Below are 57671 nucleotides of genomic sequence, written 5' to 3' on the forward strand. Positions count from 1 at the left end.
TGCGGACGTCGGAGATGATGCAGGCGGCAAGCCGCGCGTCCCAGCGCTCGTACCAGACGGCCACGATCGAGGTGAAGATGCCGGCGACCGCAAGCACGCCGAGGATCTTGTACAGCGCCTGGAAATCCTCCTCCCCGAGCGCCTCGTCGATCAGGAACTTGAGGCTGAGCGGCATGATGACGTTGAACAGCGTCTCCACGAAGACGCCGAACGCCACGAATGACAGCATCCGCTTGTAGTTCGTCAGATAAGGTTTGACGAATCCGACGATGGTCGCGAGCGCGCCAGCCGCTTCGCGCGCGGTAAAAACGACGAGGTCCTCGTCCTCATCGTCATCGTCGAGCTCGTCATCCCCCTCGTCTTCGCCGTCCTCGTCATCTTCGAGGTCCGGCCTGGCAGCGGAGGCGAGCTTGTCGTCGAGCTCGGCCGCCTCTTCCGCGGCGAGCTTCTGTTTGTCGGGCGAGTGAGGCTTGGACGCCATGAAACCAACCGATGCTGACGGCCGGCATGACCGCAGAGAATGCAGGAATAGCGGCAACCGCTATTGCACCGATTCTATGCGATCAAGATGAATTCGGCAAAACAATTGGCGAATCCGATGCACGCCGTGCGGCTAATCCTCGTCCTCATCTTCGACCTTGTCGAAGAACGAATAGCGCAAGCTGTCGGCGTCGGCGTACCACTGTCCCGGCCCCTTGTTGGCGGCGAGCGTCGCCTCCCAGAGCGCATCGGTGCAATCCTTGCGGTGCATCGACAGGTCGAAGCCGTTGCCGAAGAACAGTTCGGACCATTCCCACCAGGTGCCGAGTTTCTTGACCCCACGCAGGAGATCGTAGCGATCGATCAACGCGGGCGCCATGTCCGAGGTGATCGAGCCGAACACGAGGCCGGTCTTGACCACGCGGTTGAGCTCGCGGATCGCACGGGCCACCTGCTTCGGGGAAAGATGGCAGAGGCTGGTCTCGAACACGAAGTCGAAGGCACCGTCCTTGAACGGCATGTCCGTGATCGAGCCGAGCTTGTTGTACTTCTTCAGCGCTTTCGGCGTCTTGGCATGGATAGCGCGGTTGTTCTCGATTCCCCATGCATCGATGCCGCGATCGCGCAGCGCGCCGACCAGTTCGCCGCTTGCGGAGCCCGCCACAAGCAGCTTGGCGCCTTCGGCCTTGTTCCAGACGATGCTGATCAGCTTGGCGAGATAGTCGGGATCGGTGAAGTGGCGCCAAGCCTCGTGATAGGGACCGAGGCCGCGGTAGTTCTCGAAGTAATCGCGATCGATCTTGTCGGAGAGCGGCTTGTCCCCCTGCGCGCGCTGCCGGCGCAGACGCATCATCTCGGTGAGGATGATGTCTGTGGCGGCGTCCGAGGAGTCGAGCAGCCCGTTCAGCGTCGAGTCGAACAGGTAGTCGCCGACCACGACGACGCCCGGATGCTCCTTCGGCTCCGGCCGGTGGTTGGTCATGACGTCGCGCACGGGCAAGCCGCCCGGAATCGCATTCACCGACGACAGCCAGCGGTGGATCTTGCCTTCCATGAAATGCAAACGCGCATCGCCGAGAGAAGCGGGCAGCGATTTCAGGGCGGCATCGATTAGCTCCTGATCCGACAGATTGGCAAATGCCAGCGCATCGGATCCGGGAATGAGCCAGTTCAGAACGCCATGCTTGCCGACGTCGTGGCGCGCGCCCTCGTTGTAGACGCAGCAGCCGCCGAAAGCCTCCGACATGAACCAGGCGCCCGGAATCTGCTCGCCCCAGAACGGCTCGTCGAACAGGATTGAGACGCGCAAATAGTGCGCGGGGCGGTCGAAATAGGCAACGTGCTTGACCATCGACTTGCGCAGTTGCTCGCCCTCCCAACTGAGGGTGGCGAGCCAGGAATGCGGCAGGCAGACCAGCACGAGATCGAAGTCTCGGGTCTCCGGCCCCTTGCCGTTCATCATCTTGAGCTGATAGCGGCCGGTCGGCGCCTTGCCGACGGTGAGCACGCGGTGATTGAGCTGGATGTCGGCATTAACCTCCGACTGCAGGCATTCGATCAGCTGCTCGTTGCCGTTCTGGATGGAATAGAGGCCGATATAGCCGTCGACGTCCATGAGATAGTTCTTGAGCGCGTTGAGACCATTGGTGTTGTGGCTCTCGGTCGCGATGTCGGAGCGCGCCATCACCTTGAAGAAGCGCTTTGCCGTCTCGTCCTCGACCTCCTCGTCGAGCACCTGCTCGGCGGTCTTGTAGGCCCAGGGATTCTCGTTGTCGTGCGCGCCGACGCCCTCGTAATATTCGATCGGCGACATCACCTCGGTGCATCGCTTGCGGAATGCCTCGATCGCCGCTGCGGTCTTGGCGCCGTATCTGCGGCGCATGCCCGGCACGTCATTGAGGAGCTCGCCGCCGAACTGCACCTGCTCGGCGTCCATCGGAATGGTCTGGAGGCCGAAATGCTGGATCAGCTCGCGCAGCGGATCCGGTCCCGTCATCGAGTAGTCGTAGATCTCGGCAACCCCGGCTTCGTACATCGCGGGCGCCGAATCGAATTTGCGCGTGGCGATCTTGCCGCCCAGCCGGTCTGAGGCCTCGTAGATGGTGACGCGACAGAGATCGCCGAGCTTACGCTTCAGATACCAGGCGCTCATCAGCCCGCCGGGGCCGCCGCCTACGATTGCAAGATCAAGCATGAGAGTTCCGTGGTCTCCGGCCTGCCCCCTTCACGGGATCACCGGTCTAAGCTCTCCTAGCAGAAGCGCTTTTACGGCTGAAGGAAAGATGAACAAAGGCTGATCCTGCATCGCAGCAAGGAAACAAAGCAGCAAAAAGGCCGGCAAAAAGCCGGCCTTTTCATTGTCCTCGGTATTCCTACGGATGAACGATCATTCCGCAGGCGGCAGCGCAGGAAGCTCGGCTTCCGGCGCGGGCGACACGACGGCCGCCTGCTTCTCGCGCTCGTCCAGGATCAGCTTGTCGCGCTTCATGGCGACTTCGCGGATCTTGGCCATGGAGGCGCCGGTGCCCGCCGGAATCAGCCGGCCAACGATGACGTTCTCCTTGAGGCCTTCGAGCGGATCGATCTTGCCGTTGACCGCCGCCTCGGTGAGGACGCGTGTGGTCTCCTGGAACGATGCCGCCGAGAAAAAGGACCGCGTCTGGAGGCTCGCCTTGGTGATGCCGAGCAGAACCGGCGTTCCCGTGGCGGGCTTCTTGCCCTCTTCCTTGGCCTTCACGTTCAGCGCGTCGAACTCGATCTTGTCGACCTGCTCGCCGGAGATCATGTCCGTATCGCCCTGATCGGTGATTTCCACCTTCTGGAGCATCTGACGGACAATCACCTCGATGTGCTTGTCGTTGATGAGCACGCCCTGCAGCCGGTAGACCTCCTGGATCTCGTTGACCAGATAGGCCGCGAGTTCCTCGATGCCCTTCACCGCAAGGATGTCGTGCGGCGCCGGATTGCCCTCCACGATGAAGTCGCCCTTTTCGACGACGTCGCCGTCCTGAAGGTGGATGTGCTTGCCCTTCGGGATCAGGTACTCGCGCGGCTCGTCGGTCTTGTCCATCGGCTCGATCGAGATTCGGCGCTTGTTCTTGTAGTCGCGCCCGAACCGGATGGTGCCCGCGATTTCGGCGATGATCGCCGCATCCTTCGGCCGCCGAGCCTCGAACAGTTCCGCCACCCGCGGCAGACCGCCGGTGATGTCACGCGTCTTGGCGCTTTCGGTCGAGACACGGGCGAGGATATCGCCTGGCTGTACCTTGGCTCCGATGTCGACCGAGAGAATGGCGTCGACCGACAGCATGTAGCGGGCATCGCCGCCACGGGCGAGCTTGAGCACCTTGCCGTCCTTGCCCTTCACCACGATGGCCGGACGAAGGTCCGAGCCGCCGCGCGTCGAGCGCCAGTCGATGACCACGCGCTTGGCGATACCGGTCGCTTCGTCGAGCGTTTCCGAGATCGACTGCCCCTCGACCAGATCCTCGAAGCCGATGGTTCCTTCGACTTCGGTGAGCAGCGGACGGGTGTAGGGATCCCACTCGACGATACGCTGGCCGCGCTTGACCATGTCGCCCTCGTCCACGTGCAGGCGCGAACCGTACTGGATACGGTGCGTCGCACGCTCGGTGCCGTCGGCATCGACGATCGCGACAACCATGTTGCGCACCATCGCGATCAGGTGACCTTCGCTGTTGCGGGCGATGGCCTTGTTCCTGATCACGATCTTGCCGTCGAAGTTGGCTTCGACGAAAGACTGCTCGTTGAGCTGCGCCGCACCACCGATGTGGAAGGTGCGCATGGTGAGCTGGGTGCCCGGCTCGCCGATCGACTGCGCCGCGATGACGCCGACCGCTTCGCCGTGGTTGACCGGCGTGCCGCGGGCGAGGTCGCGGCCGTAGCACTTGCCGCAGATGCCGTTGACGAGCTCGCAGGTCAGTGCCGAGCGGATCTTCACCTCCTGCACGCCACCCTGCTGAATGGCCTCCAGATGGCTCTCTTCCATCAGCGTATCGCGCTTGATGATCACCTTGCCCGAGCTGTCACGCACGTCTTCGCAGGCCGTGCGTCCGAGGATGCGCGAGCCGAGCGAAGCAACCACGGTGCCGGCATCGACGATGGCGCGCATCTTGATGCCGAGCTTGGTGCCGCAGTCGCTCTGCGTGATGATGCAGTCCTGCGCCACGTCGACGAGACGACGCGTCAGGTAGCCGGAGTTCGCGGTCTTCAACGCGGTGTCCGCGAGGCCCTTGCGGGCGCCGTGGGTCGAGTTGAAGTACTCGAGCACCGAGAGGCCTTCCTTGAAGTTCGAGATGATCGGCGTCTCGATGATCTCGCCCGACGGCTTGGCCATCAGGCCGCGCATGCCGGCGAGCTGGCGCATCTGGGCCGGCGAACCGCGGGCACCGGAGTGAGCCATCATGTAGATCGAGTTGATGTCGGCTTCGGCTCCGCTCGCCGTCTTCTTGGTGGCGGAGATCTCCTTCATCATCGCCTTGGCGATTTCTTCCGTGGCCTTCGACCAGGCGTCGACGACCTTGTTGTACTTCTCGCCATGCGTGATCAGACCATCGTTGTACTGCTGCTCGAAATCCTTCGCCAGCGTACGGGTGGTATCGACGATCTTCCACTTGCCGTGCGGCACGACCATGTCGTCCTTGCCGAACGAGATGCCGGCCTTGAACGCGTTGTAGAAGCCGAGCGCCATGATGCGGTCGCAGAAGATCACCGTCTCCTTCTGTCCGCAGTGACGGTAGACCTGGTCGATGACGCCGGAGATCTCGCGCTTGGTCATCAGCTTGTTGATGATCTCGTACGAAATCCGCGGGTTCTTCGGCAGCAGATTGCCGAGCATGACGCGGCCGGCGGTGGTTTCAATCCAGCGCTTGGAGACCTTGCCGGTCTCGTCCATGCCTTCCCACCGGTACTTGATCTTGGTGTGGAGGTGGATGACCTTCGCGTGCAGCGCGTGCTCGAGCTCGGCCATGTCGCCGAACACCTTGCCCTCGCCGGGAAGGCCTTCGCGCATGATCGAGACGTAGTACAGGCCGAGCACGATGTCCTGCGACGGCACGATGATCGGCTGGCCGTTCGCCGGATGCAGGATGTTGTTGGTCGACATCATCAGGACGCGCGCTTCCAGCTGCGCTTCGAGCGACAGCGGAACGTGCACGGCCATCTGGTCGCCGTCGAAGTCGGCGTTGAACGCGGAGCAGACCAGCGGATGAAGCTGAATCGCCTTGCCCTCGATCAGCACGGGCTCGAATGCCTGGATGCCGAGGCGGTGCAGCGTCGGCGCGCGGTTGAGCAGCACCGGATGCTCGCGGATGACCTCGTCCAGGATGTCCCAGACCTCGGGCCGCTCCTTCTCGACCAGCTTCTTGGCCTGCTTCACGGTGGTGGACAGGCCCTTGGCGTCAAGCCGCGAATAGATGAACGGCTTGAACAGCTCGAGCGCCATCTTCTTCGGCAGGCCGCACTGATGCAGACGCAGCTCGGGACCGACCACGATCACCGAACGGCCCGAATAGTCGACGCGCTTGCCGAGGAGGTTCTGGCGGAAGCGGCCCTGCTTGCCCTTGAGCATGTCGGCGAGCGACTTCAGCGGGCGTTTGTTGGCACCCGTGATGACGCGGCCGCGGCGGCCGTTGTCGAACAGCGCGTCGACGGCCTCCTGAAGCATGCGCTTCTCGTTGCGGATGATGATGTCGGGCGCGCGCAGCTCCATCAGCCGCTTCAAACGATTGTTGCGGTTGATGACGCGGCGGTAGAGGTCGTTGAGATCCGAGGTCGCGAAGCGGCCGCCGTCGAGCGGCACCAGCGGACGCAGGTCCGGCGGGATCACCGGCACCACGGTCATGATCATCCATTCCGGCTTGTTGCCGGAGTGGCGGAACGCTTCCACGATCTTCAGGCGCTTGGCGAGCTTCTTGTGCTTGATGTCGGAGTCGGTCTCCTGCATCTCGACACGCAGCGAGGCCTCGAGCTTCTCGAGGTCCATGCCCTTGAGCAGCTCGCGGATCGCTTCGGCGCCGATCATGGCGGTGAAGGAATCCTGCCCGTATTCGTCCTGCGCCTTCAGATACTCGTCTTCCGACAGCAGCTGACGGTCCTTCAGCGCGGTGAGGCCCGGCTCCAGCACGACGTAATATTCGAAGTAGAGGATCCGCTCGAGATCCTTCAGCGTCATGTCGAGCAGGAGGCCGATGCGCGAGGGCAGCGACTTCAGGAACCAGATGTGGGCGACGGGAGCTGCGAGTTCGATATGGCCCATGCGCTCGCGCCGGACGCGCGACAGCGTGACCTCGACCGAGCACTTCTCGCAGATGATGCCCTTGTACTTCATGCGCTTGTACTTGCCGCACAGGCACTCGTAGTCCTTGATCGGCCCGAAGATGCGGGCGCAGAACAGGCCGTCGCGCTCGGGCTTGAAGGTCCGGTAGTTGATGGTCTCCGGCTTCTTGATCTCGCCGTAGGACCAGGACAGAATCTTCTCTGGAGACGCGATCGAGATCCGGATCTGGTCGAAGACCTGCGCCGGCGTCGTCGGATTGAAGAGATTCATAATTTCTTGGTTCATCGTCTTCTCCTCGCGTGCCGGTCGCCTCCGGCCGCAAATTCGAAAATCACTCAAGCGGGGCGCCCTGCCCTCAAGGCCTCAGGCGGGGCGCCGATGCCCGGCCGCGACGGCCGGGCATGAAAGGTCGAATTACTCGGCCGCTTCCGACGTCGGCGCCGGTCCCATCTTGGAGTTGTGCAGATCGACGTTGAGGCCGAGCGAGCGCATTTCCTTGACCAGCACGTTGAATGATTCCGGAATACCGGCCTCGAACGTGTCGTCGCCGCGCACGATCGCCTCGTACACCTTGGTACGGCCGGCGACGTCGTCCGACTTCACAGTCAGCATCTCCTGGAGCGTGTACGCCGCGCCGTAAGCCTCGAGCGCCCACACCTCCATTTCGCCGAAGCGCTGGCCGCCGAACTGCGCCTTGCCGCCCAGCGGCTGCTGGGTGACGAGCGAGTACGGACCGATCGAACGCGCATGGATCTTGTCGTCGACCAGATGGTGCAGCTTGAGCATGTAGATGTAGCCCACCGTCACCTTGCGATCGAACGGATCGCCGGTGCGGCCGTCATAGACGGTCGACTGCCCCGAAGCGTCGAGACCGGCAAGCTTCAGCATCTCCTCGATGTCGGCTTCCTTGGCACCGTCGAACACCGGCGTCGCGATCGGCACGCCGCGGCTGAGGTTATGGCCGAGTTCAAGCAGCTCGCTGTCGTTGAGCGACTTGATCGTCTCGTCCTCGCCGTAGACCTTCTTCAAGGTTTCCTTCAGCGGCTTGATGTCCTGCTTCGACAGGTACGCATCGACCGTCTGGCCGATACGCTTGCCGAGACCGGCGCAGGCCCAGCCGAGATGGGTCTCGAGGATCTGTCCGACGTTCATGCGCGAGGGCACGCCGAGCGGATTGAGCACGATGTCGGCATGCGTGCCGTCTTCGAGGAATGGCATGTCCTCGATCGGCACGATCTTCGACACCACGCCCTTGTTGCCGTGGCGGCCGGCCATCTTGTCGCCGGGCTGGATCTTGCGCTTCACCGCGACGAAGACCTTGACCATCTTCATCACGCCGGGCGGCAATTCGTCGCCGCGCTGAAGCTTCTCGACCTTGTCGAGGAAGCGCTGTTCCAGCCCCTTCTTCGACTCGTCGTACTGCTTCCGCATGGCCTCGATCTCGGCCATCAGCTTGTCGTTCGGCGAAGCGAACAGCCACCACTGCGACTTCGGGTACTCCTCGAGCACCGCACGGGTGATCTTAGTGTCCTTCTTGAAGCCTTTCGGACCCGCAATGCCCTGCCGACCCTCGAGGAGCTCGGCGAGACGGTTGTAGACGTTGCGGTCCAGGATCGCCTGCTCGTCGTCGCGGTCCTTGGCAAGGCGCTCGATCTCTTCCCGCTCGATCGCCAGCGCACGCTCGTCCTTGTCGACGCCGTGACGGTTGAACACGCGCACTTCCACGATCGTACCCTGCACGCCGGGAGGAACGCGCAGCGAGGTGTCGCGGACGTCGGAGGCCTTCTCGCCGAAGATGGCGCGCAGGAGCTTCTCTTCCGGCGTCATCGGACTTTCGCCCTTCGGCGTGATCTTGCCGACCAGGATGTCGCCGGCGCGCACTTCCGCGCCGATATAGACGATACCGGCTTCGTCGAGGTTCTTCAGCGCTTCTTCCGAAACGTTCGGAATGTCGCGGGTGATTTCCTCAGGTCCGAGCTTGGTGTCGCGGGCCATCACCTCGAACTCCTCGATGTGGATCGAGGTGAAGACGTCTTCCTTCACGATCCGCTCGGAGAGCAGGATCGAGTCTTCGAAGTTGTAGCCGTTCCACGGCATGAACGCGACCAGCACGTTGCGGCCGAGCGCGAGCTCGCCGAGATCGGTCGACGGACCGTCAGCGATGATGTCGCCCTTCTTGACGATGTCGCCGACCTTCACCAGCGGACGCTGGTTGATGCAGGTCGACTGGTTGGAGCGCTGGTACTTCATCAGACGATAGATATCGACGCCCGACTTGGTCGGATCGAGATCTTCCGTCGCACGGATGACGACGCGGGTGGCGTCGATCTGGTCGATCACGCCCGAGCGGCGTGCCGCGATCGCGGCACCCGAGTCACGGGCAACGACGCCCTCCATGCCGGTACCGACGAACGGCGCCTCGGCGCGAACCAGCGGCACCGCCTGACGCTGCATGTTCGAGCCCATCAGCGCGCGGTTGGCGTCGTCGTTCTCGAGGAACGGAATCAGCGCCGCGGCGACCGAAACGAGCTGCTTCGGCGACACGTCCATGTAGTCGACCTTGTCGGGCGTCATCGGCACGACGTCGCGGGTCCCGCTCGAGCGGCAGACCACGAGGTCTTCGGTGAAGCGACCCTTGGCGTCGACCGGCACGTTGGCCTGGGCCACCGAGTAGCGCCCCTCTTCCATCGCCGACAGGTACACGACCTCGTCGGTGACGCGGCCATCCTTGACCTTGCGATACGGCGTTTCGACGAAGCCGTACTTGTTCACGCGTGCGAAGGTCGCAAGCGAGTTGATCAGGCCGATGTTCGGACCTTCCGGCGTCTCGATCGGGCAGATGCGGCCGTAATGCGTCGGATGCACGTCGCGCACCTCGAAGCCGGCGCGCTCGCGGGTCAGGCCGCCCGGTCCGAGCGCCGACAGGCGCCGCTTGTGGGTGATCTCCGACAGCGGGTTGGTCTGGTCCATGAACTGCGACAGCTGCGAGGAGCCGAAGAACTCGCGCACGGCGGCGGCCGCCGGCTTGGCGTTGATCAGATCCTGCGGCATCACCGTGTCGATATCGACCGAGGACATCCGCTCCTTGATCGCGCGCTCCATGCGCAGCAGGCCGATGCGGTACTGGTTCTCCATGAGCTCGCCGACCGAACGCACACGGCGGTTGCCGAGATGGTCGATGTCGTCGATCTCGCCCTTGCCGTCGCGCAGATCCACCAGCGTCTTGATGACGGAGAGGATGTCTTCCTTGCGCAGCGTGCGCTGGGTGTCGGGCGCATCGAGGTCGAGGCGCATGTTCATCTTGACGCGACCGACCGCGGAGAGATCGTAGCGTTCGGCGTCGAAGAACAGCGACTGGAACATGGCCTGCGCCGATTCCAGCGTCGGCGGCTCGCCTGGACGCATCACGCGGTAAATGTCGAACAGCGCATCCTCACGCGTCATGTTCTTGTCGGCCGACAGCGTGTTGCGGATGTAAGGGCCGACATTGACGTGGTCGATGTCGAGCAGCGGCAGCTCCTTGTAACCCTGCTCGTTGAGCGCCTTCATCAGCTTGTCGGTGATTTCCTCACCGGCCTCGGCGTGGATCTCACCGGTCTTCGGGTTGACGAGATCCTCGGCGACGTAGTTGCCGACCAGTTCCTCGTCAGCCATGCGCAGCGCCTTCAGCCCCTTCTCCTGGAGCTGGCGGGCGGCGCGGACGGTGAGCTTCTTGCCGGGCTCGAGCACGACCTTGCCGGTGTCGGCGTCGATCAAATCGTTGACCGTCGAGTAGCCGCGGAAACGGTTGGCGTCGAACGGAACGCGCCAGCCTTCCTTGGTCCGCTTGTAGAGAATCTTCTTGTAGAATGTGGACAGGATTGCCTCGCCGTCGAGGCCGAGGGCGAACATCAGCGACGTCACCGGAATCTTGCGGCGACGATCGATACGCGCATAGACGATGTCCTTGGCGTCAAACTCGATATCGAGCCAGGAGCCGCGATACGGAATGACGCGGGCGGCGAACAGCAGCTTGCCCGAGGAATGGGTCTTGCCCTTGTCGTGGTCGAAGAACACGCCGGGCGACCGGTGCATCTGCGAGACGATGACGCGCTCGGTGCCGTTGACGATAAAGGTGCCGTTCATCGTCATGAGCGGGATGTCGCCCATGTAGACGTCCTGCTCCTTGATGTCCTTCACCGACTTGGCGCCGGTTTCCTCGTCGATATCGAACACGATGAGGCGCAGCGTCACCTTGAGGGGCGCAGCAAAGGTCATGCCGCGCTGGCGGCACTCGTCGACGTCGTATTTGGGCTGCTCGAACTCGTAGCGGACGAATTCCAGCATCGAGGTGCCCGAAAAATCGGAGATTGGAAACACCGAGCGGAACACTGCCTGTAGACCTTCGTCGAGACGGCCACCCTGGGGTTCGTCGACCATCAGGAACTGGTCATAGGACGCCTTCTGAACCTCGATGAGGTTCGGCATCTCGGCAACTTCCTTGATGTGTCCGAAGAACTTGCGAACGCGTTTGCGACCGGTGAATGTCTGCTGCGCCATCGTGGCCTCTCATTTTCGTCGCCCGCTCTGGGCGCGCCGTCCGGAACGCGGCTGCCACCGCTCTCCGGGTTGAATTTTCGAACCCGTCTTGGGGCCGGAGACGCAGCTTCAGGCACGAATGTCCTGAATCCGCTCTTCAGACCTTCAAAACGCAAAACGACGCGCGGGGCGCAAGAGCGCGCCCGCCCGTCACAACGATCGTCTTCACGGACTGAAAAAGCCCGAAATAGCCTGCTCTCCCAACGGCTTACAGGGAAATCCGACATCCCTGCCCACCGCGCTTTCGTGCTGCCGACCCGATATGGGGCGACAATAGTGTAGATTCGAGGGTTAGGCCCTCAAATCCCCACACTTTTTCGTGTTCGGCCTGCGTCGGGAGGTTCCGTCGCACGCCTTTTGCATCTGGCCCACCCTCTTGAGGAGCGGACCGGGATCCCGGTCCTCGCCGATGCGCGGCCGGGATCCCGCCAGCAAGCGTTGCTTACTTGAGCTCGACCTTGGCGCCGGCCTTCTCGATCTGCGCCTTGATCTTCTCGGCTTCTTCCTTGTTCACGCCTTCCTTCAGCGGCTTCGGAGCACCCTCGACGAGGTCCTTTGCTTCCTTCAGGCCAAGACCGGTGATGGCGCGGACTTCCTTGATGACCTCGATCTTCTTGTCGCCGGCGCTGGCGAGAACGACCGTGAACTCGGTCTTCTCTTCCGCCGGAGCGGCGGCAGCGCCACCAGCAGCCGGGCCGGCCACGGCGACAGCCGCGGCAGCCGAAACGCCCCACTTCTCTTCGAGGAGCTTCGCGAGTTCGGCAGCTTCGAGCACGGTGAGGCTCGAGAGGTCGTCAACGATCTTCTGCAAGTCAGCCATTGTTCAGTTTCCTTGAGTGTAAGTCTGGTTCGGGTTTGAGTTTTGCGAAGGGCGTCAGGCCGCTTCGCCCTTTGAGGCATGAGCCTGGATGACGCGTGCGAGCTTGCCCGCGGGCGCGTTGGCGAGCTGGGCCAGCTTGGTCGCCGGGGCCACGATGAGGCCGACGATCTTGCCGCGCAGTTCGTCAAGCGACGGCAGCGAGGCAAGCGCCTTCACGCCGTCGACATTCAGGACGGTCTTCCCCATCGAGCCGCCGATGATGACGAACTTTTCGTTCGCCTTGGCGAATTCGATGGCGACCTTCGGCGCCGCTACCGGATCGTTGGAAGTCGCGATCACGGTCGGCCCCTTCAACATGGGGCCGATGGCAACGACGTCGGTGCCTTCAAGAGCAATTTTGGCGAGACGGTTCTTCGAGACCTTCACCGAGGCGCCAGCCTGCTTCATCTGCGTGCGCAGCTTCTGCATTTGGGCGACGGTGAGGCCGGAATATTGAGCAACGATCGCGACGCTCGTGGTCTTGAAGACCTCGTTGAGCTGTTCGACCGCTTCTTTTTTTGCCGCTCGTTCCACAGCAAGCTCTCTCCGGTTGGCGGTCATCGCGAGAAGCGGGACCGCCGGGTTGCACCCATCGTCCCGCCCGAACCTGAACCTCCGGGCCAAAAACCCATCGGACACGCCGGGCAAGACGACAATTCAAAGCCTGCCCTCCGGGAGTCCCCTTGGAGACCCACGGCGTGTCGAGGTCCGAACCAGACCCGTTTCGCGAACCCAACCGTTAAGCTGGGCGCGACGTGAAATCCGGTCTTCACCCGTCTATGCAGGCCATGCGATTAAGCCGTTGAGAAATCGAAATTTCCCGCAGGCGCCTGCAGTCTTGGACAGGACGAGGCCAGCCGGCGAACCGTCCGACCTCTGCCCGCACCCCGACCAACCGACGGGTTTTCCTTCCTTTCCGGGCAAATCCTTGCGGACGTCCTGAAAAGGAATGATCTCCTGTCATGCCGGTTTTCGGAATGCGTGCACGAACGCGCCAGCCGAGGCCGGTACGTTCGGAGGCGGTTCTTTAACCGCTCTGGGCCTGCTTGCCAAGAGCAAAATTCACACCAGTTCCAGTCGATTGCCGGTCAGGCTTGGTCTCGGCCAACAAGGCCCGATTCAGGCCGATTTGACTGCGTAAGGAAGCGGCTTGCCCTCGAAGAACGCGGTCAAGTTCGCCAGCACGCAGTTCTGCATGGCAACGTGCGAATCCAGGGTGTGGCCGCCGATATGCGGAGCGAATACCACGTTCGGCAGCGCCGTCAGCGCATCAGGGGTGTGCGGCTCCGTCGCAAAGACGTCGAGGCCGGCGCCGGCTATGGCGTTGTCAGCGAGCGCCGCGACCAGGGCTTTCTCGTCTACGACTGAGCCGCGGGAGACGTTGACGACATAGCCGTCCGCGCCGAGGCGCCGAAGAATATCAGCATTGACGACATGCTGGGTCTCGGCCCCTGCCCGGACCGCGATCATGAGCACGCTGCACCAGTCGGCCAGCGCCTCCAGAGACGGAAAATATCGATAGGGCAGGTCGTATTGGGTGCGGCTGAAATAGCCGACCTCGGTCTCAAAAGCCGCGCAGCGCGCGGCTATCTTGCGGCCGATCTCGCCCATGCCGTAGACGCCGATGCGGCGGCCGGGCATGCCGGCCTGGGGCCGCATCATCGCCGACTGTTTTGACGCCGCCCAGTCGCCACTGCGGACATATTGGTCGGCGGCCAGGAGCCGCCGCGTCGCCGCGAGCATCAGAGTCATCGCGATGTCGGCGACCGAGGCCGCATTGGCGCCCGGACTGTGGCCGATGGCGATATTGCGCGCGGCGGCCGCCTTCAGGTCGACGCCGTCATAACCGGTGCCGTAGCAGACGATGGCGCCGAGCTTTGGAAACAGGTCCATCGCCTCCGCGCCGAGCGGGGTGCCGCCCGCCGTCAGCATCGCGCGGATGCCGCCGAGCTCATCCGCCGAAAACACCTCCCGCGCCGGCTTGCCAGCGGTGTCGAGCAGCTCGAACCGCTCGGCAAAACGCGCCATCATCGTCTTCGGAAAACGCGAGTAGATCAGGACCTTGTCAGCCATTGTTCTTGTTTCCGGTCAACGCCGCCACAAACGACGAGGGGCGGAATCGGTTGCCCAATTCCGCCCCACGCCTCATGTCATTTCGAAATCTCAGCCGAGAATGGTGCCCGGCTCGACCTTCACGCCGGGGCCCATCGTCGAGGACACCGCAACGCGCTGGATGTAGGTGCCCTTGGAACCGGCCGGCTTCGCCTTGGAGACAGCATCGGCGAGAGCCTTGATGTTCTCGACCAGCTTCTCCTCGGAGAACGAGGCCTTGCCGACGCCGGCTTGCAGGATGCCTGCCTTCTCGACGCGGAACTCGACTGAGCCGCCCTTGGCACCCTTCACCGCACCGGTGACGTCCATGGTAACGGTGCCGATCTTGGGGTTCGGCATCAGGCCGCGCGGGCCGAGCACCTTACCCAACCGGCCGACCAGCGGCATCATGTCGGGGGTAGCGATGCAGCGGTCGAAATCGATCGAGCCGTTCTGCACCTTCTCGACCAGGTCCTCGGCGCCGACGACGTCGGCACCCGCGGCCTTGGCCTCATCGGCCTTGGCGCCGCGGGCGAACACGCCGACGCGGAGCGTACGGCCGGTGCCGTTCGGCAGGGTCACGACACCGCGGACCATCTGGTCTGCATGACGCGGATCGACGCCGAGATTGATCGCGACCTCGATGGTCTCGTCGAACTTCGCCTTGGCGCGTTCCTTGACCATCTTGATGGCGTCCGCGAGCGGGTAAAGCTTTTCGCGGTCAATGCCTTCGCGGGCTTTGTTCAAACGCTTTCCGATTGCCATGACCGCTTACCCCGCAACTTCCAGACCCATCGAACGGGCCGAGCCCTCGACCATCTTCATGGCCGATTCGATGGTGTCGCAATTCAGATCCTTCATCTTCTTCTCGGCGATCTCGCGCACCTGCGCCTTGGTCACCTTGCCGGCCTTGTCACGGCCCGGCGCCTTCGAGCCGGACTGGATCTTGGCGGCCTGCTTGAGGAAGTAGGACATCGGCGGCGTCTTCATCTCGAAGGTGAAGGAACGGTCCGCATAGATGGTGATGATCACCGGGATCGGGGTGTTCTTCTCTTCCTTCTGGGTCTGGGCGTTGAACGCCTTGCAGAACTCCATGATGTTGAGACCGCGCTGACCAAGCGCGGGACCGATCGGGGGCGAAGGATTCGCCGCACCGGCCGGGACCTGAAGCTTCAGGTATCCGGTCACTTTCTTTGCCATGTATCACTCCTGTTGTGCCGGCATGCCGCCGGCGGTTCAGGTTCGTGGTCGGGATCGATGTGCGGCTGGCAACCGCCCTCGTCCTCCCACGGCCTCTCCTGGAGACGTCCCCGCCTCCACTCCTCCCGTCATGCCCGGACTTGATCCGGGCCATCCATCACTCTTCGCAAAAGCATTCTTGCGAAGCAGATGGATTGCCGGGTCAAGCCCGGCAATGACAGCTCGAGTCAGACCTTCTCGACCTGACCGAATTCCAACTCGACAGGCGTCGCGCGGCCGAAGATCGACACCGCGACCTTCACGCGCGAGCGCGCCTCGTCGATTTCCTCGACCACACCCGAGAACGAGGCGAACGGGCCATCGGCCACGCGGACATTCTCGCCGATCTCGAACGACACCGACGCCTTCGGGCGTTCCACGCCCTCCTGCACCTGGTGCAGGATGCGCATGGCCTCGGCCTCCGAGATCGGCATCGGCTTGTTTTCCGCGCCGAGGAAGCCCGTCACCTTCGGCGTGTTCTTGATCAGGTGGAACGCCTCGTCGGTCAGCTTCATCTTCACCAGCACATAGCCCGGGAAGAACTTGCGCTCGGCATCGATCTTGCGGCCGCGGCGCACCTCCGTGACCTTCTCGGTCGGAACCAGCACCAGCTCGAACAGTTCCTCGAGCCCGCGCTGCTTGGCCTGCTCGCGGATCGATTCGGCGACCTTCTTCTCGAAGTTCGAATAGGCGTGAACGATGTACCAGCGCTTGTCGGACACTTGAGCGGTTGCTGTTGCCATCAGTGAATGCCCAGGAGGAAGGTGATGAGGACACGGATGATCTGGTCGGCGGCGAAGAAGAAGATCGAGGCGACGGCGACCATGACGAAGACCATGATCGTGGTGATCGTGGTCTCACGACGGGTCGGCCAGGTGACTTTGGCGGTCTCCGAGCGCACTTCTTGCAAGAACTTGAACGGGCTGACTGCCATCGTTTGATGTCCAACGTCCGTCGACAGACGCGAATGAATTTCGGGGATCCGAACAGCCGCCGTTGGCCCAGCCCTCTGTCTCGAAGGATGAGCCGGAAATCGGGCTCGATTGTTCGGGGATTTCAAAGCCGCGCCGGAGATCCGCGTCTAACGGGCCGGCTGCGAGTGCGGGGTAGATACTGCGGATGGGGCCAAAGGTCAAGGTATCGGAGCTGATACGGGCAAGCCGGCGTGCTTGGCGCCCGTGCCCAGTCCAAGCGGATCAAGGGTCTATTTTCCCCGTCCCAGCGGAGGCGAGATCAGCGTCCGCCCGGGTCCTCCCCGGCCAGCCCGCCGCCCGGGTCAGTCGGTCCGGTCGACCATGGAAACACCCGGGAGCGGCACCACGAACTTTCCACCCTCAGCGAAATAGCGGGCGTGCTTGGCCCGGATCGGATCGACATAGCGCCAGGCGAAGACCACGACGAACGCAGGCTTGCGCTCGTAAAGGGCAGCCGGGGGCAGGATCGGAATATCGTAGCCCGGGCCCGCCATCACGTTTCCCTTCTTGGGGTCGTCGTCCACCAGGAAGTCGATCTTGTTCTCCAGGCCGAACTGCGGCAGCAGCGTCGTAGTGCCGACCGAGACACCGTAGCCGGCGACCAGCTGCCCCCGCGCATGGGCGGCATCGGCCATGGCGACCAGTTCGTCGCGGATGGCCGCGATCCTCTTCACATAGGGCGCGTAATAGGCCGGCTGATCGACGCCGAGCCGGTCTTCCTCGGCGATGAACTTCGCGACCTCCGCGGACGGCTTCTTCGCACCGCCGGCGCGCTGGACCGTCACGCGGATCGAGCCGCCCTTGGTCCAGATGTGCTGGACGTCAATCACTTCCATGCCGAGCCGCGCAAAGAAGCGCGTCAACGGCTTGATGTTAAAATACGATAGATGCTCATGATAGACGGTGTCGAGCAGGTTCTTCTCGGTGACATCGACGCCGTACTGCGTCTCGAAGACGAACAATCCGTCCGGCGCGAGTACGTCGCGAACCCCGATCACCAGCGGATCGAGATTGTCGACATTGGCGATCATGTTGTTGGCGATCACGACGCTCGCCGCACCATGGCTCTGCAGGATGCGGCGCCCGATGGCATCGGTGAAGAAATCGCCGATGGTCTCGATCCCGGCTTCCGTCGCACGCCGCGCAATGTCGACGGCGGGATCGACGCCGAGCACCCGCATGCCACGCTCCTTGAAGAAGCCGAGCAGCGATCCGTCGTTGCTTCCGAGCTCGACGACCAGCGAGCCGGGCGCGACGCCGAAGCGACTGACGACGTCGTTGGCATAGTCTGCGAAATGCTCCCGCAGGCCCAGCGAGAGCGAGGTGGTATAGACGTAGTTGCGGTACTGGATATCCGGATTGCCGACATGGAGAATCTGGAGGTGGCCGCAGTCCCTGCACAGATGCAGCGCCATCGGTACCGCAGCCCGGAAAACAGGATCGTCGACGCTGGCGTTCGGCACCTGGAAGTTCGGCGTGCCGATGGGCATGCCTGCCATCGGGACGACCAGCTCCTGCTTGTCCGAATGGCAGAGGCGGCAAGTATGGCGGACGTAGAACAGGTTTTTCATCGTGGAACCGAAATGTGAGATACGCGAGCGAGTGAGACAATCCCACCCTGTGAAGACCAGATCGGCAACGGGCTCAAGCAGGTCATGAGTGGCTCGAGACTTCGGTGCCCTGCCCCAGCGCGAAGCCTGGCCCCTCCTCCGCCGCCTTGGCGGCCCTGTCCGCGGAATACGACCCGCGCTCCGGACTGGCCAGCCAGATCACGCCGCCGAGGAGCCCGATGATCACGCTGATGGCACCCAGCAGAAGCGAAACCGATAGCGCCTCCTCGGACGGCACACCTGCCAAACCAAGGCAGGCGACCATTGCCCCCTCACGCACACCCCAGCCGCTGATCGAGATCGGAACGGCCGTCAACAACACGACCGGCGGGATCAAGATGCCCGCGTCCAGCACGGAAAGCTGCGCTCCGACGCCGCGCGCCAAGGCGTAGCAGGCCGCTGCCGTCACGAGATGGATGAGGAGCGCAGATCCGAACAGCAAACCTCGGCGCTCGGATTGCAGCAGAAGAAACCTGACGAGCGTTCCGAACCGGACGAAGCTTGCGATCGCGGGAAGCGCAATGAGGCGTTTCGGCAGACGGTCGAGCGTCAACAGGACCACGGTGCCGGCGACGCCCGCCAGCGTCAGTCCGCCGATGGCCAGGATCGCGGCCGGATTGGACACGCGTGACAGCAGAAACGGCAATCCGGCCACCATCAGCACGATCAGCCCGATCAACGCCGTGAAGCGGTCTGCCGCAACGCCCTTGACCGCCCCCGACCACTGCACGCCACGTTGGCGGAGCAGCCACATCCGCACCGCGTCCCCGCCTACCGACGAGGGCAACACCTGATTGAACCAGAGGCTGATCATGAGGATCCGCCAGCCGGCGAACCAGTCCAGCGACACGCCGAGCGCGCGCATGATCAGCTCCCACCGGCCGTTGAGGACGAAGGTCTGAAAGAAGATCAGCGCCAGGGCGACGACGAACAGGACGGGATCGACGGAGACGAGACGAGTTCGCAATTGGCCCAGGTCGAGACCACGCGCGATGTAGACCAGCACCGCGACCGACAGCAGCAGCTTCACCGAAAACAGGGCCGCATGCTTGAATCGCGACTGCATCGGATGCCCGCCTCAGGCCGCCGGATATTCCGCACGACCGATGACGAGGTCGATTGCGGCCATCATCCAGAACTGGTGCGTGGTCTCGACAATGTTGTAGCTGCGGCTGTCGACCCAGAAATTAACGTCGCCGAGATTGCGCAGCGGATTCTCCCCATTCATGCCCGACAGGGTGATCACGTCGAGCTTCATCCTGCGCGCCTGCGCAACCGCATTCAGAATGTTCTTCGAACGTCCCGACGAGCTGATCGCGACGAGGCAATCGCCGGCGCGGGCATTCAGGCGTACTGCGTGCGCGATCCAGTCCTCGAAGCCGTAATCGTTGGCTAGGCACGACATCATGCTCGCATCGCTGAAGCAGAGTGCAGGCACCGACGCATTCTTCGCCAGATCGATCGCCAGATGCGAGGCGATGCCGGCCGAGCCACCATTACCGATGAAAATGACGCGACCGCCCTGCTCTCGCGTGCGCAACCAGGACGCGCGCGTGGCGGAGATCCTGGCAAAAATACCGTCGTCGATCGCCGTCGCGCGATGCAGGCGTCCCACGTAATCGTCGAGGAAAGCCTTGTGATCGGGATCGACGGACTCGGCGGGCATGGGCTGGCGGCTCGATTGCAACATGATCGGGTGATACCGGCTATTACCAAGGATTGCAAAGGTATAATACTTGCAAAGTTTGCGAGCGGCTGGTAGTCGGCTTTCGGGTTTCACTCAACATTGGCGAGCCTGTTTCGCTGGGCATTCGCGTCACGGATGTTCCCCATGAAATGTATTGTTACTGGCGGCGCCGGCTTCATCGGAAGTCACCTCGTCGATCGGCTGCTCGATGACGGCAACGAGGTCATTGCGCTCGATAATTTCGTGATCGGACGCGCCGAAAATCTGGCCGGGCGCGCCAATTCAAGCCAGCTGAAGGTGGTGCGGGCGGACGTCACCGACCTCGACTCGATCAAACCGTATTTCCACGGTGTCGACTGGGTCTTCCATCTCGCGGCGCTGGCGGACATCGTTCCCTCGATCGAGTCCCCGATCCCGTATCACCGGGCCAACATCGACGGAACGGTCAACGTTCTCGAGGCTGCGCGGCATGCGGGCGTCAGCCGCTTCGTCTATGCGGCCTCATCGTCCTGCTACGGTATTCCCGATGTCTATCCGACGCCGGAGAGCGCCGAGATCCGGCCGATGTATCCCTACGCGCTCACAAAGAATCTCGGCGAACAGTGCGTCATGCACTGGTGTCAGGTTTACAAGCTGCCCGCTGTCGCGCTGCGCCTGTTCAATGTGTTCGGACCGCGCCATCGCACCACCGGCACCTATGGTGCCGTGTTCGGCGTGTTCATGGCGCAGAAGCTCGCGGGCAAGCCCTTCACTGTGGTCGGCGATGGCGAGCAGACCCGCGACTTCACCTTCGTCAGCGATGTCGCCGATGCCTTCGTGACCGCCGCGCGCTCCGATGTCTCGCACGAAATATTCAACGTCGGTTCGGACAACACCTACAGCGTCAACCGGCTGGTCGAGCTTCTCGGCGGCGCCAAGGTCCACATTCCCAAGCGTCCCGGCGAGCCCGACTGCACCTACGCCGACATCACCAAGATCAAGCGGGTCCTGAAATGGACGCCGAAGGTGAAGTTCGAGGACGGCGTCGCGACGATGCTGACGTCTATGGACCAATACAGGGACGCGCCCCTGTGGACTGTGGACAAGATCGCCGACGCCACCAAGGACTGGTTCAAATATCTCGGTGACGGCGGCGATGCGGCGTCCGGCACTCCGCAGAAGGCGGGCCGTTGAGCAGATTCGTTCGACCTCGACGTCCGCGCCGCCGACCAATCATTTCCGGGCCGGCTAGACCGACCTGCGCTTTGGATAATTCACATGGATAATGCTCCGACTGAAAAGCCGACAGTCCATCCGGCACCGCACCAGAAGATCAAGACGATCGAGGAACTGGGCGAGATCGCGCGGGCCGCTCAGGCCGAGGGCCGGAGCGTTGCGCTCTGCCACGGCGTGTTCGATCTCGTGCATCTCGGCCACGTCCGACACATCCTGGCGGCACGCAACGAGGCCGATGTGGTCATCGTGACCGTCACGGCGGACCGCTTCGTCAATAAGGGCCCGGGACGGCCGATCTTTCCGGAGAACATGCGTGCCGAGATGCTCGCCGCGCTCGGCACCGTCGATTGGGTCGGCATCAACCGGACATCGAGCGCCGAGCCGATCCTCGATACCGTGCGCCCCGACATCTACGTGAAGGGCTCCGACTACGAGAATCCCGAAGATGACGTCACCGGCAAGATCGCTGTCGAGCGGGAGGTCGTCGAACGCCATGGCGGCCGCATCGTCTTCACGCGCGACGTGACCTTCAGCTCGTCGTCGCTGATGAACCGCTATTTCGACATCTACGATCCTCCTCTGCGCGATTACCTCCAGAAGGTACGCGAAGGCGGTGGCGCCGAGCGCCTGCTGAAGCTGATCGACAAGATTCAGGACATGCATGTCGTGCTGGTCGGCGATACCATCATCGACGAATACCAGTACGTCACGGCGCTCGGAAAGGCCTCGAAGGAGAACATTGTCGCCACTCTGTTCAAGAACGGCGAGCAATTTGCCGGCGGCGTCATTGCCGCAGCCAATCACGTGGCGAGCTTCTGCAAGTCGGTGGAGATCGTCACGACACTGGGTGGCAACGACTACCCTGAAGAGTTCATCCGCGCGCATGTCCGCCCGAATGTCACGCTCACCCCGATCCGCATTCAGGGTCGCCCGACCACCCGCAAATTGCGGTACGTCGAGATGGGCTATCTGCACAAGCTGTTCGAAGTCTACACCATGGACGACACGCCGCTCGACGAAGCCGAGCGCAAGGAGATCGACCGTGTCACCGCCGAGCGCGTGCGCGGCGGTGACGTGGTCATCGTCACCGATTTCGGTCACGGCATGATCGCACCCAGCACGATCGACACGCTGATCGCGAACTCCAAATTCCTGGCGGTCAACGCCCAGAGCAACAGCGGAAACCACGGCTACAATCTGATCACGAAGTATCCGCGCGCCGACTACGTCTGCATCGACGCGCCGGAAGCGCGCCTGGCGGCCACCGACAAGTTCAACGACATCGCGTCGGTGATTCAGGACCGCCTGCACCGTAAGATCGATTGCGACAACATGATCATCACGCACGGCTCCTTCGGCTGCTACCCCTTCTCGTCGAAGACCGGCGTCGCGCGCGTGCCCGCCTTCACCAAGACCGTCGTGGATACCGTCGGTGCCGGCGATGCCTTCCTGACGATCACGGCGCCGCTGGTGGCAGCCGGCGGCAACATCGAGGACGTCGCCTTCATCGGCAACGCGGCGGGTGCGATCAAGGTGGGCATCGTCGGCCACCGCAGCTCGGTCGAAAAGGCGCCGCTGGTCAAATTTGTCACCGCGTTGTTGAAGTGACGCGAACGGGGAAATCTGGAGAACGACAGTGATTGGTCAGAAATGGAATGTGATGGTTACCGGCGGCGCCGGCTATGTCGGCAGCGTGCTGGTTCCCCGATTGCTGGCGGCGGGCCACAAGGTCACCGTGCTCGACCTGTTCATGTATGGCGAGGACGTGTTCAACGGGGTCCGCGACAATCCCAATCTGCGCCTGATCAAGGGCGACATCCGCGACGAGGCCGCGATCAACGAGGCCCTACGCGGCAACGATGCTGTGATCCACCTCGCATGCATCTCCAACGACCCCTCGTTCGAGCTGGATCCGGCGCTCGGCAAGTCCATCAATTACGACTGCTTCCGTCCGATGGTGCGGGCTGCGAAGAAGGCCGGCATCAAGCGCTTCATCTATGCCTCCTCCTCGAGCGTCTATGGCATCAAGGACGAGGCCGAGGTGACCGAGGAGCTGTCCTGCGAGCCGCTCACGGACTACTCGAAGTTCAAGGCGATGTGCGAGACCGACCTTGCCGAGGAAGCCGCATCCGGCTTCGTCACCTGCACGGTTCGCCCGGCCACCGTCTGCGGCTACGCACCGCGGCAGCGGCTCGACGTCGTCGTCAACATCCTGACCAATCTCGCGGTCAACACCGGCCGCATCCGCGTATTCGGCGGAACGCAGAAGCGGCCCAACCTGCACATCGAGGACATGTCCGCGGCCTATCTGTTCCTGCTCCAGCAGGAAGACGCGAAGATCGACGGCAAGACCTATAACATCGGCTACGAGAACCACTCGCTGATGAAGATCGCCGACATCGTCAAATCGGTGGTCGGAAGCAATGTCGACGTGGCCGTCGAGCCGACCGACGATCTCCGTTCCTATCACGTCTCCTCGGAGAAGATCCGCCGCGAGCTCGGATTTGCGCCGACGCACACGATCGAACAGGCCGTGTCCGGTCTCGTCGACGCCTTCAAGGCCGGCCGCCTGCCGAACTCGCTCAACGACCCCAGGTATTTCAACATCAAGATGATGCAGAACATCAGCCTGAAGTGAGCGGCGTGCGGATCGGCATCGACTTCGACAACACGATCATCTGCTACGACAAGGTCTTTGCCGCCGTCGCGCGGCAGCGTGGGCTGGTGCCGGAGGGCTGGGACGGGCTGAAGACCGAGGTGCGGGATTATCTGCGGTCCCGCGCCGGCGGCGAGCTTGCCTGGCAAGGATTGCAAGGCTTCGTCTATGGCAAGGGAATTGGCGGCGCCGAGATCTATCCTGGAGTCCGCCAGTTTCTCGCAACGTGTCGCAAGGCCGGCGCGAGCGTCTATATCGTCAGCCACAAGACGCAGTTCGGCCATCAGGATTCCGACCGTGTCGACTTGCGCGAAGCCGCGCGCGGCTGGTTGAGGGATGCGGGTCTCATCGACGCCGCCGGTGCGGCGCTGGCCATAGGCAATATCTACTTCGAGGACACGCTGGCGGCCAAGGTCGAGCGGCTTGCGAGCCTGCAACTGGACATCTTCATTGACGATCTCGTCGATGTCTTCGAGCAGCCGCATTTTCCGAAGACGACGCGATCGATCCTGTTCACGCAGTCGCGGCCTCCCCATCCTGATCATTGCGAGCCGATTGCGACCTGGGCCGATATCCACCGCGGAGTGTTCGCGCAATGAGCGAGCCGGACATCAGCGTCCAGGACGCGGTCTCGATCGGCAGCCGCCTTTCTGGCGCGCGGGTCGCGTCCGCCCAGCCGGCGCGGTCCGGCGGCAACAACCGGGTGTTTCGGCTGGAGATGGTGGACGGACCGCCCCTCGCTCTCAAGCACTATCCGTCCGATGGACGTGATCGCCTGGGACAGGAATACGACGCGCTCTCGTTTCTGTCGCACCACGGCATCATCTCGACGCCGCGGCCGATCGCGAAAGATCCGGCTGCGTTCTGCGCGTTGTATCAATGGTTCGACGGTGATGCGGCGGTCCTGCATCCCCGGGACGATGATGCCGACCAGCTGGCCGATTTCCTGATCGAGTTGCAAAAGCTGCGCAACGCGGACGGCGCGCGGAATTTGCGGAACGCATCAGCCAGCATCTTTTCGCCCGAGGAAGCCATCGCGCAGTACGAGCAGCGCCTTGACGGACTACGTCGCGCATCGCAGGACCATCCGGACCTGCGCGCGTTCATGGACGGCAGCCTGGTTCCCAGCACCGCCATCGCGATCCGGCAGCTCCGTCGGCGCTATGCGGAACTGGGCCTGGATCCCGCGGCGGATCTCGCACCAACCCATCGCGCATTGAGCCCGTCGGATTTCGGGCTGCACAACGCGCTGCGCGCCGACGACGGCAGACTGCGATTTATCGACTTCGAATATTTCGGCTGGGACGATCCGGTCAAGCTCGTGTCCGACACCGCGATCCATCCCGGCAGCGATCTGCCCGAGGCCGGCGCGAACCGATTGATCGGACGGCTTTCGCACGCCTTCGAAGCTGGGGATGACGCGTTTGCGATCCGCCGTGACGTACTGTATCCTGTGTTCGGGGCGATTTGGTGCCTGATTGTCCTGAATGCCTATTTGCCGGAAAGCCGCTCCCGGCGCGCTCTGGCTGCGCAAGGTGGCGATCTGACGGTCCGCCTTGCCGGCCAGCTCGACAAAGCCCGCCGGCTCCATCAAACGATTTGCCAACGTGATCCAGATCTCACCCCACGCTGAAGCCGCTCTCACCTGCCCGCTGGACGAGCGCAGCCTTTATTTGCGCCGCCTGGTCCTCGGTTCTGTCCGCTCGGCCGGACGCGGACATGTCGGTCCGGCCCTGTCGCTGATCGAGATGGTTCGCGTGCTCTATGACGATGTGTTGCGGATCGATCCGAAGAATCCGCGCGATCCCAATCGCGACCGCGCGATCCTCAGCAAGGGACATGGTTGTCTGGCGCTCTATGCGCTCTTGGCCGATCGCGGCTTCTTCCCTCTGTCGGAGCTGGACGGCTTCTGCGGCACCGACAGCATCCTGGGCGGACATCCCGAATACGGCATGGTGCCGGGGGTCGAGGCCTCGACCGGCGCGCTCGGCCATGGCCTGTCGATCGGTGTCGGCCTCGCGCTTGCCGCGCGCATGCGCGAGCGCAGCTACCGGACCTTCGTGCTGCTCGGCGACGGCGAGATCAACGAAGGATCGGTGTGGGAAGCCGCCCTGGGCGCGGCCAAGCACGGGCTCGACAACCTGATCGCGATGATCGACTACAACAAGCTCCAGAGCTACGGGCCGACCGACTACGTCCTGCCGCTGGAGCCGCTTGCGGACAAATGGCGCAGCTTCGGCTTTGCCGTGCAGGAGCTCAACGGCCACGACGTCGGTGCCCTGCGCACCGTCCTGAAGCAGGTCCCGGCCGTTCCGGGCAAACCTACCGCGATCATCTGCCATACCGTCAAGGGCAAGGGTCTGCCGGCTGCGGAATCCAACGCCGATTGGCATCACAAGAACAAGCTGACCGATAGCGAGCTCGACGCCATCCGCGTCGCCGTCGGCGATTTTTGATCGGCTCCCCATGCGCAACACCGCCATGAACATGGTCCACAAGCTCGCCGCGCGCGACGAGCGTGTGCTTTACATCGGCTCCGATCCCGGCGCGGGCACCTTGCGCGCGATGAGCAAGGAGTTTCCCAAGCGCCATCTGATCGAGGGTATCTCGGAAGCGCACATCATCGGCATGTCGGCCGGTCTCGCGATGGAGGGCTTCGTGCCCTACGTCAACACCATCGCGACCTTTCTCACCCGGCGCTGCTACGAACAGGTAGCCGTCGACCTCTGCCTGCACAATCTGCCGGTGCGGCTGATCGCCAATGGCGGCGGACTCGTCTACGCGCCGCTCGGGCCCACTCACCAGGCGATCGAGGACATCGCCATCATGCGGGCGCTGCCGAACATGACGGTGATCTGCCCGTGCGACGCCGATGAGGCGGCGCGCATGATGGAGCAGACGCCCGACTGGAAAGGTCCGATCTACATCCGACTCGGCAAGGGCGGCGATGCCATCGTCTCCAAGGCCGAGCACGGCTTTGAGATCGGCAAAGCCATCCTGATGCGGCCGCCCGGCGACGTCCTCATGGTGACCACCGGCATCATGCTCCAGCGCGCCCTCGCTGCGGCCGACCTGCTGGCCGCGCAAGGCATTCGCGCCGGCATCCTGCACATGCACACCGTGAAACCGCTCGACACCGCGGCGCTGCTGCAGGCGGTCCGCGGCACCAGGCTCGTGGCGACGCTGGAGGAGCACGTGCCCTCCGGCGGACTCGGCAGCGCGGTCGCAGAGGCGTTGATCGACAAGCTCGGCTTCGGCCTCCCTGCGATGCTGCGTCTGTCGCTGCCGGACCGCTTCATGCACAATTACGGCTCGCAGGACTCGCTGTTGAAGAAGCATGGCCTTTCCGCTGGCGCCATCGCGACCTCGATCGAGCATGCGCTCGCCGCCTCGCACACCTCCTCTCCTCAACTTCATTCCACCTGACGGGTCACATGTACGACGTTCGATATTCCTATCTGCTCGAGCAATTCGCCGACCCCGCTCCGATCCTGGCCGAGATCGGCCGGCTGGTGGCGACCGGTGACTTCACCCTTGGCAAGCCCGTCGCCGAATTCGAGAAGCGCTTTGCCGAGCTGATCGGCGTGCGTCACGCCATCGGCGTTGGATCGGGCACCGACGCGCTCAAGCTGCCGCTCAAGGCGCTCGGCATCGGCCATGGCGACGAGGTCATCACCGCGGCCAACACGTTCATCGCCACGGTCGGCGCGATCGCGGAGACCGGCGCGACGCCCGTGCTGGTCGATTGCGACGATTCCTTCTGCATGAATGTCGACTACGTCGAAGCCGCGATCACCAAGAAAACCAAGGCGATCATGCCGGTCCAGCTGACCGGCGAGGTCACCGACATGGGCAAGCTGATGGCGATCGCCCAGCGCCACAACATCCCCGTGGTCGAGGATGCCTGCCAGGGCATCCTGTCGGAGTTCGCGGGAAAGCGCTCCGGCACCCACGGCATCGCCGCCGGCTTCTCCCTGCATCCGCTCAAGAACCTCAACGTCTGGGGCGATGCCGGCGTCGTCGTCACCAATGACGACGGCATGAACGAGAAGCTCCGGCTGATCCGCAACCACGGCATGAAGAACCGCGACGAGATCTCGATCCTCGGCTGCAACTCGCGGCTCGATTCCCTACAGGCCGTGGTCGGCAACTGGCTGATCGGTCAGACCAGCGAGATCACGCGCCGCAGAATCGAAAATGCGGCCTATTACGATGCGGGGCTTGCCGGCCTGCCCGGCCTGCGCATCCCGCCGCGCCGGCCCAACGTGAAGCACGTCTACCATCTCTACATGGTGTTCGCCGAACGACGCGACGAGCTCTACAAATACTGCCTGGACAACGGCATCGAGGCCAAGATCCACTATCCGATCCCGCTGTATCAGCAAGAAGGCCTCAAGCATCTCGGCTACGCGCCCGGCACCTTCCCGGTCACCGACCGCCACGCGAAGGAAGTCATCAGCTTCCCGGTGGACCAGCATCTGACGCGCGCCCAGCAGGACCGCGTCATCGAGACCGTCCGGAAGTTCTGCCATGGACGCTGACACCGCCCGCCGGCGCATCGGTTACGTCAATCTTCCCGCGCAATTCGAGGAAGAGCGCGGCGAGATCATGCAGGCGGTGGAGGGCGTGTTCCAGCGCGGCGATTTCATCGGCGGGGCGGCGGTTGCAAAGCTCGAGGAGGAATTGTCCGCCTATCTAGGCTCGCCGCATGTCGTGACGCTGAATTCCGGCACCGACGCGCTGATCCTCGCCATGCGGGCGCTCAACATCGGCCCCGGCGACGAGGTCATCACCCCGCCGAATTCGTTCGTGGCATCGACCGCCGCGATCATCGCGGTCGGCGCCACGCCGGTGTTTGCGGACGTGCTGCCGGACCAGAACATCGATCCTGCCGCGGTCGAGGCTGCCGTCACGTCGCGCACCAAGGCAATCATGCCGGTGCATCTGACCGGGCGCATGGCCGACATGACCCCGCTGATGGCGATCGCGAACAAGCACGCGCTCGCCGTGATCGAGGACAGCGCCCAGGCGATCGGCTCGACCTATGACGGCCGGATGAGTGGCACCATCGGCACGTTCGGCTGCTTCTCCGCCCACCCCTTGAAGAATCTCAACGCCGCGGGCGATGCCGGTTTCCTCGTCACCGCCGACGCCGATCTCGCCGCGCGAGTCCGCCGGCTGCGCAATCACGGCCTCATCAACCGCAGCGACGTCCAGGAATGGGGGATCGTGTCCCGGCTCGACACGCTTCAGGCCGAGGTGCTGCGCATTCGGCTGCGCCACCTGCCTTCGGTGATCGAACGCCGGCGGCGCAACGCCGCCCAATATCGTGCCGAGCTCGCCGGCCTGCCCCTGTTCATTCCGCCCTGCCGCAACATCGAGTTCAACACGTTCCACACCTTCGTCGTGCAGACCGACCGTCGCAACGATTTCCAGAAATATCTTGCCGACAAAGGCATCGAGACCGCGATCCACTATCCGGTCCCGATCCACCTGCAGCCGGCAGCGGCGCATCTGGGTCATGGTCGCGGCGCGTTCCCGGTGACGGAACGGCAGGCGGACCAGATCCTCACGCTTCCCATCAACCAGTTCCTGTCGGTCGCCGACATCAGCTATATTTGCGCGACCGCCCGGGAGTATTTTGCATGACGGACACGGACTTCCTGCACGCTGACGAGCAGGCGCTGGCGCAGCGCTTCATCGACGATGGCTTCGTCACCACCCCGGCCGACGATCGGACCGGGCTCGACCGGATCCAGCGTCGTGCTGCCGAGCTCGCGGCGGACTATCTGAAGCTGCCGCACAGCAACGATCCCTACGCGATGCTGGACACGATCCACACGCGGGTGACCGTGGATGATCTCAACGGCCTGCGGCTGCACGTCTTCAACGGCCTCAACGCCGAGCCCTGGTTCCGCCCGACCTATTTCCGCCTGGCGCGCTCGACGATCGAGACCATCGTCGGCAACGAGCTCTGCATGCAGCGCCGCGTCAATCTCAGCATCCAGCTCCCCGGAGACAGCTCCTCGCTGCTCGCAACTCACTCCGACGTCTGGTCGGGCGACTCGCCGTTCGAGGTCGTGGTGTGGGTGCCGCTGGTCGATGTCCGCCGCACCAAATCGATGTATCTGCTGCCGCCGTCCCTCAACGGCGAGATGCAGGACCGCATGGCGGCCTTACGCAGCGCCGAAGAGCTGTACAAGACCATCAAGCCGCACGCTATCTTCATCGAGATTCCCTACGGTCACGTGATGCTGTTCAACCAGACCCTGATGCACGGCAATCGCGTCAACGAGGAAGCCGGCACGCGCTGGAGCATGAACTGCCGCTTCAAGAGCATCATGTCGCCCTACGCGGACAAGCGCTTCGGCGAGTTCTTCGAGCCGATCCTGCTGCGCCCCGCAACCCGGGTCGGCATGCAATACAAGCTGCCGGGAGGCTTCCATGGCTGAGAGAACCGGCCATCGCGGCTATATCGGCGCCAGGCCGCTGAACGGCAGCCGCACCCCGCAGCACGTCCAGAACATCGTGATCCGCGACTATGCGCGGCGCAAGAACCTGCACTATCTGTTGAGCGCCGCCGAGCACACCATGCCCGGCAGCTACATGGTGCTGGAGGACATCCTGGACGAGCTGCCGCGGCTGCGTGGTCTGATTCTCTACAGCATTTTCATGCTGCCGCCCGACGAGGCACGGCGGCGGCAGATCTATGACCGCGTGCTGCGCGAGGGCTGCGACCTCCACGCAGCAGTCGAGGAGATCACGCTCTCGTCGCAGAAAGACATCCAGGCCGTCGAGGACATTCTGCTCGTCAATAAGTTCGCGACGATCCTTTGACGATGCCGCGGATCGGTTGGCCCCTATGACCGCGATCAACCTGCTCCAGCCGATGCACGCATCGACAAGGCGGAACTACGTCCAGCGCGTGGTCGAGCATGACAAGGCGGAATCCGCCACCGTCGCGCGGCAATGGGGACGCGACTACTGGGATGGCGACCGGCGCTACGGCTATGGCGGCTATCGCTATGACGGTCGGTGGCGGCCGCTGGCCCAGACCCTCATCGATCGCTACGGCATCAAGCCCGGCATGAGCGTTCTCGACGTCGGCTGCGGCAAGGGCTACCTGCTCTACGAGTTCACCCAGCTCGTCCCCGACCTCAGAATAGCCGGCATCGACATCTCCGACTACGGCATCGCCAATGCCAAGGAAGAGGTGCGGCCGCTGTTGACTGTCGGCAGCGCCGTCGAGCTCCCCTATCCCGATCACAGCTTCGATCTCGTGGTGTCGCTCGGCGTGCTGCACAATCTTCCGCTCGAGGACGTGTTCCGCGCGGTGCCCGAGATCGAGCGCGTCGGACGCGGCGCCTCGAAATATCTGATGGTCGAGTCCTTCCGCAACGAGCGCGAGAAGGCCAATCTGCTTTACTGGCAGCTCACCTGCCTGAGCTTCCACGGTCCGGAAACATGGGCCTGGATCTACGACAAATGCGGATACCGGGGCGACCATGGGTTCATTTTCTTCGAATGAAGCAGGCCGGCGCCGGCCGACCTCGTTGCGCGCGCAAAATGCGGAGGTGTTCTATTCGGACGACGCCATCGTGACGGCGGACGACGCCACGATCGCGGAGCTGAAGCGTATCGCCGCCGGCAACCCACGTCTGCGCAGTCGGCTGTGCACGCATCCCGATCCCTCCACTGGCCTGCACGAGATGCTGATCGTGCATCATCGCGAGGCCTATGTGCGGCCCCACAAGCACTTTGGCAAACCTGAATCGTTTCACCTGATCGAGGGTACTGCGCAGGTCGTGATCTTCGAGGACGACGGCCGAATTCGCGACGTGCTCGAGATGGCACCCTACGGCCAAGGCGCCCTCTGCTATTACCGGATGCCCGAGAAGGTCTTCCATTCGATCCTGATCACCTCGGAGTGGCTGGTGTTTCACGAAACCACCGCCGGCCCGTTCGATCCGTCCCGCACCGCATTTCCCGACTGGGCACCCGATGGCAGCGACGCTGCCGCGGTCCAGGACTACGTTACAAAGATCAGTGCGCTCGCTGCAGAACATCGGGGCGGCTGAGACAAGGCCTGGGGACGATGGACGAGTCTGCCAATTCCGATAAATTCTGCATGACGGCGACAGAAGCCGCGGCTCTCCGACGGCGATCCCGACCGGGCATCGGATTTGTCTACGCGGGCCTCGCTCTTGCTGCCATTGCAAGCGCGCCAGCGCTGCTCGCGCGTGAGGTCTTCGGCGACGACTGGACCGTCTATTACATCTATTGGACCGAAGGCTCAGCCGGCGTTGCCCGCGTGCTGTGGGAGTCGGCACACGCCGGCTTCACGATTCCCATGACGCTGTTCGTCTGGCTCCTGAACGATACTCCCGACGTCGCCGCACGCTTCGCTGGACTCGCTTGCCATCTTGTGAACGGCGTATTGCTCTATTCCGTCCTATCGCGGTCAGCTCTAACAAGAATGATCGCGGCACTTGTTACCGCCCTGTTCTTGCTCAGCGCGTTCTATGCAATTCGCCTGACTCAAAATGCGGTCTATGATTTCTTCCTGCTCTTCTATCTGCTGTCTTATGAGCTGTCCTATTCGAAGGTCCGCGCGCTTCGATGGGCCGCGCCATTTAGTCTGCTTTTCTCGTTGTCGCTCGAGACTCTGATCGCTCTCGAACCGCTCCGCGTCGTGCTTGCGTGGTCTAGCTCCGAACATTGGAGGCAGAAGCTCACGCGTCTTGTGCCGTTCTGGCTGGCTGTTGCAGCCATGATCGTTCTGCGACTGACAATTCTGGGGAAGAGCGGTCACTACGCCGGACAATATAGTTTCGCGAACGATTTCACGATCATAGGCAATGCGCTGTATGCTCATCTCATGGCTTTCCCGCGCGGCCTGAGCTACGCCTACTCTCACGGGTTCGCGCTGCTGGGGCGTCCCGTTTCCGCGGTACTGACATTGGCCGCGATCACCGTGTGTGCTCTGTTCTCTTCGACCGCATTATGGACCCCCTGGGTACTGAACAGCCGCTCGACCAGGAATGCGACATTTGTGCTGCTGATGTTGGGAGCCGCGATCGCCCTCATTGGCGCGCTGCCCTACGCACTTACCGGAATTTATGGCGACGTGACGCGGGGCGAGTCGAGGCTGCTCTTTCCCTCGCAGTTTGGCGTCTTGATCCTGATGGCGACTGTTGTACAGGCAATTCCGGGATTGCGCGTACGCGCTGGGGTCGCGGGGGGCTTGATCGCGATCTGCGCATTCTCGTTGGCTCACGATTCCAAATGGTTGCTCTACGACGGGTTATTCAGTAGCGACATGCTGCGGCAAGTTCGAGCAGCTTTGCTCGCGGATCCCGAGCCAAAGGTGGTGAAGCTCCAGGTCGAGAATTCGCACGTGTTCTCGTTCCGCTCACGATGCCTTGGCGCCAATGATATGAACGTGGCGCAGATGATCTTGCGCGACGAAAATCGCGAGCGGTCGTTCGTCTATACTGATTATTGCGGGGATTTCACCGATCCTCATTTCGTCGTGAACGGCAACTGCCCGGTCTCCTATCTCGAGACCTTTCCTTGTCCGCCCCGCCGCGAGACCTGGCGTTATCGCGCCGCACCGGGACTTCCGCGGCCCGACGACATTGGCTTCGTCGCGTTGCTGACAGCGGTCCTCGGAAACAACCTCTCGGCCACGGAAGGCCGCGGTGAACTGATGCAGCTGAAGGACGGAGAGCCCGCGCCTTTGGCGAGAGCCGAGTATCGGCCACCTTGCAACCGGTCCGGCGTCCGTGCGTCGGCCTGGTTACTGGCTCTCCCCGCTCCCGCATGTGAAAGTGCCGCCTCTGGAGGTCGCTAGACCGCGCTTCACCATGATCGAGCCGGCACGCGCGTACCGGACTTTTGGTCCAAAAAGAACAAGCATGCCGTCAGCCATGGAGAGTTCCAGCGCCCATCATTCCAGACGCGAACATGCCATGGCGGAAACAACCACGGGCTTCGCGGGATTGTTCAAGGAACGCTGCGGTGGTAGAAGCGCGGCGCAAGGGGAAGTTGAGGCAATTGGGGACTGGACGTGATTTCAGAGAGAGTTAGATTTTCCGCTGTGTTCGACGCAGCCTGCTCCCCGACTTCGATCGTAGCAAGCCTCGAGACCTCCTAGTGCAATACACAAGGGAATACTCGATCGCTGCCAGAGCCGTCGTGGCCGCCCTGCTGGGATGCGCCGTCGCCTACGTGCTGCTGCTGCTGTTGAAAAGTCACCTTCCGTCGTTTCAATCGAATTTCGTCGAAGGCTTCGATATGGCCTTGGCAGATAGGAATTGCGACTTCTGCAAGAAGGCGTTCTACGGCTCGTTCTTCCTGTCCGGGCCGATTGCGGCCGCAGCTGCATTGTATGCGATGCATCGATCATCGGGCTCGCTCACACTGAGCGCCATCACGGCGAGCCTCGTCTACCTCGCACTCCACGCCGCCAACGATGCGGGCAGAACCGGGATCGCGATCGCCTTGCTGGCGGCCGCAGCCATCACCGTCAGCCTCAATCGAGGCGCCAACAATTACTTTCCTCCCGCAAAACCATCGACCGACACCCCGTTCAGCGTGGGGGCGGCCGATCTGCTCGTGATCGTATTCCTTGCCCTGCTGCTGATCCCCTCCGATCTTGAAGCCGTAACGGCGGCCGTGAGGGACGAAGCGCATAAGGTAAGTTACTTCATCGGCCCGGCGCTCTATGGCTATGCCCCCGGTCTCGTTCCGGGACTGGACTTCCATTCGCATTATGGCCCCGCGCTCGGCTGGTTCTTTCATCTCATCATGGGAGATGGCTGGAAATCGGCGGCGATGCGAGCGGTCGGATTGAACATCGCGATCACGCTCGCGACGTACGTGCAGGCCTACTTTCTTCTGAGCTACTTGATCCGGTCGAAACTTGCCGCGATCGCCATCATCACCGCTCTCGCGGTACTGGCCTTCTCCACAACCGGCCAGTTCTACTCGCCGTCTGCCTACCCGACGCGATTTCCTCTCTTGATCGTCTTTGCACTCGCGATCAGTCTGCATTGCACCGCTCCCGGGCGCCTCATATGGCTGATCGTATCGGCCATCATGTGCGCCATCTCGCTGCTCTGGCAGACCGAGATCGGACTGTTCTTCCTTGTGACGGGTACCTTCGTTGCCGCGATCGCCGGAGGCTTTCCGAACTATCGGAATGCGCTCGTGTTCGCAGTCACGTCGATCGGTGCCGCAGTCCTGATGTGCCTGGTGCTGTTCGGCTCGAGAGCCTTCTCCCTGGAGTTTCTGATCGAATGCTTCCGCCCGCTCGTACTCTACGGGACGGGGTGGGGAAGCACGCCCATCAAATGGGACTTGGGCTGGGGCATCATCTACAATCTGCCGCTCCAGATCGTCGGATGCATCACCGTCGGCTGGGCCGCGATCCGGCTGTCACGGCCCTCCGATTCCTGGCATGACCGGTTCGTGACCGGACTTCTGCTGACGCTGTCGATGATCGGCATGGCACTGATGATCAAATGGGTCAACCGAACGCTGGACGCCGTCTGGCACCAGAACGCGTTGCCGCTGGTGATCGTCTCGGCCTGGTGGATCCGTCAGTTTTCAGCCGGGTGGCAACCGTCGTTCCGGAAAGCCGCCGGCGCCATAGCAGCCGCGGCGACCATTCTTGCGCTGCTGTTCGTGCAGGACAAGAATAATCCACACCTCTACGGGCTGAGATCGTATGCGACTTATCCCAGCCTTCTCAGGTGGCCGTTCGTCTCGAATCCACCAGTCACGTGGCAGGAGGACCTTGACCAGATCACCGAGGCTGATGCGAAGTTCATCCGGGATAAAACCAGGCCAGACGAGAGGGTCCTTGTGATAGCCCTCAGGGATTGGGCCTATCTGGCGCAGGCCCACCGGGCGCCAATGGCCTATTTCATGCCGTTCTTGGTTTCCTTTGACGCGCGGTTCCTGGATCGCTCGATGAACCCGGCGGACCGGCTGTTTTATGATAGCATGGTTGAGCGCAGGCCGGAGTACCACCATGTCCAAGAGGTCATGAGACGGGTCAAGCGAGATTTCGTGGCCGTGGAGACCAGGGGTAATTTGACACTCTATGAGCGGCGGCATTGACCTCGGCCGTGCTCGCGGCCGTTGAGAGCGCACTTAGCTGGCCGTATCCACCTCCGACTGATGGGCGGCGGCACGTCTTGCAAGACCTATCGACGGCTGCTACCTGCTTTGGCCGAGAATGCATCGGCCGGAGGAATGCTCCGCGCAACCGGATATGATGTATCCGGGACCGGCTCGTTGCCGGCCGCGCCGGTTTTCATTGAAGGTCGCCTCGTCAGACCTGCCCAAATGCGAGAATAATCAGTGACCGATCATTGCCGCCTCTGCCATTCGACCAACCTGCGACCGGTGATCGACCTCGGCCTGATGCCGATTGCACATCGGCTTCGGCACAGTCGGAACGAGCAGGAGGAGCGGTATCCGTTCGAGGCGCTGGCGTGCGGCGAGTGCGGCCTGCCTCAGATCGTCAGGCCGATCGATCCCGACATTCTGTATCGCCAGTTCAACTACAATTTCAGCAGCTGGAAGCCGGAGCCGCACCAGGTCGACGAGCTCGATACCATCGCGAAATTCTCAACGCCCCAGTCCGTGTTCGAGATCGGATGCAACGATGGCCTGTTCATGGACAAGCTGCGCGAGCGCGGCGCGAAGGTCTTGGTGGGCGTGGAGCCGAACCCCGTGTCGGGCAAGATCGCCAGCGAGCGCGGCATCAAGGTCTATTCCGACATGATCAGCCCGGAGCTGTGTCACGACGCCGTTGCCCAGGCTGGCAAGTTCGATCTCGTGGTCTCGCGTCAGGTACTGGAGCACGTCGTCGATTTCGAGAACTTCTTCGACTGCGTGAAGATCGCGCTGCGCGACGATGGGCTGCTATTCATCGACGTGCCTGATTTCGCGCCGGGGTCGACGGCAGGCGATCTTTCCGTCCTCTGGGAGGAGCACGTCAGCTATTTCACCGAACCGACCCTGCTCGCTCTACTGGCGCGCCACGGCTTCGAGGCGGTTTCCGTGAAGAAGTACAATTTCAGCGGCGGCAGCCTCGCGGTCGCAGCCCGTCGAGCCGCGGGCCGCGTGACGCCGCCGCCTGCGCCGTCCGGCGTCGGCGAGAAATTCGGTCAGCGCGCACGGGAATATGGCGCGCGCCTTCGTCCGATTCTCGCCAAGGCCCGGGCCAACGGTGCCGAGATCGCCATCTATGGCGCCGGCTGCCGCGCCTGCACCTTCACCAATGCCCACGAGCTGGCCGATCTCGTCGACCTCTCGGTCGACGACCAGAAAGAGCGCCAGGGCTTGTTCCTGCCCGGCACCGGCATTCCGATCCGCTCGCCGGAGGATCTCGCCGGCAAGTCGGATCCGCTCGTCTGTCTTCTCGCCGTGAACCAGGAGAACGAAGTCAAGGTCAGTAGCCGGCTGCGCGAGAACGTGAAGCGGCCGCTGCACATCGTTTCGATCTTCGCACCCTCCGACATCTGGAGCGAGCTCGATCGTCTCGAGGCGGCGCTAAGGTCGCGGCATGGCTGAGGAAAAGCTCTTCAACTACTACGAACGTCAGGACGTTCTGCCGACGTTCGGAAATTTCAAGTCGTCCGCCGAGCTCGAAGCCTACGCCAGACAGCGGCGCGAACTGTTCTCGGACAAGCTGGTGCTACCGCCGCGGCTGTTCCGCAATGCCGAGGTGCTCGAATTCGGTCCTGATTCCGGCGAGAACGCCCTGGTGTTTGCTGGCTGGGGCGCAAATATGACGCTGGCCGAGCCGAACCGGCATGCACACCCGAAGATCCAGGCCTATTTCGCGCATTTTGGCCTGACCGAACGTCTCCGCGAGCTCGCACTGGCCGATGTCGAGGGATTCCGCAGTGATCGCGGGTTCGACATCATCGATGCCGAAGGATTCATCTATACGGTGCAGCCGACCGAAAATTGGCTTGGCATCTTCCACCGGCTGCTCAACCCCGACGGTTACGCCGTCGTGTCCTATTACGAGCGCCATGGCGGCTTCTTCGAGCTCGCGCTCAAGGCGATCCACGCCGCCGGCAAGGATCTGACAGACCGTCCCGCGCTGGAGACGGCGAAGCTGCTGTTCGAGCCCAAGTGGAACAGCATTCCGCACACCCGCAGCTTCGAATCCTGGCTGATGGACGTTCTCGAGAATCCCTTCGTCCGGTACCGGTATTTTCTCGATGCGGCAGCCCTCTGCACGGCGGCGCATGAGCAAGGCTTCGACGTCCATTCGGCATGGCCGGCCTATCGCGACAACCTGGACATCTATTGGCACAAGAAAGTCTTGCCCGGCGACGAGAAGCTGCGGCGCACGGCGCGCCATCTCGACCGCAGTCGCCTGAGCTTCCTTGGCGGACGAAAGCTCTACCTGGTCGGCAAGGCGGATAAGGTGGAGGCGATCGCGGCGTCGATCGAGGCGCTGGTTCTCGACGTCGACGCGCTGATCGACGACCCCTTCGGCGCGAGCCTGCCGCGCGTGGTCGCGAACCTTGCTTCTCTGCGCGAGACGATCCGGACGACGGACATTCTCGCCGACGATGTTGCCGACATCGAAGCCATCACGGCAACGCTCGACAGTTTTCATCGCATCTTTGGCGCGATCGGGCGACGGGATGCATCTGCGATCACTGCCCTCACCCAGACAGATCCAGCGTTCATCAACACCTGGGGACAGCCGGCGCATTTCCTCGTTATTCGAAAGCGCTCCAAGGGATCGTAGCCAGTGAAGCCAGGCATTGGCATCATCGGGACGGGCATGGTCGGCCAGATGTGCCACCTCGCCAATTTCGCTGCCAATCCCGCCTGCCGCGTCGTCGCAATCGCCGATCTCCGGCCGGATCTCGCTGCCGCCGCGGCGCAGAAGTTCGGCATCTCGCGGGTCTACGGCACGCACCGGGAGCTGCTTGCGGACAGCGAGGTGTCCGCCGTGGTCGTCGTGACGAAGCGGCGCGCGACCGGGCCGATCGTCCTGGACGCGTTGAACAACGGCCGCCACGTGCTGTCGGAAAAACCGATGGCCTACACGACGGCCCAAGCCGAGTCGCTGGCCGAAGCGGCGCGGCGACAGGACCTCGTCTATAGCATCGGCTACATGAAACGACACGATGCCGGCGTGGCACGTGCGCTGGCCGAGTTGGCGCGTATTCGCGCGGACCGGTCGCTCGGGCGCATCGTCGCCGCGCGAGGCTGGTGCTTCGGCGGCGACACGGGCCGGGCGCAGGATAATTTCGTGATGACTGGCGAAGCACGACCGGACGGGCTCGAACTCTGGGAGGATGGTCCCGACTGGATGCCGCGCGCGATGCGCCCCGGCTACGACAATTTTCTGAACGTCTTCAGCCATATCATCAATCTGGCGCGCTACCTGCTCGGACCATCGCCGACGCTCGCCGACAGCTCGATCGAGACCTCCGGAGCCGCGCGCCTGACCCTCGACTTCGACGGCATCGCTTGCACGCTGGATCTCGTGAACGGGTCCGAAGGTGCCTGGCGCGAGGGACTCACGATCGATTTCGAGCGCGGTGCGGTGACCTTGAAATTGCCCCCGCCCTTCGCCGAACAAGCGGCGGAGGTCATTGTCGAGCACGACGGTCAAAGCACGCGGCTGACGGGAGAAGCGAGCTGGGCATTTCGGCGCCAAGCCGACGCCTTCGTCACTGATATCGTCGAGCGAAGAATACCCTTGGCCTCCGGCACGGATTCAGTGACCGACATCTCACTTGCAGAGACGGTCTGGAAGCGGACGGGCTAGTGGCAAAGCATGATCGCGCTTTAGCCGCGGCATCCTTGCTCGCGCTGTCGAGCGGATGGCCGCCGTCATTCAAAGGGAAATCAGGGTCAAGACTCTCGGATGAAGGAGAGGCATCGCGGCATGCGGAGCGCCGGGCTCTCTTGACCGGAAAAATACGACCTCCTATAGACTTTTGCTCTGGCTGGGCCTGAGAGGCGTCCGGGGCGATTGACGCAATGAACATGCTACCGGGCCCGGCGCAGGCCGCCGCGATTGGTCTCAGCATCGTCTTTCCACTGCTGTTGCTGTGTTACGCGCGCATCGCCGCCACCGGCGGATCAGGCCGCCGCTTCCGGCTGGCCTGCGTCAGCGTCGTCGTGCTCTTCGCGATCGCCTGTATCGCGCTTCCAGGTCGACGCCACCTCGACGACGTGCTTGGCGGTCTGCTCCTGTTGGCGACGGCGATGATGTTCTGCTACATCCTGTTCAGCCTGCTGGCCTGGGGTTTTACGCTGACGCTGCTCACGGCACTGGTCAAGTCCGGACGTCCCCTCACCTTGGACCAATGGGCTGCGGCCTACATGCAGGGCGGCGATCTCGACACCTTCACGCACAACCGCCTGAAACTCCTGATCAGCTCGGGGCTGGTGGTGACGGCAGACGGCCGACTGGCCCCGACGGCCAAGGGGGTAGCGGTCGCACATCTCGTCAAGCTTGTTCGTCTGTCGACGGGCCTTGGGTGAGCGGCACAATGTCCTTCGCTGTCGGACTCGTCGCCGCCGTCACCTTCGCCCTGCTGGCGCCTGCCTTGCAGCTCGCGGCCCGCGCTCGCGCATGGTCGCTCGGACCCGTGATCCTGCTCGCGATCGCCGCGGTCGTCGCTCATGGTCTCGGCGTGATGCTCGGAATTTTAGCCCTCCCGCAATTTCAGTATTGGGACGCCGCGTCGATATTCGGATTTTGCGTCATAGCTTACGTTTTCGCCTTTGGCGCAGTCTATAAATCGGTTTCTCTGGACATCCTGCGCGGCCTCGTCGACCGGCCCGACCGGAGGGCCCCGGTTTTGGAGATCGCTGAAAGGCAGGTTCCAGATCTGTTCCGGGGACGAATTGGGAACTTGGTCGATGGCGGCTTGGTCGAACCGGTCGATTCGCACTTCAGGGCGACCGCGGAGGGCCGGAACATGGCAGGCCGCATCGGACGGCTGCGTCGCGCCTTCGGCATAGGCGATACCGGTCTCTACGATTTTTCCGACTAGTTGCGCGAAACACACAGATCCCGGGTTTCGTGTCCGGCTGTGTGGACGATGTCCGGCAGCCACATTGTTCGCCCGGCTCAGATGACCTAGAGTTGCCCCGGGGTTCTACCAGTCAAGGGTAGCCGGCAACGGCGGCATAAGATGACACCTTCCAGGGCGGCAAAAAAGCTTACGATCGTCATCCCTGCACTGAACGAGCAGGACAAGATCGCCGACACCATCGACGGCGTGCTGCCGCTCGCCCGCGAGTTGCTTGATGATTTCGAGATCTTCCTGATCGACGACGGCAGCACCGACGCCACCGGCGCAATCATGGACGAGTTCGCGGCCGGCGAGCCGCGCATCATCGTGCATCACAACGCCGAACGGCGGGGTGTCGGTGCCGGCTTCGAATTCGCACTGTCGCGCGCGAAGTTCGATGCCATCACGCTCATCCCCGGCGATCACGCCTTTCAAAACGAAGGGATCGCCCGGATGTTCAAGGCGGCGGGCGCCGCCGACATCGTCATCACCTACCGTGACAACCAGTCGGACCGCTCCATCAACCGCTCCCTCCAGTCGCATTCGCTGCGGTTCATCCTGAACTGCCTGTTCGGCTTCTGGCTGTCCGACTACCACAGCATGATCATCTACCCCGTGAAATGGCTGCGCCAGATCGCGGTCAAGGCCGACGGCTATGGCTATCAGATCTGTGCGCTGATCTCGCTGCTCCAGCTCGGCCTCACCTACGTCCAGGTCCCCGTGAGCCTGAATGCGGAGCTGAAGGGATCGTCCCGCGCACTGCGCCTGCGCACCTATTTCGAGCTCGGTGGAACCATCGTCTCGCTGCTGCGCCGTGTTCCCATCCGGAACGTCGATTTCAGTCAGCTCCCGCTCGACGGGGAAGGGACCCCCGCACGTTAAGCGACGCCTCGCTGACCTCGGCGCGGGACTGCGGACATTTGGGCCGGATTTTGGCTGTTCGTACGTGGGACGCCGTGTCCCTATCCCGCCAGCATCTAATCTAAGTGACTGATTTTACTGGCAGGAGTGGCAGGGCTCGAACCTGCGACCCCCGGTTTTGGAGACCGGTGCTCTACCAATTGAGCTACACTCCTACGAACCCACGTCACCGCGGATCAGGGGCGCTTTCAAGCACAGGGGACGGCCGGTTTGCAAGGGTGAACCGCGCCGGCTTCGCTTGTTTGTGCCGGGGCTTCTGGGCCACAGTCCGTTGACGATAACGAAAAGCAACCGGGAGTGCCCATGACCGCTACAGTGACCGCCACAGCCGCCCCACAGGCCACGACCGCGCTCCAGACCCCGCCTGTGCCGGAAGCCCGCCCCGAGACGCTCGGGCTGTCGCGTCCCCGTCTCCAGGCCATGTCGGACGCGTTCAAGCGCGAGATCGACAAGGGAACCGTTCCCGGCGTCACCGTGCTGGTAGCGAGGCGAGGCCAAATCGGCTGGTTCGAGGCGCTCGGCCAGCAGAGCCCGCTTGGTGCCACACCGATGGCGCGCGATTCGATCTTCCGCATCTTTTCGATGACCAAGCCGATCGTTTCGGTGGGCGTCATGGCGCTGGTCGAAGATGGCCGGCTCCTGCTCAACGACGCCGTCGCAAAATTCATCCCGGAATTTGCGAGCCAGCAAGTCGGCGTCGTCAAGCACGGCAAGTTGGAGCTGGTGCCGCCGACGCGGCCCATGACCGTACAGGACCTGCTCCGCCACACCTCGGGCCTCACCTACGAGCACCAGGGCGACGGCCCCGTGCACAAGCTCTACCAGGAGTCCCGCGTCCGCAGCCGCAAGATCAGCAACGCCGAGCACGCAGCATTGGTGGCGAGCTTCCCGCTGGTCTGCCAGCCCGGCGCGGAGTTCAACTACAGCCGCTCCACCGACATCCTCGGCCGCATCATCGAGGTCGTCAGCGGCAAGTCGCTCGGCGCGTTCCTCACCGAGCGCGTGCTCGTGCCGCTCCAGATGGCCGAGACCGGCTTCTCGACTAGCGAGGCCAATGCCGGCCGGCTCGCCGAGCCGTTCGCGGCCGATCCCTGGACCGGCGACAAGGTCGCGCTGTTCAACATGCTCGAGCAGCCGGTGATGGAGTCCGGCGGCGGCGGCCTGGTCTCGACCACGATGGACTATGCCCGCTTCTGCCTGATGCTGCGCAACGGCGGCACGCTCGACGGCAACAGGATCATCGGCCGCAAGACGCTGGAGCTGATGGCATCCGATCACCTCGCCCCAAGCGTCGCCATCAACTGCACGCTGCTGTCGCCCGGCCACGGCTTCGGCCTCGGCTTCGCCGTGCGCAAGGAGGCCGGCATCGCGCCCTTCCCCGGCAGCGTCGGCCAGTATTTCTGGAGCGGCATTGCCGGCACGTTCTTCTGGATCGATCCGAAGGAGGATCTGTTCGCGGTGTTCATGAGCCAGGGCCCCGGCCAGCGCGACTACACGCGGACACTGGTGCGGGATCTGGTGTACGCGGCGATGGACTGAGGTCTCGTGCCCCGGACGCGCTGCAACGCCCCAAGCGCGTTTACGCGCGTCTTCGACGCGCTATGGCGTTGCTGCGCAGAGCTGGGGCCCATGCATTCGCGATCTCGTTCTCGGCTTTCTGGGCCCCGGCTCTGCGGAGCAGCGTTACGCGCTGCACCGCGTCCGGGACACGAAGCCATCAACTGATCGTCGCGCCGCCATCGATCACCATGGTCTGGCCGGTCATGAAGTCGCCGGCCTTCGAGCCCAGGAACACCGCTGCGCCCGCGATCTCGTCGGGGATGCCGATGCGCAGCAGCGGCGAGCGCGAGGTGGAGGCCTTCAGGTTCTCCGGATTGTCCCACAGCGCCTTTGCAAAATCGGTCTTGATCAGGCCCGGCGCGATGCAGTTCACGCGGATGTTGTGCGGGCCGTATTCACAGGCGAGGTTGCGCGCGAGCTGCATGTCGGCGGCTTTCGAAATGGCGTAAGCACCGAGGATGGTCGAGCCCTTGAGGCCGCCGATCGAGGAGACGATGATGATGGAGCCATCCTTGCGCTCGATCATCTGCGGCACCACCATCGAGATCAGCCAATTGTTGGCGACGATGTTGTTGTCGAGGATCTTCCTGAACTGATCGTCGGAGATGCCTGCGAGCGGGCCGTAATACGGATTCGAAGCCGCATTGCAGACCAGCACGTCGATCTTGCCGAAGGCACGGTTGCTCTCGTCGACGAGGTTTTGCAGATTCTCCTTCGACGAGATGTTGGCGGCGATCGCGACCGCGGTGCCCTTGCCGAACCTGTCGTTGATGCCCTTCGCCACCTGCTCGCAGACGTCGGCCTTGCGCGAGGAGATCACCACCTTGGCGCCGTGCTCGGCCATGCGCTCGGCGATCGCGAGCCCGATGCCGCGCGTCGATCCCGTGATGACGGCGACTTTCCCCTTCATGTCGAATAAGGTCATGTGTCTCTCCCAAATTCTAATTTTCACTTTGGATGTCATTCCGGGGCGGTTCGCAGGACCGAACCCGGAATCTCGAGATTCCGGGTCTGGTCCTTCAGACCATCCCGGAATGACAAACTCTTCAGGCCAGCTTCTTGACTTCCGGTCCCGCCGGCTGATGCATCGCCGCGTGCGCGGGATCGGCGATCCACGGCTGCTGATTCACCATCGGCAGCCGCCACACCGTGCGATCGGGGCTCGCAAAATAGTCCAGCCGCGTCACCGAGCAATTGTCGATGTCGAACGACAACCCGCGCTCCGGCTGGCCATCGAGCGCGAGGCCCAGCGCCGCCTTGATGGTGCCGCCATGCGCGACTGCGACGATGTCCTGTCCGGCCGCCTCGACATTAATCCGCTCGATGGTGCGGCGCGTACGGTTGTAGAGGTCCATGAAGCTTTCGCCGCCAGGCGCAGGCTCGTTGATGTCCGCGAACCAGCTCGATCCGACGGGGCGGCTGGCGATGAATTGGGCGCGGTTCATGCCCTGCCAGCGGCCGAGGTTCTGCTCCGCGAGATCCGCTTCCCATGTCATCGATGCAGGCCTCGGGAAGCCGGCCGCCCAGATCGCCTCCGCGGTCTGGTGCGTGCGCATCAGGTTGCTCGAATACCATACGGCCGTACGTGGCAGCACCTTGGCAACAGCATTGAACACATAGGTGTCGCTGGTGTCGCAGGCGATGTCGGACTGTCCGTAGATGTTGCCCCCGTCATTGCGCACCGGCGCGTGACGGACCCACCACCACCGCGTGACGACCACATTGGGCTTGCCTGCACCTGCCATCGAAACCCTTCCATCCCGTTTGATGTCGCTGTACGTCAGTAACGAACGTGTCTCAAGACACTTTACCGTTTGAAATCTTGTTTGAAATTCCATCGCGCGGCAAGCGTCGCGCGCGAGCAAAAGGGAGCTACGCATGGGCCGCCTGCAAGGCAAATCCGTCATCATCACCGGCGCCGGCAGCGGCATCGGGCGCGCCGCTGCGCTGCTGTTCACTCGGGAAGGCGCCAGGCTGATCGCGGTCGACCGCACCGAGGCCGTGAAGGAGACCGTCGAGGAGGTGAAGAAGGCCGGCGGCATCGCCGAAGCCATGATCGCCGATGCCGGCTCCGAGAAGGACGTCATCGCCGTCATCGACAGGGCCGTGAAGACGCACGGCCGGCTCGACGTGATCTGGGCCAATGCCGGCATATCCGGCGGGCTCATTCCGATCGCCGAGCAGACGGTGGAGCACTGGCAGGAGATCTTGCGCGTCAACCTGATCGGGCCGTTCCTCGCGGTGAAATACGCGATGCCGCATATGGTGAAACAGCAGTCCGGCGCGATCGTGCTGACCGCGTCGGTTGCGGGCCTGAAAGCGGGCGCCAGCGGCCATCCCTATGCCGCCAGCAAGGCCGGCGTGATCAGCCTGGTGCAGACCACGGCCTATTCGCTCACCGGCACCGGCGTGCGCATCAACGCAGTCTGCCCCGGCCTGATCGAAACGGGCATGACCAAGCCGATCTTCGACCGCGCCAAGGAGCGCGGCACGCAGGACAAGATCGGCCAGCTCAATCCGCTCAAGCGGCCCGGCCAGCCGCATGAGCTTGCCGCGATGGGGCTGTTCCTGGCCAGCGACGAGGCGTCTTATGTGAACGGCCAGGCGTTCCCGGTCGACGGCGGCTTGACGGCGTCGATGCCGTATACGGGCAAGCCGGTTTAACAATGGTCTCGTGTCCCGGACGCGACACAGCGCGCAAGCGTTGCGGCGCAGAGCCGGCAACTGTTATGTTGATGGTGCGATTTTATAGGGTTTTCGGTCGCGCAGCATTGCGTTGAGGATGGTCAGCAGCTTGCTTGCGACAGCAATGAGGGCGAGCTTTGCTGGTTTGCCGGCCAGACGGAGCCGGTCATAGAAGATTTTGAAGTGATCGGCGCGACGAACGGCGTTGAGAGCAGCCATGTAGAGGGCGTCGCGGACGCGCTTTCGTCCGCCGCCGATCTTGCGCTTGCCACGATAAGCCCCGCTATCGACATTGAAGGGAGCCAGGCCGGCAAGAGCGGCCACCTCCTTTGGCCCGAGACGCCCAAGTTCGGGCATCTGGGTGAGGAGTTGCATGCAAGCGACGGGTCCCACGCCGGGCACCGAGCGCATCAACTGTGCATCATTGGCAAGCTCCGGTTCGGCTTTGACGAGCGCATGAATCTCAGTGTCGATTTCGGCGATCTCATCATTGAGGACCTCGATGAGGCGAGCGATGCGTTCCACCATGGCGCGGTCCTCGGCTTCGCTGCGGCGGTTCTTTTCCTGGGCCCTCATGGCAACCAGTTGGTCCCGCCGTTTTGCAAGCCTTGCCAAAGTGTTGCGAGCAGGCGTCGCGGCCTGCTCGGTGGCGGGCTTCATGGCGCGGGCAAAGGCCGCCAGCATCCGCGCATCGATCGGATCGGTCTTGGCGAGCTGGCCGCTGGCGCGGGCAAAGTCGCGGGCACGGGCCGGATTGATCCGGGCAAAGCGGATGCCGGCCCGATGCAGGGCCTCCCGAAGCTCGAGGTCATAGACCCCCGTAGCCTCGAAGACGATCAGCGCATCACATCGCCAACGCGCCACCAGCTGTGTGATGGCCTGTGGCGCGTTGGCGATGCGTTCCGCTACGCCGATGGCCTCATCGAAAATATCAAGGTGATGTTTGGAGATGTCGATCCCGACGCAACGAGAGGATATGATCACGGTGCCTGTCCCTGTGATGCGAGGTCTGTTGACGCAGCCTCGTGCAACTGTTCAGGTTGATAGATGGAACGGGCGGGAGACCGAGCCGGCTCACGGCGTCAAGCGCCAAGGACCCAACGGCTTCCCGCCCACCATCATCATGCCAGACTTCCCAGACACAGGGACCCAGGGCACCGCACGGTTCGCTGTGACATGGGCGCCCCGGCTCTGCAGCGCCCCGCCGAACCGGACGATGCTTCGCGTCGCCGGGGAGGCGCTGCGCTGCGTCCGGGGCACGAGAGCGGAATTTGGCGCGCAACTGCCGCCGCCGTCATTGCGAGCGCAGCGAAGCAATCCAGACTGCCGCTGCGGAGACCGTCTGGATTGCTACGTCGCAAGAGCTCCTCGCAATGAGGGAGTATCCGGTACGCACCTTGCGTTCAATTCGCATCCTCATCGCAGACACACCTTCGCATCCTCGCGGCGCATTTCGCCCGAGCTTTGCCTTGATGTCTCACCCTCTGAAATGAAAGAGGGCGCAGGGAAGACCGGGAGCCCGCTGGCACCCGAGGTCCACTGTGCGGAATCTGCGTGGTGAGAAGCTGCACAGCGGCATACAGGTGTAGCCAGGACATCCCGGCCTTCCCTGCGCAGTGGTTTGACGGCTTATGTCGCGCTCTCCCCGGGGAGCGATGCACTATTGCCCCCGTCGCCTTGCGGATGACTGATGCGCGAACCCGGTCGGGCCGCCACATCACCGCAACACTTGGCGCACAGACCCCGGGCGCCAGGACCACACGATTTTGCCGTACGCCGATCACACCGGTCGTGTGCGCGCTGGGTCTCGCTCACGGTTGCCCGCCCTGCGATGCCTCTCGCGCCGATGTAACCTGCGTCCACCGCCGTCCGGCCCGCGTTCGTGACGATCGCGATACGCCCCTCTTCCTTGGGCCGGAGTGGGCGCTACATACGCCTTTTCCGAAATTCGGTAAAGCGGAATGTTTTTGGCGGCACGGATTGACCGACGCTTAGGTGTTTTGCCCAACTACCAGTACAAGGTCTCGTAGCCCCGATGTTGATTTGCCCGACCGGCCACCGCGTTGGTATGGTTCGTGCAGGCACCTCAGCCTCCATCTTCCTCCGACAAAAACGTGACAATGCCAAGCTCGAGACCCGATCGCATCCGAAAACTCCTCGCCGACCTCGTCGCCTTCGACACCGTCAGCGACCGCACCAATCTCCCCCTGATTGCCCATATCGAAAGCTATCTCGCCGCGTTCGGCATCAAGGGCGAGCGCATCGTCGATGAGACCGGCGAGAAGGCTTCGCTCTGGGTCACGATCGGGGCGGAGGACCGGCCGGGCTTCGTGCTGTCGGGCCATACCGATGTGGTGCCTGTCGTGGGCCAGGACTGGAGCCATGATCCGTTCAAGCTGGTGGAGCGCGACGGCAAGCTCTACGGCCGCGGCACCACCGACATGAAGGGCTATGTGGCAGTGTGCCTCGCCATGGTCCCTGAGATGGTGGAGGCGAGACTCAAGACGCCCATTCATCTGGCGATCTCCTATGACGAGGAGATCGGCTGCGTCGGCGTGCGGCCGATGCTGCGCGAGGTCGCGAAGAAGAAGGTCAAGCCGCTCGGCGCCTTCATCGGCGAGCCCACGCAGATGCAGGTGATCATCGGCCACAAGGGCAAGCATGGCGTGCGCGCGACGTTCCATGGTCTCGCCCGTCACTCCTCGATCGCGCCTGAGGGTGTCAACGCGATCGAATATGCGGCCGAGTTGATCGTCGAGATCCGCCGCCGCGCCGTGGCGCTCGCGGCCGCGCGATCAACGGACAGCCTCTACGACGTCCCGCACTCGACGCTGCTGACCAGCATCGTGCATGGCGGCGCCGCGCTGAACATCGTCCCCGACACCTGCACGATGGATTTCGAATGCCGCGGCATCGGTATCACCGAATCCAGAGAGGTGACGGATGCGATCGTCGCCTGGGCCAAGGCCGAGATCGAGCCGGCGATGAAGGCGGGGCATCCTGAATGCGGCATCGATTTCGAGGAGATCCTCGACTACCCCGCCCTCGACACGCCTGCAGATGCCGCGATCGTGACGCTCGCCAAAAGCCTGGCGGGGCGCAACGACCATGCCAAGGTCGCGTTCGGCACCGAGGCCAGCCTGTTCTCCAGCATGACCGACATCCCGTCGGTGGTGATCGGCCCGGGCTCGATCGCGCAGGCGCATACGCCGGATGAGTTCGTGGAGATGGCGGAGCTGGAGAAATGCGCGGGGTTCGTGGAGAGGCTGATCGCGCATTGTAAGAACGCGTAGGCAATATCGGTGACGTGACTGGGTCCCGGCTCTGCGGAGCAGCACCATAGCGCGTCGAAGACGCGCGTGAACGCGCTTATGGTGCTGCACCGCGTGCGGGACACGAGAGTTGTGCACGCCAATGAGAAAAGGCGCGGCCAGATCGGCCGCGCCCTTGTCATTCCTACACCGCGCCCGCCTTCTGCGCGTATTCCCACGACGCCTTCGACAGGGGCACGGTGCGCTTGGCGGATTCGAGCGCCTTGGCGTTGGCGGCGGTGCCGTCGCGGACGCGGCCGGCGATGCCCTGGGTGATGCCGGCGAGACGGAACAGGTTGTAGGCGAAGTACCAATTGAGATCAGGCACCGTCATCTTGGTGACGTTGCAATAGATCTGCGCGGCCTCTTCAAGGCTGGGGATGTTGAGCGCCTTGAGGTCGGCGCCCTCCAGGCCCGGCATGATCCATTGCATCAAGAGATAGGTGAAGTCGGCCATGGGATCGCCGAGCGTCGACAACTCCCAGTCCAGCACGGCCTGCACGCGCGGTTCCGTTGCGTGGAAAATCATGTTGTCGAGGCGGTAGTCACCATGGACGATCGAGACGCGCGCCTGCTCCGGCACCGTCCGCGGCAGCCATTCGGCGACCTTCTCGAACTCCGGAATGTGCTGGGTCTCGGAGGCCCGATACTGCTTGGTCCAGCGGTCGATCTGGCGCGCAAAGTAATTGCCGGGCTTGCCGAAGTCGCCGAGGCCGATGGCGTTGGGATCGAACATGTGGAGCTTCGCCAGCGTCTCGATCTTGCTGGTGAAGATCTTGCGCCGCGCTTCCGGCTCCTGACTCGGCAGCGTCGGATCCCAGAACACCCGGCCCTCCTCCATCGACATGATGTAGAAGGCGGCGCCGATCACGCCATCGTCCTGGCACAGCGCATAGGCGCGCGCGACCGGAAAGCCCTGGCTTTCCAAGCGCGGCGATGACGCGGTACTCGCGGTCGACCGCATGCGCCGACGGCAGCAATTTGCCGAAGGGCTTCCTGCGCATCACGTAGGAACGGTTCGGCGTGTTGAGCCGATAAGTCGGGTTGGACTGGCCGCCCTTGAACTGGAGCACGACCAGCGGTCCCTCGAAGCCTTCGACGTTCTCGCGCATCCAGGCCTCCAGCCGCAGTTCGTCGAAGCGATGACGCTCCTCGACCGGCTTGGTGCCCGAGAACTCCTCGTCTTTCCTGACGCCGTCAGCCACGGTGACGCTCCCTCTTCGCTCCGAACATGATCCTAATCGGTAACCGCTGAGGCACTTGCGTCAAGCGGTTACCGCAATTGGATCATGTCCCGTCGTTCTTCAAGTCGGGAGCGCCGCAGGGCTCCCCCGCTTAGTGATTGGGAGAGTTGGCATACTTCCGAACTTCGAGCCTGGCAATGGCGCGATTGTGGACTTCGTCCGGACCGTCGGCGAGACGGAGCGTGCGGATGTGGGCGTAGTCCTTGGCAAGGCCGGCCTCGTCCGACACACCGCCGCCGCCGAACGCCTGGATTGCCTCGTCGATGATCTTCAGCGCCATGTTGGGTGCTGCGACCTTGATCATGGCGATCTCGGCCTGCGCGGTCTTGTTACCGACCTTGTCCATCATGTCGGCCGCCTTGAGGCAGAGCAGACGCGTCATCTCGATGTTGGTGCGGGCTTCGCCGATGCGCTGCTCCCACACGGAGTGCTCGACGATCTTCTTGCCGAAGGCGGTGCGCGAGGTGAGCCGCTTCACCATCTTCTCCAGCGCCTCCTCGGCCTTGCCGATGGTGCGCATGCAGTGATGGATGCGGCCCGGACCGAGGCGGCCCTGCGCGATCTCGAAGCCGCGGCCTTCGCCGAGCAGGATATTCTCCTTCGGCACGCGCACGTTCTCGAGCAGCACCTGGGCGTGGCCGTGCGGGGCGTCGTCGAAGCCGAACACCGGCAGCATCTTCTCGACCTTGATACCGGGGGTGTCGAGCGGAACCAGGATCTGCGACTGCTGCTGGTGCTTGGCCGCCTTGAAGTCGGTCTTGCCCATCAGGATCGCGATCTTGCAGCGGGGATCGCCGACGCCGGACGACCACCATTTGCGGCCGTTGATGACGTAGTGATCGCCGTCGCGCTCGATGCGGGTCTCGATGTTGGTGGCGTCGGACGAGGCGACCGCAGGTTCCGTCATCAGGAAGGCCGAGCGGATCTCGCCGTCCATCAGCGGACGCAGCCATTTGCGCTTCTGCTCCTTGGTGCCGTAGCGCATGAACACTTCCATGTTGCCGGTATCAGGCGCCGAGCAGTTGAACACCTCCGAGGCCCAGGTGATGCGCCCCATCTCTTCGGACAGGAGCGCGTATTCGAGATTGGTCAATCCCGCACCACGGAATTCATCATCTTCATGCTCGTTCGGCGGCATGAACATGTTCCAGAGGCCTTCGGCCTTCGCCTTCTTCTTGAGGTCTTCCAGCACCGGGATGACCTTCCAGCGGTCGCCGCTCTTGTCCTGCTGGTCGTAGATCGGCACCGCCGGGCGCACGTGCTTGGCCATGAAGGACCGCACGCGGTCGAGCCATTCCTTCTGCTTGGTCGACAGATCAAAATCCATGGGACGCTCCTCGTTTCTCTCTCGCTGGTCCTTTTGCGCCGGACTGTCCTCCCGCCGCGCGCGGCCCGCAAGCGCGAATGCGCAAACTTGCGAGGTGCACAGGAACCCATCGCACTTGCGAATGAGTCTTGATTGCGGATTGACTTTTCCCGGCCTTCAAACGATAGTTTCATACAACTGTTTGAATTGCAACTCCCTCGCTCACGACGTCATTCCGGGGCAGCCCGCAGGGCTGAACCCGGAATCTCGAAATGTGGCGCGAGATTCCGGGTTCAACGCTGACGCGTCGCCCCGGAATGACGGGACAAGAACCATGGCCAGCGATCATACGAGGTCTGCCATTCTCGCCGCCGCCGAACGGCTCTATGCCGATCGCGGCTTCGGCGACGTGACGCTGCGCGACATCGTCGCGGAGGCCAATGTCAACCTGGCGGCGGTGAACTATCATTTCGGCTCGAAGGACGAGCTGATCGCGGAACTGTTCGTCACACGCTCGATTGCCACCAACCGCGAGCGCCTGCGCGAATTAAAGGCGGCGGAAGAGCAAGGCGGCGGCCGCGCGCCGATCGAGGTGATCTTGCGCGCCCTGGTCGGCCCGACCTTGCGCGGCTGCCTTGGCCCGCAGAACCAGCGCTCCACCGCAGCGCGCTTCATGATCCGCGCCTCGATCGAATCCGTGCCGCCGATCCGCCGCATCAAGAACCGCGAGATCGACCATTTGCGGAAATTCGCCGGCGCAATGCGCCGCGCCCTGCCCGAGCGCAGCGACGTCGATATCTACTGGGGCCTCAACTTCGCGCTCGCGATGGCGCACCACACCATCCGCGAGAGCGAGCGGCTGACCAAGCTGTCGGAAGGCAAATGCGATCTCGACGACGTCGAGGACGTGGTCGCGCGCGTGGTCAGCGTCGCGACGATGGCGCTGACCGCGGGGCGGACGGAGAGCAAGGCGCCGGTGCGAGCACTGGCACGCGATGCACGCTGATCGATGAGCCCGATCAAAGCAGGGGCGAGGCACTCCCGCGCGGGAAAAGACACCTGAATTTGCGCGGCTGCCGCCGGCGGGCTTAGACCCGCTGCGGCATCTCCTCGGCCTCTTCCTTGGCGAGCAGCAGCAGCATCTCGATACCCATCTCGCCTTCCTGCGGCGATCGGATGAACTTTATTTCGTCGGCGCTCTGCCGCAACGCGGCAATGATCGCGATGGCCTGATTGGCGGTGGCCGCCTCGGTCGCCAGAATGGCCTTCTGGTCCTTGGCCTGGAACCCGATCGTGTAGGACATTCGCTTCCCTCCCGAACTCAAGTGGAGAGATCGAATCAGAGTCGGACGCAAAACGGAAGCCTGTGCGACTACGGAGCGGGATTATCTGGGGATGCGGGCAAGCTTCAGGCAAGCCCCGGTAGCGCGCGTGCGTCCTCGGCCGTCGCACGGTCGCGCCGAGGCTCACGTTCCCTCCGGCTAGATGATCCCCTGCTGCTTCAGCTGCTGGATCTTGCCAGCATCATAGCCGAGCTTGCCACTGAGCACTTCCTCGGTGTGCTCCCCTAGCAGCGGCGGAGCGCGGTAGGTCTCGATCGGCGTCTCCGAGAGGGTCAACGCGTTGCGAACCAGCGAAAGATCCGGCTTGAAGGGGTGATCGACCTTTACCCGCATGCCGCGCGACTGGACGTGCGGGTCGGAAAACACCTGCTCGAAATTGTTGATCGGACCTGACGGCACACCCGCCTCCTCGAGCTTCTCCAGCCAGTAGGCCACCGGCTGTTTCAGGAACAGGCCGGCGAAGATCGCCATGATCTCCTTGCCGTGCACGACGCGGTCGTTGTTCTTGACGAAGCGCGGATCGTTCGCGAGCTCGGGCTCGCCCAGCACGGCGCAGGTGCGCTGAAACTGGCCGTCATTGCCGACCACCAGCATCAACTCGCCGTCGGCGCAGCGGAACACCCCGGCCGGCATGCCGCCATTGCCCCAGGTGCCGCGGCGCGGCGGCGTCTTGCCGTTGACGAGATAGATCTGCAGCCAGTGCGACAGGGATGCGATGACGGTGTCGAACAGGCACACGTCGATGTGCTGTCCCTGTCCGCCATTGGCGTCGCGATGGTAGAGCGCCGAGAGAATCCCGATCGACGCGTTCATGCCGGTCATGTAGTCGACGATCGACGGGCCGACCTTCATCGGGCCCTCGCCCGGCTCGCCGTCGATATGGCCGGTGACGCTCATCAATCCGCCCATCGCCTGCAGGATGGCATCATAGCCGGCACGCGGCGCATAGGGCCCGGTCTGGCCGAAGCCCGTCACCGAGCAATAGATGATGCCGGGATTGATCGCCTTGATGGTCTCGTAGTCGAGGCCGTAGCGCTTGAGATCCCCGACCTTGTAGTTCTCCATGAAGACGTCGGCGTCCTTGGCGAGCTCCCGGACGATCGCCTGCCCTTCCGGCTTGGCGATGTTGACGGTGACGGACTTCTTGTTGCGGTTGGCGCAGAGGTAGAACGAGTTGTTGTTGTTGGCCTTGCCCTCAGGGTCGTTCAGGTAGGGCGGTCCGAAGGCGCGCGCGTCGTCGCCGGTGCCCGGCCGCTCGATCTTGATCACCTCCGCGCCGAGATCGCCCAGCATCTGGGCCGACAGGGGCCCGGCCAGCACGCGGGTGAGGTCAAGGATCTTGATGCCTGAGAGCGGCAAGGCCGACATGTCGGTTTCCTCCGGGGAACTGAATCTTAGAGCTGATTTGGCGCGGCGGCGAGATCGAAGGCCGCGCTCCCTGCGGATACACTATTTTCGTGCCATGAGCACTGCACTGACGGCATACGGCCATCTCCTGCGGGGCAGCGGCGCCAATTCCCGCTCGCAACTTTCCGCGCCGCGAATATCGCCTCGACGTCTCAGGTTGCGGCCGCCGCGACCACCCGCGGTCGGCGGCGGCCGAGCAGGACCAGGATCAGCACCGTGGCGCAGGAAAAGACGAAGGTGAGACCGAGCGCACCGCGGCTGCCGAACGCGGCCAGCAGGCCGACGAGGAGCGGCGGCGAGATGGCGGAGGCCAGATTGAGCGGCAGCGCGATCATCGACATGGCCTTGGCGAACTCGGCCTTGTCGTAGAACACGAGCGGGATGGTTGCACGCGCCACCGCCATCGCGCCGCTGCCGGCGCCATAGAGCAGGATGAAGACCGCGACCGCCCAGGTGGCGCCCTCGCCCATCATCAGGAGCAGCATGGAGATCGGCAATGCGGTGCCCGCCACAAGCCCGGTGGTGATCCCGTCCCATCGGCCGCCGCCGAGGAAATCCAGCCCGCGGGCGCTGACCTGGATCACGCCCAGCATCGAACCGAACGCCAGCGCCTGAGCCGGCGCCAGCCCCTCCGCCCGCAACAGCTCGATCAGGACGGCGCTGATGCCGAAATTGACGAAGGCGTTCAGCGTGATCGCGGCTACGACGAGGCCGAACGTGCTCCTTGGAATCGCAGGCGGCCGCGACCGCCTTGTCGGCTCGGCGCCCTCGTCCTCCGCGACGGACCGGCGCGGCGCGAAAAACGCATAGAGCGGGAGACTGACGACGAGCAACATCGCCGCGTAGATGAGGCATGTCCCCCGCCAGCCGAGGTGACCGCTCAGGAACGAGGTGGTCGACCAGAAGATGCTGCTGGACAAGCCCGTCACCAGCATGAGCGCGCCGATCGCGCTCTTGGCCCGCCGCCCCGCGACCTCGTTCAGCATGATATAGGCGCCCGTCGACAGCGTGGCGCTGCCGGCCATGCCGAGCACGATCCACGCTGCAAAATAGAGCATCGGCTCGCGCGCGAGCGAGAGCAGCACGAAGCCCGGCGCAGTGACGATCGTGCCGACCATCATGACCGTCCGCGCACCATGCCGCGCAAACGATTTGGCGAGCAACGGGCCGCACAGCCCCATCGAGACGTAGAGAACGGATGTCCCGGCGAACACCGCCGGCAGGCTCATGCCGAGATCGGCCGCGAGATCGCGTCCGACGATGGCGGGAAGGCCTATCGTGCCCCATCCGACCAATTGCGTGATCGCGAGCACCAGCAGGACGCCGATCAGCCTGCCGTCAGATTTCAAGAACCGCATTCCAAACGTCGCCTGCCGCCAGGCGCAGATCGCGCCGGCTCACCTTCCTTACCTGCAGATTGATGTCACGGGAATGTCGGTTCCGAATGGCACCGCGGCGCCAGCCGCAGAGCAAACCCGCATCACGCCGTGTGACCGGGATCGATGTGCTTCGGCGTCTTCTTGGCGCGCTGCGGTGTCATTTTGGCCGGGTCAGGCGCGCCGGGCACGCCGCGCGGACCGAGCTGCTCGCGCTGGATGTCGTCCTCGGACTGGGACGGCTCGACGTCGTTCTGCTCACGGGGCTTGGTCACCTCGGCCTCCTTCTCTCGCACGCTTTTCTGCCGCCAGACGCTCTACACACCGAGCGCGTTGTCGCCGGCTTCGCGGCCAGGCACGCTGACATGGACTTCATGTCCCTCGCGAAGGGCCAGGGATGCCGCGGCCACCGCGGACTCGAAGGCGGCTTCCTTGGTGGCGTATCTGCTCTTGACGTCGCCGTCATGTAGCACGCCCCATTCGTCCTGCACCGGTACGATGGCATATTGAGCAAGGCCCATTGTCGAACTCCTCCCGTTCTCGATGTCTAATGTTGCGTCAGTTGCGGATGCGCCGCGCTCACCCGCCAGACCGTGTTGCCGCTGTCGTCTGCGACCAAAAGCGCGCCGGTCTTATCGATGGCGACACCGACCGGACGGCCACGCGCCTGGTTGTCGCTGTTGAGAAAGCCCGTGACGATGTCTTGCGGCGGGCCGCTCGGCTTGCCGTCCGTGAACGGCACGAACACGACCTTGTAGCCGTTGAGCACGTGCCTGTTCCAACTGCCGTGCTCGCCGACAAACGCGCCGCCGCGATAGGCCGCCGGCAGACCGGTGCCGGTGTTGAAGGCGAGCCCGAGCGGCGCGACATGCGAGCTCAGGGCATAGTCCGGCACGATCGCCTTGGCCACGAGATCCGGCCGTTCCGGCTTGACGCGGGGATCGACGTGCTGGCCGAAATAGCTGTAAGGCCAGCCGTAGAATCCGCCATCCTTCACCGAGGTCATGTAGTCAGGTACGAGATCGGGGCCGAGCTCGTCGCGCTCGTTCACAACCGTCCACAGCGCGCCGGACTGCGGCTCGAAGCTGAGCCCGTTGGGATTGCGCAGGCCGCTTGCGAATACACGCCAGCGGCCGCTGGCGCGATCGATCTCGAGGATGGCGGCGCGGTTGTGCTCGGCCTCCATGCCGTTCTCGGTGATGTTGCTGTTGGAGCCGACGCCGGCATAGAGCTTCGAGCCGTCGGGGCTCGCCACCAGGCTCTTGGTCCAGTGATGGTTGATCGGTCCGCCCGGCAGCGGCGTCAGCACCGTGCCCGGCGCGGTGATCTTCGTATCCCCTTCCGTATAGGGATATCTGACGATGGCGTCGGTGTTGGCAACATAGAGATCGTTGCCGACCAGCGCGACGCCGAACGGCGAATTGAGATGGTCGAGAAAGACGCTTTGCGTGTCCGGCACGCCGTCACCATTGCTGTCGCGCAGCAGCGTGATGCGATTGCTCGGGCCAGTATCGCCGCCGGAGGTCGCCCAGGACTCGACGAAGCCCATCACAATCTCTTTGGGCCGCTTGATCGGCGCGCCCTTCGGCGCCTTGGATTCCACCACCAGCACATCGCCATTGGGCAACACGTAGAGCGAGCGCGGGTGCTGCAAGCCCGTGGCAAAGGCCTTGGCCTGCAAGCCTTGCGCCACCGTCGGCGTCTCGTCCTTCTTCCAGCCGACGATGCGGGCGATATGGATCGGCGGCAGCAGATA

General features: G+C 63.3%; 51 protein-coding genes and 1 tRNA gene (2 of these 52 only partly in view). 25 read left to right on the forward strand and 27 right to left on the reverse strand.

Annotation, left to right across the window (positions count from 1 at the left end; translation table 11 throughout):
• From ABIG06_RS35350 to ABIG06_RS35415, 14 genes are all read right to left on the reverse strand, one after another.
• Nucleotides 1-481 carry the 5' portion of an ABC transporter ATP-binding protein gene (locus ABIG06_RS35350; protein WP_124157678.1) on the reverse strand. It extends 1520 nt beyond the left edge of the window, so only the first 481 of its 2001 coding nucleotides appear in the window; its start codon is at nt 479-481; the stop codon falls past the left edge of the window.
• Nucleotides 482-613: 132 nt separating this feature from the next.
• Nucleotides 614-2674: an FAD-dependent oxidoreductase gene (locus tag ABIG06_RS35355; protein ID WP_124157677.1), complete on the reverse strand. Its 2061-nt coding sequence runs from the start codon at nt 2672-2674 to the stop codon at nt 614-616.
• 192 nt (nt 2675-2866) lie between these two features.
• Nucleotides 2867-7063, reverse strand: coding sequence for a DNA-directed RNA polymerase subunit beta' (rpoC, locus tag ABIG06_RS35360; RefSeq protein WP_124157676.1), 4197 nt, complete (start codon nt 7061-7063; stop codon nt 2867-2869).
• Nucleotides 7064-7192: 129 nt separating this feature from the next.
• Complete coding sequence (gene rpoB, locus ABIG06_RS35365; RefSeq protein ID WP_370140310.1) at nt 7193-11317, reverse strand: DNA-directed RNA polymerase subunit beta; 4125 nt, start codon at nt 11315-11317, stop codon at nt 7193-7195.
• Between the two features lie 481 nt (nt 11318-11798).
• A complete protein-coding gene (rplL, locus tag ABIG06_RS35370) occupies nt 11799-12176 on the reverse strand; it encodes a 50S ribosomal protein L7/L12 (RefSeq protein ID WP_124157674.1) in 378 nt (125 codons plus the stop codon).
• A 54-nt stretch (nt 12177-12230) separates the two neighbouring features.
• Nucleotides 12231-12749 carry a 50S ribosomal protein L10 gene (rplJ, locus tag ABIG06_RS35375; protein WP_370140311.1) on the reverse strand — a complete coding sequence of 173 codons (519 nt, stop codon included), beginning with the start codon at nt 12747-12749 and terminating at the stop codon, nt 12231-12233.
• 585 nt (nt 12750-13334) lie between these two features.
• A complete protein-coding gene (locus ABIG06_RS35380) occupies nt 13335-14288 on the reverse strand; it encodes a 2-hydroxyacid dehydrogenase (protein ID WP_124157672.1) in 954 nt (317 codons plus the stop codon).
• Between the two features lie 90 nt (nt 14289-14378).
• Complete coding sequence (gene rplA, locus ABIG06_RS35385; RefSeq protein ID WP_018647230.1) at nt 14379-15071, reverse strand: 50S ribosomal protein L1; 693 nt, start codon at nt 15069-15071, stop codon at nt 14379-14381.
• 6 nt (nt 15072-15077) lie between these two features.
• Nucleotides 15078-15506: a 50S ribosomal protein L11 gene (gene rplK / locus ABIG06_RS35390; RefSeq protein ID WP_011088164.1), complete on the reverse strand. Its 429-nt coding sequence runs from the start codon at nt 15504-15506 to the stop codon at nt 15078-15080.
• A 227-nt stretch (nt 15507-15733) separates the two neighbouring features.
• Complete coding sequence (nusG, locus tag ABIG06_RS35395; protein WP_018647229.1) at nt 15734-16288, reverse strand: transcription termination/antitermination protein NusG; 555 nt, start codon at nt 16286-16288, stop codon at nt 15734-15736.
• Nucleotides 16288-16479 (reverse strand): preprotein translocase subunit SecE, encoded by a 192-nt coding sequence (gene secE / locus ABIG06_RS35400; protein ID WP_007602984.1) that lies wholly within the window; start codon nt 16477-16479, stop codon nt 16288-16290. Before secE ends, nusG begins: the two co-directional genes overlap by 1 nt.
• A gap of 342 nt (nt 16480-16821) precedes the next feature.
• Nucleotides 16822-18090 carry a methyltransferase domain-containing protein gene (locus tag ABIG06_RS35405; RefSeq protein WP_370140312.1) on the reverse strand — a complete coding sequence of 423 codons (1269 nt, stop codon included), beginning with the start codon at nt 18088-18090 and terminating at the stop codon, nt 16822-16824.
• Nucleotides 18091-18172: 82 nt separating this feature from the next.
• Nucleotides 18173-19159 (reverse strand): lysylphosphatidylglycerol synthase transmembrane domain-containing protein, encoded by a 987-nt coding sequence (locus ABIG06_RS35410; protein WP_370140313.1) that lies wholly within the window; start codon nt 19157-19159, stop codon nt 18173-18175.
• A 48-nt stretch (nt 19160-19207) separates the two neighbouring features.
• Nucleotides 19208-19795, reverse strand: coding sequence for an SIS domain-containing protein (locus ABIG06_RS35415; protein ID WP_370140314.1), 588 nt, complete (start codon nt 19793-19795; stop codon nt 19208-19210).
• 165 nt (nt 19796-19960) lie between these two features.
• Between ABIG06_RS35415 and ABIG06_RS35420 the strand changes: the two genes are divergently transcribed.
• The 21 genes from ABIG06_RS35420 to ABIG06_RS35520 all read left to right on the forward strand — a co-directional run bounded on the left by ABIG06_RS35420 (nt 19961) and on the right by ABIG06_RS35520 (nt 41644).
• Nucleotides 19961-20989, forward strand: a complete 1029-nt coding sequence (locus ABIG06_RS35420) for an SDR family oxidoreductase (protein WP_370140315.1) — start codon at nt 19961-19963, stop codon at nt 20987-20989.
• An 84-nt stretch (nt 20990-21073) separates the two neighbouring features.
• Nucleotides 21074-22639, forward strand: coding sequence for a PfkB family carbohydrate kinase (locus tag ABIG06_RS35425; RefSeq protein ID WP_370140316.1), 1566 nt, complete (start codon nt 21074-21076; stop codon nt 22637-22639).
• Nucleotides 22640-22667: 28 nt separating this feature from the next.
• Nucleotides 22668-23669 (forward strand): NAD-dependent epimerase/dehydratase family protein, encoded by a 1002-nt coding sequence (locus tag ABIG06_RS35430; protein WP_370140317.1) that lies wholly within the window; start codon nt 22668-22670, stop codon nt 23667-23669.
• Between the two features lie 5 nt (nt 23670-23674).
• Nucleotides 23675-24286, forward strand: coding sequence for a hypothetical protein (locus ABIG06_RS35435; RefSeq protein ID WP_424578548.1), 612 nt, complete (start codon nt 23675-23677; stop codon nt 24284-24286).
• Nucleotides 24283-25320 (forward strand): aminoglycoside phosphotransferase family protein, encoded by a 1038-nt coding sequence (locus ABIG06_RS35440; protein ID WP_370140319.1) that lies wholly within the window; start codon nt 24283-24285, stop codon nt 25318-25320. Before ABIG06_RS35435 ends, ABIG06_RS35440 begins: the two co-directional genes overlap by 4 nt.
• Complete coding sequence (locus ABIG06_RS35445; RefSeq protein ID WP_424578549.1) at nt 25295-26143, forward strand: transketolase; 849 nt, start codon at nt 25295-25297, stop codon at nt 26141-26143. The genes ABIG06_RS35440 and ABIG06_RS35445 overlap by 26 nt, the downstream gene beginning before the upstream one ends.
• Before the next feature lie 10 nt (nt 26144-26153).
• On the forward strand, nt 26154-27113 hold the full coding sequence (locus ABIG06_RS35450) for a transketolase family protein (RefSeq protein ID WP_370140321.1): 960 nt from the start codon (nt 26154-26156) through the stop codon (nt 27111-27113).
• A gap of 8 nt (nt 27114-27121) precedes the next feature.
• A complete protein-coding gene (locus ABIG06_RS35455; protein ID WP_370140322.1) occupies nt 27122-28228 on the forward strand; it encodes a DegT/DnrJ/EryC1/StrS family aminotransferase in 1107 nt (368 codons plus the stop codon).
• Complete coding sequence (locus ABIG06_RS35460; protein WP_370140323.1) at nt 28218-29336, forward strand: DegT/DnrJ/EryC1/StrS family aminotransferase; 1119 nt, start codon at nt 28218-28220, stop codon at nt 29334-29336. The genes ABIG06_RS35455 and ABIG06_RS35460 overlap by 11 nt, the downstream gene beginning before the upstream one ends.
• Complete coding sequence (locus tag ABIG06_RS35465; protein WP_370140324.1) at nt 29333-30139, forward strand: sporadic carbohydrate cluster 2OG-Fe(II) oxygenase; 807 nt, start codon at nt 29333-29335, stop codon at nt 30137-30139. Before ABIG06_RS35460 ends, ABIG06_RS35465 begins: the two co-directional genes overlap by 4 nt.
• The gene (locus ABIG06_RS35470) at nt 30132-30524 is read left to right on the forward strand and encodes an LIC12192 family sporadic carbohydrate cluster protein (RefSeq protein WP_124157659.1); all 393 of its coding nucleotides are present in this window, start codon (nt 30132-30134) and stop codon (nt 30522-30524) included. The genes ABIG06_RS35465 and ABIG06_RS35470 overlap by 8 nt, the downstream gene beginning before the upstream one ends.
• Nucleotides 30525-30549: 25 nt before the next feature.
• Nucleotides 30550-31215 carry a class I SAM-dependent methyltransferase gene (locus tag ABIG06_RS35475; RefSeq protein WP_370140325.1) on the forward strand — a complete coding sequence of 222 codons (666 nt, stop codon included), beginning with the start codon at nt 30550-30552 and terminating at the stop codon, nt 31213-31215.
• 25 nt (nt 31216-31240) lie between these two features.
• Nucleotides 31241-31765 (forward strand): WbuC family cupin fold metalloprotein, encoded by a 525-nt coding sequence (locus ABIG06_RS35480; RefSeq protein ID WP_370140326.1) that lies wholly within the window; start codon nt 31241-31243, stop codon nt 31763-31765.
• A gap of 17 nt (nt 31766-31782) precedes the next feature.
• Nucleotides 31783-33540 (forward strand): hypothetical protein, encoded by a 1758-nt coding sequence (locus ABIG06_RS35485; protein ID WP_370140327.1) that lies wholly within the window; start codon nt 31783-31785, stop codon nt 33538-33540.
• A gap of 344 nt (nt 33541-33884) precedes the next feature.
• A complete protein-coding gene (locus ABIG06_RS35490) occupies nt 33885-35813 on the forward strand; it encodes a hypothetical protein (protein WP_370140328.1) in 1929 nt (642 codons plus the stop codon).
• Between the two features lie 243 nt (nt 35814-36056).
• On the forward strand, nt 36057-37274 hold the full coding sequence (locus ABIG06_RS35495; RefSeq protein ID WP_370140329.1) for a class I SAM-dependent methyltransferase: 1218 nt from the start codon (nt 36057-36059) through the stop codon (nt 37272-37274).
• Complete coding sequence (locus ABIG06_RS35500; protein ID WP_370140330.1) at nt 37267-38472, forward strand: class I SAM-dependent methyltransferase; 1206 nt, start codon at nt 37267-37269, stop codon at nt 38470-38472. The genes ABIG06_RS35495 and ABIG06_RS35500 overlap by 8 nt, the downstream gene beginning before the upstream one ends.
• Nucleotides 38473-38475: 3 nt before the next feature.
• Complete coding sequence (locus ABIG06_RS35505; protein WP_370140331.1) at nt 38476-39504, forward strand: Gfo/Idh/MocA family oxidoreductase; 1029 nt, start codon at nt 38476-38478, stop codon at nt 39502-39504.
• Nucleotides 39505-39719: 215 nt separating this feature from the next.
• The gene (locus ABIG06_RS35510; RefSeq protein WP_370140332.1) at nt 39720-40226 is read left to right on the forward strand and encodes a hypothetical protein; all 507 of its coding nucleotides are present in this window, start codon (nt 39720-39722) and stop codon (nt 40224-40226) included.
• 8 nt (nt 40227-40234) lie between these two features.
• Nucleotides 40235-40741, forward strand: a complete 507-nt coding sequence (locus ABIG06_RS35515; RefSeq protein ID WP_370140333.1) for a hypothetical protein — start codon at nt 40235-40237, stop codon at nt 40739-40741.
• A gap of 141 nt (nt 40742-40882) precedes the next feature.
• Entirely contained in the window at nt 40883-41644 is a 762-nt protein-coding gene (locus ABIG06_RS35520) for a glycosyltransferase family 2 protein (RefSeq protein WP_370140334.1), read from the forward strand.
• Nucleotides 41645-41762: 118 nt separating this feature from the next.
• On the opposite strand, the gene ABIG06_RS35525 is transcribed toward ABIG06_RS35520, so the two are convergent.
• A tRNA-Trp gene (locus tag ABIG06_RS35525) sits at nt 41763-41838 on the reverse strand.
• A 148-nt stretch (nt 41839-41986) separates the two neighbouring features.
• On the opposite strand from ABIG06_RS35525, the gene ABIG06_RS35530 reads away from it, so the two are divergent.
• On the forward strand, nt 41987-43222 hold the full coding sequence (locus tag ABIG06_RS35530) for a serine hydrolase domain-containing protein (protein ID WP_370140335.1): 1236 nt from the start codon (nt 41987-41989) through the stop codon (nt 43220-43222).
• Between the two features lie 178 nt (nt 43223-43400).
• Here the strand turns inward: ABIG06_RS35530 and ABIG06_RS35535 are convergent, their stop codons facing one another.
• The gene (locus ABIG06_RS35535; protein WP_370140336.1) at nt 43401-44168 is read right to left on the reverse strand and encodes an SDR family NAD(P)-dependent oxidoreductase; all 768 of its coding nucleotides are present in this window, start codon (nt 44166-44168) and stop codon (nt 43401-43403) included.
• Nucleotides 44169-44289: 121 nt separating this feature from the next.
• Nucleotides 44290-44988: a histidine phosphatase family protein gene (locus ABIG06_RS35540; protein ID WP_370140337.1), complete on the reverse strand. Its 699-nt coding sequence runs from the start codon at nt 44986-44988 to the stop codon at nt 44290-44292.
• A 133-nt stretch (nt 44989-45121) separates the two neighbouring features.
• Between ABIG06_RS35540 and ABIG06_RS35545 the strand changes: the two genes are divergently transcribed.
• The gene (locus ABIG06_RS35545) at nt 45122-45907 is read left to right on the forward strand and encodes an SDR family NAD(P)-dependent oxidoreductase (RefSeq protein WP_370140338.1); all 786 of its coding nucleotides are present in this window, start codon (nt 45122-45124) and stop codon (nt 45905-45907) included.
• Between the two features lie 63 nt (nt 45908-45970).
• Here ABIG06_RS35545 and ABIG06_RS35550 read toward each other — a convergent pair whose 3' ends face one another.
• Nucleotides 45971-46912, reverse strand: coding sequence for an IS110 family transposase (locus tag ABIG06_RS35550; RefSeq protein WP_424578550.1), 942 nt, complete (start codon nt 46910-46912; stop codon nt 45971-45973).
• 1136 nt (nt 46913-48048) lie between these two features.
• Between ABIG06_RS35550 and argE the strand changes: the two genes are divergently transcribed.
• Entirely contained in the window at nt 48049-49221 is a 1173-nt protein-coding gene (argE, locus tag ABIG06_RS35555; RefSeq protein WP_370140339.1) for an acetylornithine deacetylase, read from the forward strand.
• A gap of 163 nt (nt 49222-49384) precedes the next feature.
• On the opposite strand, the gene ABIG06_RS35560 is transcribed toward argE, so the two are convergent.
• The 3 genes from ABIG06_RS35560 to ABIG06_RS35570 form a co-directional block, all read right to left on the reverse strand.
• Nucleotides 49385-49864: a phosphotransferase family protein gene (locus ABIG06_RS35560; RefSeq protein ID WP_424578591.1), complete on the reverse strand. Its 480-nt coding sequence runs from the start codon at nt 49862-49864 to the stop codon at nt 49385-49387.
• Nucleotides 49785-50351 carry a phosphotransferase gene (locus ABIG06_RS35565; RefSeq protein WP_424578592.1) on the reverse strand — a complete coding sequence of 189 codons (567 nt, stop codon included), beginning with the start codon at nt 50349-50351 and terminating at the stop codon, nt 49785-49787. The genes ABIG06_RS35560 and ABIG06_RS35565 overlap by 80 nt, the downstream gene beginning before the upstream one ends.
• Before the next feature lie 223 nt (nt 50352-50574).
• Nucleotides 50575-51810 carry an acyl-CoA dehydrogenase family protein gene (locus ABIG06_RS35570; protein ID WP_370140341.1) on the reverse strand — a complete coding sequence of 412 codons (1236 nt, stop codon included), beginning with the start codon at nt 51808-51810 and terminating at the stop codon, nt 50575-50577.
• A 313-nt stretch (nt 51811-52123) separates the two neighbouring features.
• Here ABIG06_RS35570 and ABIG06_RS35575 point away from each other — a divergent pair, with 313 nt between their 5' ends.
• A complete protein-coding gene (locus ABIG06_RS35575) occupies nt 52124-52795 on the forward strand; it encodes a TetR/AcrR family transcriptional regulator (RefSeq protein ID WP_124157642.1) in 672 nt (223 codons plus the stop codon).
• Nucleotides 52796-52877: 82 nt separating this feature from the next.
• Here the strand turns inward: ABIG06_RS35575 and ABIG06_RS35580 are convergent, their stop codons facing one another.
• The 6 genes from ABIG06_RS35580 to ABIG06_RS35605 form a co-directional block, all read right to left on the reverse strand.
• Complete coding sequence (locus tag ABIG06_RS35580; RefSeq protein WP_124157641.1) at nt 52878-53093, reverse strand: hypothetical protein; 216 nt, start codon at nt 53091-53093, stop codon at nt 52878-52880.
• A 177-nt stretch (nt 53094-53270) separates the two neighbouring features.
• The gene (locus ABIG06_RS35585) at nt 53271-54500 is read right to left on the reverse strand and encodes a CaiB/BaiF CoA transferase family protein (protein ID WP_370140342.1); all 1230 of its coding nucleotides are present in this window, start codon (nt 54498-54500) and stop codon (nt 53271-53273) included.
• Nucleotides 54501-54691: 191 nt separating this feature from the next.
• Nucleotides 54692-55897, reverse strand: a complete 1206-nt coding sequence (locus ABIG06_RS35590) for an MFS transporter (RefSeq protein ID WP_370140343.1) — start codon at nt 55895-55897, stop codon at nt 54692-54694.
• A 122-nt stretch (nt 55898-56019) separates the two neighbouring features.
• A complete protein-coding gene (locus ABIG06_RS35595) occupies nt 56020-56190 on the reverse strand; it encodes a hypothetical protein (RefSeq protein WP_370140344.1) in 171 nt (56 codons plus the stop codon).
• A 42-nt stretch (nt 56191-56232) separates the two neighbouring features.
• Nucleotides 56233-56436: a hypothetical protein gene (locus tag ABIG06_RS35600; protein WP_061030115.1), complete on the reverse strand. Its 204-nt coding sequence runs from the start codon at nt 56434-56436 to the stop codon at nt 56233-56235.
• Nucleotides 56437-56462: 26 nt separating this feature from the next.
• Nucleotides 56463-57671: the 3' portion of a PQQ-dependent sugar dehydrogenase gene (locus ABIG06_RS35605; RefSeq protein WP_370140345.1), read on the reverse strand. The gene runs 126 nt beyond the window's last position; the window shows 1209 of its 1335 coding nt (coding positions 127-1335); its start codon lies off the right edge, out of view; the stop codon is at nt 56463-56465.

Source organism: Bradyrhizobium sp. USDA 326 (genome assembly GCF_049739485.1).
Taxonomy (GTDB): domain Bacteria; phylum Pseudomonadota; class Alphaproteobacteria; order Rhizobiales; family Xanthobacteraceae; genus Bradyrhizobium.

Bases quoted from the DNA above. Each gene is read 5' to 3' on its own strand.
- ABIG06_RS35475 (WP_370140325.1), top strand. From the start codon at position 30,550: ATGACCGCGATCAACCTGCTCCAGCCGATGCACGCATCGACAAGGCGG.
- ABIG06_RS35425 (WP_370140316.1), top strand. From the start codon at position 21,074: ATGGATAATGCTCCGACTGAAAAGCCGACAGTCCATCCGGCACCGCAC.
- ABIG06_RS35440 (WP_370140319.1), top strand. From the start codon at position 24,283: ATGAGCGAGCCGGACATCAGCGTCCAGGACGCGGTCTCGATCGGCAGC.
- ABIG06_RS35455 (WP_370140322.1), top strand. From the start codon at position 27,122: ATGTACGACGTTCGATATTCCTATCTGCTCGAGCAATTCGCCGACCCC.
- ABIG06_RS35585 (WP_370140342.1), bottom strand. From the start codon at position 54,500: ATGTCGGCCTTGCCGCTCTCAGGCATCAAGATCCTTGACCTCACCCGC.
- ABIG06_RS35600 (WP_061030115.1), bottom strand. From the start codon at position 56,436: ATGGGCCTTGCTCAATATGCCATCGTACCGGTGCAGGACGAATGGGGC.
- rplK (WP_011088164.1), bottom strand. From the start codon at position 15,506: ATGGCAAAGAAAGTGACCGGATACCTGAAGCTTCAGGTCCCGGCCGGT.
- rplL (WP_124157674.1), bottom strand. From the start codon at position 12,176: ATGGCTGACTTGCAGAAGATCGTTGACGACCTCTCGAGCCTCACCGTG.
- ABIG06_RS35520 (WP_370140334.1), top strand. From the start codon at position 40,883: ATGACACCTTCCAGGGCGGCAAAAAAGCTTACGATCGTCATCCCTGCA.
- ABIG06_RS35580 (WP_124157641.1), bottom strand. From the start codon at position 53,093: ATGTCCTACACGATCGGGTTCCAGGCCAAGGACCAGAAGGCCATTCTG.
- ABIG06_RS35540 (WP_370140337.1), bottom strand. From the start codon at position 44,988: ATGGCAGGTGCAGGCAAGCCCAATGTGGTCGTCACGCGGTGGTGGTGG.
- nusG (WP_018647229.1), bottom strand. From the start codon at position 16,288: ATGGCAACAGCAACCGCTCAAGTGTCCGACAAGCGCTGGTACATCGTT.
- ABIG06_RS35420 (WP_370140315.1), top strand. From the start codon at position 19,961: ATGAAATGTATTGTTACTGGCGGCGCCGGCTTCATCGGAAGTCACCTC.
- ABIG06_RS35545 (WP_370140338.1), top strand. From the start codon at position 45,122: ATGGGCCGCCTGCAAGGCAAATCCGTCATCATCACCGGCGCCGGCAGC.
- ABIG06_RS35515 (WP_370140333.1), top strand. From the start codon at position 40,235: ATGTCCTTCGCTGTCGGACTCGTCGCCGCCGTCACCTTCGCCCTGCTG.
- ABIG06_RS35535 (WP_370140336.1), bottom strand. From the start codon at position 44,168: ATGACCTTATTCGACATGAAGGGGAAAGTCGCCGTCATCACGGGATCG.
- ABIG06_RS35460 (WP_370140323.1), top strand. From the start codon at position 28,218: ATGGACGCTGACACCGCCCGCCGGCGCATCGGTTACGTCAATCTTCCC.
- rpoC (WP_124157676.1), bottom strand. From the start codon at position 7,063: ATGAACCAAGAAATTATGAATCTCTTCAATCCGACGACGCCGGCGCAG.
- ABIG06_RS35570 (WP_370140341.1), bottom strand. From the start codon at position 51,810: ATGGATTTTGATCTGTCGACCAAGCAGAAGGAATGGCTCGACCGCGTG.
- ABIG06_RS35530 (WP_370140335.1), top strand. From the start codon at position 41,987: ATGACCGCTACAGTGACCGCCACAGCCGCCCCACAGGCCACGACCGCG.
- ABIG06_RS35380 (WP_124157672.1), bottom strand. From the start codon at position 14,288: ATGGCTGACAAGGTCCTGATCTACTCGCGTTTTCCGAAGACGATGATG.
- ABIG06_RS35355 (WP_124157677.1), bottom strand. From the start codon at position 2,674: ATGCTTGATCTTGCAATCGTAGGCGGCGGCCCCGGCGGGCTGATGAGC.
- ABIG06_RS35575 (WP_124157642.1), top strand. From the start codon at position 52,124: ATGGCCAGCGATCATACGAGGTCTGCCATTCTCGCCGCCGCCGAACGG.
- ABIG06_RS35415 (WP_370140314.1), bottom strand. From the start codon at position 19,795: ATGCCCGCCGAGTCCGTCGATCCCGATCACAAGGCTTTCCTCGACGAT.
- ABIG06_RS35500 (WP_370140330.1), top strand. From the start codon at position 37,267: ATGGCTGAGGAAAAGCTCTTCAACTACTACGAACGTCAGGACGTTCTG.
- ABIG06_RS35565 (WP_424578592.1), bottom strand. From the start codon at position 50,351: ATGCGCGAGAACGTCGAAGGCTTCGAGGGACCGCTGGTCGTGCTCCAG.
- ABIG06_RS35485 (WP_370140327.1), top strand. From the start codon at position 31,783: ATGGACGAGTCTGCCAATTCCGATAAATTCTGCATGACGGCGACAGAA.
- ABIG06_RS35450 (WP_370140321.1), top strand. From the start codon at position 26,154: ATGCGCAACACCGCCATGAACATGGTCCACAAGCTCGCCGCGCGCGAC.
- ABIG06_RS35465 (WP_370140324.1), top strand. From the start codon at position 29,333: ATGACGGACACGGACTTCCTGCACGCTGACGAGCAGGCGCTGGCGCAG.
- ABIG06_RS35470 (WP_124157659.1), top strand. From the start codon at position 30,132: ATGGCTGAGAGAACCGGCCATCGCGGCTATATCGGCGCCAGGCCGCTG.
- ABIG06_RS35510 (WP_370140332.1), top strand. From the start codon at position 39,720: ATGAACATGCTACCGGGCCCGGCGCAGGCCGCCGCGATTGGTCTCAGC.
- ABIG06_RS35405 (WP_370140312.1), bottom strand. From the start codon at position 18,090: ATGAAAAACCTGTTCTACGTCCGCCATACTTGCCGCCTCTGCCATTCG.
- ABIG06_RS35590 (WP_370140343.1), bottom strand. From the start codon at position 55,897: ATGCGGTTCTTGAAATCTGACGGCAGGCTGATCGGCGTCCTGCTGGTG.
- secE (WP_007602984.1), bottom strand. From the start codon at position 16,479: ATGGCAGTCAGCCCGTTCAAGTTCTTGCAAGAAGTGCGCTCGGAGACC.
- rpoB (WP_370140310.1), bottom strand. From the start codon at position 11,317: ATGGCGCAGCAGACATTCACCGGTCGCAAACGCGTTCGCAAGTTCTTC.
- argE (WP_370140339.1), top strand. From the start codon at position 48,049: ATGCCAAGCTCGAGACCCGATCGCATCCGAAAACTCCTCGCCGACCTC.
- rplA (WP_018647230.1), bottom strand. From the start codon at position 15,071: ATGGCAATCGGAAAGCGTTTGAACAAAGCCCGCGAAGGCATTGACCGC.